The organism is Aerococcus viridans (assembly GCF_001543285.1).
Classification (GTDB): Bacteria; Bacillota; Bacilli; order Lactobacillales; family Aerococcaceae; genus Aerococcus; species Aerococcus viridans.
On record NZ_CP014164.1, the window covers coordinates 519,044 to 576,714 of the forward strand.

The 57,671-nt window shown below is 42.1% G+C and carries 50 protein-coding genes, 14 tRNA genes, 3 rRNA genes, 2 pseudogenes and 1 other annotated feature (2 of these 70 running past the window's edge); of the genes and pseudogenes, 51 read left to right on the forward strand and 18 right to left on the reverse strand.

All coding sequences use genetic code 11. From position 1 onward, the window contains the following. The 4 genes from AWM76_RS02505 to AWM76_RS02520 form a co-directional block, all read left to right on the forward strand. Positions 1 to 708, forward strand: partial view of an aldo/keto reductase gene (locus AWM76_RS02505; protein ID WP_039934547.1) — the 3' portion only. 102 nt of this gene lie to the left of the window's left edge; 708 of the gene's 810 nt are visible here — the last part of the coding sequence; the start codon falls outside the window, past its left edge; it ends in the stop codon at positions 706 to 708. Between the two features lie 247 nt (positions 709 to 955). Then, complete coding sequence (locus AWM76_RS02510) at positions 956 to 1,666, forward strand: MBL fold metallo-hydrolase (protein WP_003140809.1); 711 nt, start codon at positions 956 to 958, stop codon at positions 1,664 to 1,666. Between the two features lie 54 nt (positions 1,667 to 1,720). Beyond that, positions 1,721 to 2,368 (forward strand): YczE/YyaS/YitT family protein, encoded by a 648-nt coding sequence (locus tag AWM76_RS02515; RefSeq protein WP_003140810.1) that lies wholly within the window; start codon positions 1,721 to 1,723, stop codon positions 2,366 to 2,368. A gap of 58 nt (positions 2,369 to 2,426) precedes the next feature. After that, positions 2,427 to 3,134 (forward strand): DNA alkylation repair protein, encoded by a 708-nt coding sequence (locus AWM76_RS02520; protein ID WP_003140811.1) that lies wholly within the window; start codon positions 2,427 to 2,429, stop codon positions 3,132 to 3,134. Between the two features lie 156 nt (positions 3,135 to 3,290). On the opposite strand, the gene AWM76_RS02525 is transcribed toward AWM76_RS02520, so the two are convergent. Further along, positions 3,291 to 4,139 (reverse strand): helix-turn-helix domain-containing protein, encoded by an 849-nt coding sequence (locus AWM76_RS02525; protein WP_039934551.1) that lies wholly within the window; start codon positions 4,137 to 4,139, stop codon positions 3,291 to 3,293. 705 nt (positions 4,140 to 4,844) lie between these two features. On the opposite strand from AWM76_RS02525, the gene AWM76_RS02535 reads away from it, so the two are divergent. From AWM76_RS02535 to AWM76_RS02560, 7 genes and pseudogenes are all read left to right on the forward strand, one after another. Further along, positions 4,845 to 5,471 (forward strand): recombinase family protein, encoded by a 627-nt coding sequence (locus tag AWM76_RS02535; RefSeq protein WP_081453816.1) that lies wholly within the window; start codon positions 4,845 to 4,847, stop codon positions 5,469 to 5,471. A 240-nt stretch (positions 5,472 to 5,711) separates the two neighbouring features. Next, positions 5,712 to 6,260 carry a hypothetical protein gene (locus AWM76_RS02540; protein WP_039936062.1) on the forward strand — a complete coding sequence of 183 codons (549 nt, stop codon included), beginning with the start codon at positions 5,712 to 5,714 and terminating at the stop codon, positions 6,258 to 6,260. A gap of 122 nt (positions 6,261 to 6,382) precedes the next feature. Then, entirely contained in the window at positions 6,383 to 6,931 is a 549-nt protein-coding gene (locus AWM76_RS02545; RefSeq protein ID WP_060779327.1) for a hypothetical protein, read from the forward strand. An 18-nt stretch (positions 6,932 to 6,949) separates the two neighbouring features. Next, complete coding sequence (locus AWM76_RS02550; protein ID WP_060779328.1) at positions 6,950 to 8,347, forward strand: hypothetical protein; 1,398 nt, start codon at positions 6,950 to 6,952, stop codon at positions 8,345 to 8,347. Positions 8,348 to 8,681: 334 nt separating this feature from the next. Then, a pseudogene (locus AWM76_RS11195) lies at positions 8,682 to 8,927 on the forward strand (DUF3847 domain-containing protein); the annotation flags it as partial. 41 nt (positions 8,928 to 8,968) lie between these two features. After that, a pseudogene (locus AWM76_RS11200) lies at positions 8,969 to 9,046 on the forward strand (hypothetical protein); the annotation flags it as partial. 57 nt (positions 9,047 to 9,103) lie between these two features. Beyond that, positions 9,104 to 9,613 carry a DUF4368 domain-containing protein gene (locus tag AWM76_RS02560; protein WP_050774104.1) on the forward strand — a complete coding sequence of 170 codons (510 nt, stop codon included), beginning with the start codon at positions 9,104 to 9,106 and terminating at the stop codon, positions 9,611 to 9,613. A 106-nt stretch (positions 9,614 to 9,719) separates the two neighbouring features. Here AWM76_RS02560 and AWM76_RS02565 read toward each other — a convergent pair whose 3' ends face one another. From AWM76_RS02565 to AWM76_RS02580, 4 genes are all read right to left on the reverse strand, one after another. Beyond that, positions 9,720 to 10,373 carry an SDR family oxidoreductase gene (locus AWM76_RS02565; RefSeq protein WP_003141855.1) on the reverse strand — a complete coding sequence of 218 codons (654 nt, stop codon included), beginning with the start codon at positions 10,371 to 10,373 and terminating at the stop codon, positions 9,720 to 9,722. Positions 10,374 to 10,486: 113 nt separating this feature from the next. After that, entirely contained in the window at positions 10,487 to 11,035 is a 549-nt protein-coding gene (locus AWM76_RS02570; RefSeq protein ID WP_003141854.1) for a QueT transporter family protein, read from the reverse strand. Positions 11,036 to 11,174: 139 nt separating this feature from the next. Further along, a complete protein-coding gene (locus AWM76_RS02575) occupies positions 11,175 to 11,954 on the reverse strand; it encodes a 3-oxoacyl-ACP reductase (RefSeq protein ID WP_003141853.1) in 780 nt (259 codons plus the stop codon). After that, positions 11,935 to 12,219, reverse strand: a complete 285-nt coding sequence (locus AWM76_RS02580) for a DUF2829 domain-containing protein (RefSeq protein ID WP_003141852.1) — start codon at positions 12,217 to 12,219, stop codon at positions 11,935 to 11,937. The genes AWM76_RS02575 and AWM76_RS02580 overlap by 20 nt, the downstream gene beginning before the upstream one ends. Positions 12,220 to 12,405: 186 nt before the next feature. On the opposite strand from AWM76_RS02580, the gene AWM76_RS02585 reads away from it, so the two are divergent. Further along, complete coding sequence (locus AWM76_RS02585) at positions 12,406 to 14,358, forward strand: heavy metal translocating P-type ATPase (RefSeq protein ID WP_003141851.1); 1,953 nt, start codon at positions 12,406 to 12,408, stop codon at positions 14,356 to 14,358. A gap of 152 nt (positions 14,359 to 14,510) precedes the next feature. Here the strand turns inward: AWM76_RS02585 and AWM76_RS02590 are convergent, their stop codons facing one another. Further along, the gene (locus AWM76_RS02590; protein WP_003141849.1) at positions 14,511 to 15,554 is read right to left on the reverse strand and encodes an ornithine cyclodeaminase family protein; all 1,044 of its coding nucleotides are present in this window, start codon (positions 15,552 to 15,554) and stop codon (positions 14,511 to 14,513) included. Between the two features lie 116 nt (positions 15,555 to 15,670). Here AWM76_RS02590 and AWM76_RS02595 point away from each other — a divergent pair, with 116 nt between their 5' ends. Continuing rightward, positions 15,671 to 15,871, forward strand: a complete 201-nt coding sequence (locus AWM76_RS02595) for a pyridine nucleotide-disulfide oxidoreductase (RefSeq protein ID WP_003141846.1) — start codon at positions 15,671 to 15,673, stop codon at positions 15,869 to 15,871. A gap of 137 nt (positions 15,872 to 16,008) precedes the next feature. On the opposite strand, the gene AWM76_RS02600 is transcribed toward AWM76_RS02595, so the two are convergent. Next, positions 16,009 to 17,520, reverse strand: a complete 1,512-nt coding sequence (locus AWM76_RS02600; protein WP_003141844.1) for an FAD/NAD(P)-binding protein — start codon at positions 17,518 to 17,520, stop codon at positions 16,009 to 16,011. 605 nt (positions 17,521 to 18,125) lie between these two features. Next, positions 18,126 to 18,358 (forward strand) — a binding site (T-box leader). 89 nt (positions 18,359 to 18,447) lie between these two features. On the opposite strand from AWM76_RS02600, the gene AWM76_RS02610 reads away from it, so the two are divergent. The 5 genes from AWM76_RS02610 (at position 18,448) to AWM76_RS02630 (ending at position 23,725) form a co-directional block, all read left to right on the forward strand. Further along, the gene (locus AWM76_RS02610; protein ID WP_003141841.1) at positions 18,448 to 19,440 is read left to right on the forward strand and encodes an MsnO8 family LLM class oxidoreductase; all 993 of its coding nucleotides are present in this window, start codon (positions 18,448 to 18,450) and stop codon (positions 19,438 to 19,440) included. Positions 19,441 to 19,442: 2 nt separating this feature from the next. Then, positions 19,443 to 19,730 carry a glutaredoxin family protein gene (locus AWM76_RS02615; protein WP_003141839.1) on the forward strand — a complete coding sequence of 96 codons (288 nt, stop codon included), beginning with the start codon at positions 19,443 to 19,445 and terminating at the stop codon, positions 19,728 to 19,730. A 1-nt stretch (position 19,731) separates the two neighbouring features. Further along, positions 19,732 to 21,024, forward strand: coding sequence for an LLM class flavin-dependent oxidoreductase (locus tag AWM76_RS02620; RefSeq protein ID WP_003141837.1), 1,293 nt, complete (start codon positions 19,732 to 19,734; stop codon positions 21,022 to 21,024). Between the two features lie 806 nt (positions 21,025 to 21,830). Then, on the forward strand, positions 21,831 to 22,352 hold the full coding sequence (locus AWM76_RS02625; RefSeq protein ID WP_003141834.1) for a transporter substrate-binding domain-containing protein: 522 nt from the start codon (positions 21,831 to 21,833) through the stop codon (positions 22,350 to 22,352). A gap of 59 nt (positions 22,353 to 22,411) precedes the next feature. Further along, positions 22,412 to 23,725 carry an LLM class flavin-dependent oxidoreductase gene (locus tag AWM76_RS02630; protein ID WP_003141832.1) on the forward strand — a complete coding sequence of 438 codons (1,314 nt, stop codon included), beginning with the start codon at positions 22,412 to 22,414 and terminating at the stop codon, positions 23,723 to 23,725. Positions 23,726 to 24,216: 491 nt separating this feature from the next. Here the strand turns inward: AWM76_RS02630 and AWM76_RS02635 are convergent, their stop codons facing one another. From AWM76_RS02635 to AWM76_RS02645, 3 genes are all read right to left on the reverse strand, one after another. Beyond that, complete coding sequence (locus AWM76_RS02635) at positions 24,217 to 25,332, reverse strand: RNA-guided endonuclease TnpB family protein (protein ID WP_060779329.1); 1,116 nt, start codon at positions 25,330 to 25,332, stop codon at positions 24,217 to 24,219. Between the two features lie 547 nt (positions 25,333 to 25,879). Beyond that, on the reverse strand, positions 25,880 to 27,517 hold the full coding sequence (locus AWM76_RS02640; RefSeq protein ID WP_003141229.1) for a peptide ABC transporter substrate-binding protein: 1,638 nt from the start codon (positions 27,515 to 27,517) through the stop codon (positions 25,880 to 25,882). A gap of 355 nt (positions 27,518 to 27,872) precedes the next feature. Continuing rightward, positions 27,873 to 28,739, reverse strand: a complete 867-nt coding sequence (locus AWM76_RS02645; RefSeq protein ID WP_003141231.1) for a prephenate dehydrogenase — start codon at positions 28,737 to 28,739, stop codon at positions 27,873 to 27,875. A 490-nt stretch (positions 28,740 to 29,229) separates the two neighbouring features. On the opposite strand from AWM76_RS02645, the gene galE reads away from it, so the two are divergent. From galE to AWM76_RS02660, 3 genes are all read left to right on the forward strand, one after another. After that, positions 29,230 to 30,246 carry a UDP-glucose 4-epimerase GalE gene (galE, locus tag AWM76_RS02650; RefSeq protein ID WP_003141233.1) on the forward strand — a complete coding sequence of 339 codons (1,017 nt, stop codon included), beginning with the start codon at positions 29,230 to 29,232 and terminating at the stop codon, positions 30,244 to 30,246. 440 nt (positions 30,247 to 30,686) lie between these two features. Next, the gene (locus AWM76_RS02655) at positions 30,687 to 31,337 is read left to right on the forward strand and encodes a LysM peptidoglycan-binding domain-containing protein (RefSeq protein WP_003141235.1); all 651 of its coding nucleotides are present in this window, start codon (positions 30,687 to 30,689) and stop codon (positions 31,335 to 31,337) included. A gap of 182 nt (positions 31,338 to 31,519) precedes the next feature. Further along, on the forward strand, positions 31,520 to 31,774 hold the full coding sequence (locus AWM76_RS02660) for a helix-turn-helix domain-containing protein (protein ID WP_003141237.1): 255 nt from the start codon (positions 31,520 to 31,522) through the stop codon (positions 31,772 to 31,774). A gap of 358 nt (positions 31,775 to 32,132) precedes the next feature. Here AWM76_RS02660 and AWM76_RS02665 read toward each other — a convergent pair whose 3' ends face one another. Together AWM76_RS02665 and AWM76_RS02670 are read right to left on the reverse strand one after the other, a co-directional pair. Beyond that, positions 32,133 to 32,381: a DUF2922 domain-containing protein gene (locus tag AWM76_RS02665; RefSeq protein WP_003141239.1), complete on the reverse strand. Its 249-nt coding sequence runs from the start codon at positions 32,379 to 32,381 to the stop codon at positions 32,133 to 32,135. Positions 32,382 to 32,430: 49 nt separating this feature from the next. Beyond that, positions 32,431 to 32,628 carry a hypothetical protein gene (locus tag AWM76_RS02670; RefSeq protein WP_003141241.1) on the reverse strand — a complete coding sequence of 66 codons (198 nt, stop codon included), beginning with the start codon at positions 32,626 to 32,628 and terminating at the stop codon, positions 32,431 to 32,433. Between the two features lie 165 nt (positions 32,629 to 32,793). Between AWM76_RS02670 and recX the strand changes: the two genes are divergently transcribed. Beyond that, on the forward strand, positions 32,794 to 33,951 hold the full coding sequence (gene recX / locus AWM76_RS02675; protein ID WP_003141242.1) for a recombination regulator RecX: 1,158 nt from the start codon (positions 32,794 to 32,796) through the stop codon (positions 33,949 to 33,951). A gap of 60 nt (positions 33,952 to 34,011) precedes the next feature. After that, positions 34,012 to 35,250, forward strand: a complete 1,239-nt coding sequence (gene mutY, locus AWM76_RS02680) for an A/G-specific adenine glycosylase (protein ID WP_003141243.1) — start codon at positions 34,012 to 34,014, stop codon at positions 35,248 to 35,250. Positions 35,251 to 35,427: 177 nt separating this feature from the next. Here mutY and ntdP read toward each other — a convergent pair whose 3' ends face one another. Continuing rightward, a complete protein-coding gene (gene ntdP / locus AWM76_RS02685) occupies positions 35,428 to 35,970 on the reverse strand; it encodes a nucleoside tri-diphosphate phosphatase (RefSeq protein WP_003141245.1) in 543 nt (180 codons plus the stop codon). Between the two features lie 190 nt (positions 35,971 to 36,160). Here ntdP and AWM76_RS02690 point away from each other — a divergent pair, with 190 nt between their 5' ends. Both AWM76_RS02690 and pulA read left to right on the forward strand, forming a co-directional pair. Beyond that, on the forward strand, positions 36,161 to 37,423 hold the full coding sequence (locus tag AWM76_RS02690; RefSeq protein ID WP_003141246.1) for a hypothetical protein: 1,263 nt from the start codon (positions 36,161 to 36,163) through the stop codon (positions 37,421 to 37,423). 220 nt (positions 37,424 to 37,643) lie between these two features. Beyond that, positions 37,644 to 39,632, forward strand: a complete 1,989-nt coding sequence (pulA, locus tag AWM76_RS02695; RefSeq protein WP_003141248.1) for a type I pullulanase — start codon at positions 37,644 to 37,646, stop codon at positions 39,630 to 39,632. A 408-nt stretch (positions 39,633 to 40,040) separates the two neighbouring features. On the opposite strand, the gene AWM76_RS02700 is transcribed toward pulA, so the two are convergent. Beyond that, positions 40,041 to 41,138 carry an FUSC family protein gene (locus AWM76_RS02700; protein WP_003141250.1) on the reverse strand — a complete coding sequence of 366 codons (1,098 nt, stop codon included), beginning with the start codon at positions 41,136 to 41,138 and terminating at the stop codon, positions 40,041 to 40,043. Between the two features lie 114 nt (positions 41,139 to 41,252). After that, positions 41,253 to 42,062, reverse strand: coding sequence for a pyrroline-5-carboxylate reductase (proC, locus tag AWM76_RS02705; protein ID WP_060779330.1), 810 nt, complete (start codon positions 42,060 to 42,062; stop codon positions 41,253 to 41,255). Between the two features lie 170 nt (positions 42,063 to 42,232). Between proC and AWM76_RS02710 the strand changes: the two genes are divergently transcribed. The 19 genes from AWM76_RS02710 (at position 42,233) to AWM76_RS02800 (ending at position 50,925) form a co-directional block, all read left to right on the forward strand. Next, positions 42,233 to 43,045, forward strand: a complete 813-nt coding sequence (locus AWM76_RS02710; RefSeq protein ID WP_039936048.1) for a DUF1189 family protein — start codon at positions 42,233 to 42,235, stop codon at positions 43,043 to 43,045. A gap of 117 nt (positions 43,046 to 43,162) precedes the next feature. Continuing rightward, positions 43,163 to 44,107: an aldo/keto reductase gene (locus AWM76_RS02715; RefSeq protein ID WP_003143810.1), complete on the forward strand. Its 945-nt coding sequence runs from the start codon at positions 43,163 to 43,165 to the stop codon at positions 44,105 to 44,107. Positions 44,108 to 44,677: 570 nt separating this feature from the next. After that, positions 44,678 to 46,227 (forward strand): 16S ribosomal RNA (locus AWM76_RS02720). Between the two features lie 94 nt (positions 46,228 to 46,321). After that, positions 46,322 to 46,395: transfer RNA gene (locus tag AWM76_RS02725), tRNA-Ile, on the forward strand. A 48-nt stretch (positions 46,396 to 46,443) separates the two neighbouring features. Continuing rightward, positions 46,444 to 46,516: transfer RNA gene (locus tag AWM76_RS02730), tRNA-Ala, on the forward strand. A 184-nt stretch (positions 46,517 to 46,700) separates the two neighbouring features. After that, positions 46,701 to 49,602, forward strand: a 23S ribosomal RNA gene (locus AWM76_RS02735). A 79-nt stretch (positions 49,603 to 49,681) separates the two neighbouring features. After that, positions 49,682 to 49,797: ribosomal RNA gene (rrf, locus tag AWM76_RS02740) — 5S ribosomal RNA — on the forward strand. The 16S, 23S and 5S rRNA genes sit together here with 14 tRNA genes alongside, the layout of an rRNA operon. A gap of 11 nt (positions 49,798 to 49,808) precedes the next feature. After that, a tRNA-Asn gene (locus tag AWM76_RS02745) sits at positions 49,809 to 49,882 on the forward strand. Between the two features lie 20 nt (positions 49,883 to 49,902). Beyond that, positions 49,903 to 49,989, forward strand: a tRNA-Ser gene (locus AWM76_RS02750). A 16-nt stretch (positions 49,990 to 50,005) separates the two neighbouring features. After that, positions 50,006 to 50,077, forward strand: a tRNA-Glu gene (locus AWM76_RS02755). Positions 50,078 to 50,085: 8 nt separating this feature from the next. Beyond that, positions 50,086 to 50,158: transfer RNA gene (locus AWM76_RS02760), tRNA-Val, on the forward strand. 25 nt (positions 50,159 to 50,183) lie between these two features. Next, positions 50,184 to 50,256: transfer RNA gene (locus AWM76_RS02765), tRNA-Asp, on the forward strand. A gap of 23 nt (positions 50,257 to 50,279) precedes the next feature. Further along, positions 50,280 to 50,352 (forward strand) — tRNA-Phe (locus AWM76_RS02770). Positions 50,353 to 50,355: 3 nt separating this feature from the next. Continuing rightward, positions 50,356 to 50,436, forward strand: a tRNA-Tyr gene (locus AWM76_RS02775). A 34-nt stretch (positions 50,437 to 50,470) separates the two neighbouring features. Further along, positions 50,471 to 50,541, forward strand: a tRNA-Trp gene (locus AWM76_RS02780). A 23-nt stretch (positions 50,542 to 50,564) separates the two neighbouring features. Continuing rightward, positions 50,565 to 50,637: transfer RNA gene (locus tag AWM76_RS02785), tRNA-His, on the forward strand. Positions 50,638 to 50,646: 9 nt separating this feature from the next. Further along, a tRNA-Gln gene (locus AWM76_RS02790) sits at positions 50,647 to 50,718 on the forward strand. Between the two features lie 12 nt (positions 50,719 to 50,730). Continuing rightward, positions 50,731 to 50,801, forward strand: a tRNA-Cys gene (locus AWM76_RS02795). 40 nt (positions 50,802 to 50,841) lie between these two features. After that, positions 50,842 to 50,925: transfer RNA gene (locus tag AWM76_RS02800), tRNA-Leu, on the forward strand. Between the two features lie 387 nt (positions 50,926 to 51,312). Here AWM76_RS02800 and AWM76_RS02805 read toward each other — a convergent pair. Continuing rightward, the gene (locus AWM76_RS02805) at positions 51,313 to 52,653 is read right to left on the reverse strand and encodes an ISL3 family transposase (RefSeq protein WP_060779331.1); all 1,341 of its coding nucleotides are present in this window, start codon (positions 52,651 to 52,653) and stop codon (positions 51,313 to 51,315) included. A gap of 251 nt (positions 52,654 to 52,904) precedes the next feature. Between AWM76_RS02805 and AWM76_RS10800 the strand changes: the two genes are divergently transcribed. From AWM76_RS10800 to AWM76_RS02810, 3 genes are read left to right on the forward strand one after another with little or no spacing between them, the layout of a single operon-like run. Next, a complete protein-coding gene (locus tag AWM76_RS10800) occupies positions 52,905 to 53,072 on the forward strand; it encodes a hypothetical protein (protein WP_003140895.1) in 168 nt (55 codons plus the stop codon). A gap of 14 nt (positions 53,073 to 53,086) precedes the next feature. Then, positions 53,087 to 53,242, forward strand: coding sequence for a LytTR family transcriptional regulator DNA-binding domain-containing protein (locus AWM76_RS11205; protein WP_106427260.1), 156 nt, complete (start codon positions 53,087 to 53,089; stop codon positions 53,240 to 53,242). Between the two features lie 13 nt (positions 53,243 to 53,255). Then, a complete protein-coding gene (locus AWM76_RS02810) occupies positions 53,256 to 53,666 on the forward strand; it encodes a hypothetical protein (RefSeq protein WP_003140897.1) in 411 nt (136 codons plus the stop codon). Between the two features lie 179 nt (positions 53,667 to 53,845). On the opposite strand, the gene AWM76_RS02815 is transcribed toward AWM76_RS02810, so the two are convergent. After that, entirely contained in the window at positions 53,846 to 54,289 is a 444-nt protein-coding gene (locus AWM76_RS02815) for a hypothetical protein (RefSeq protein ID WP_050774094.1), read from the reverse strand. Positions 54,290 to 54,345: 56 nt separating this feature from the next. Further along, positions 54,346 to 54,477 (reverse strand): HAD hydrolase family protein, encoded by a 132-nt coding sequence (locus AWM76_RS11210; RefSeq protein ID WP_115609885.1) that lies wholly within the window; start codon positions 54,475 to 54,477, stop codon positions 54,346 to 54,348. A gap of 145 nt (positions 54,478 to 54,622) precedes the next feature. Between AWM76_RS11210 and AWM76_RS02820 the strand changes: the two genes are divergently transcribed. From AWM76_RS02820 to AWM76_RS02835, 4 genes are all read left to right on the forward strand, one after another. After that, a complete protein-coding gene (locus tag AWM76_RS02820) occupies positions 54,623 to 55,210 on the forward strand; it encodes a chromate transporter (protein ID WP_016897805.1) in 588 nt (195 codons plus the stop codon). After that, a complete protein-coding gene (locus AWM76_RS02825; protein ID WP_003140902.1) occupies positions 55,207 to 55,779 on the forward strand; it encodes a chromate transporter in 573 nt (190 codons plus the stop codon). The genes AWM76_RS02820 and AWM76_RS02825 overlap by 4 nt, the downstream gene beginning before the upstream one ends. Positions 55,780 to 55,859: 80 nt before the next feature. Then, positions 55,860 to 56,873 carry an LLM class flavin-dependent oxidoreductase gene (locus AWM76_RS02830; RefSeq protein ID WP_003140904.1) on the forward strand — a complete coding sequence of 338 codons (1,014 nt, stop codon included), beginning with the start codon at positions 55,860 to 55,862 and terminating at the stop codon, positions 56,871 to 56,873. A gap of 747 nt (positions 56,874 to 57,620) precedes the next feature. After that, positions 57,621 to 57,671, forward strand: the start of a protein-coding gene (locus tag AWM76_RS02835) for a MetQ/NlpA family ABC transporter substrate-binding protein (protein WP_003140906.1). Its footprint extends 786 nt past the window's final position; 51 of the gene's 837 nt are visible here — the first part of the coding sequence; its start codon is at positions 57,621 to 57,623; the stop codon falls past the right edge of the window.

The window sequence follows — 57,671 nt, forward strand, 5'->3', positions numbered from 1 at the left end:
GATGATACGACTGAATTGCAATCAGCGATTGCGGCAGGGTACCGTGCCATTGATACGGCGGTTGCATACCGTAATGAGTCAACTGTTGGTAAAGCGATTAAAGAATCTGGTTTACCGCGTGAGGACTTCTTCATCACGTCTAAGATCCCTGGTGATTTAGACCATGCGGGTTCAGCTGAAAAAGTTGAAGCGACTTTAAATGCCTCACTAGAAGCATTACAAACGGACTATATTGACTTATACCTGATTCACCACCCTTGGGACAATGAAAACGAAATGTTACAAACTTGGTATGCTTTAGAAAATGCCTACAATGAAGGTAAAATCAAAGCTATTGGTGTATCTAACTTCGACCAAGACCAATTAGATATCATCATCGATAACGCGCGTATTCAACCAATGGTCAACCAAATTAAATCAAATGTTGAAGTTTGGAACGATGATATTATTGAATATTCTGCTGAAAATGATGTGGTTGTTACTGCTTGGGCGCCAATGAAGGGAACTGACGAAGCCTCTCGTGCTATCTTGGATGAGATTGGTGCACAATACGGCAAAACTTGGGGCCAAGTTTTATTACGCTACCAAATTGAACGTGGTGTGGTCGTGATTCCTAAGTCTCATAACGCAGACCACCAAGCAGACAACTTGAATGTATTCGACTTTAAATTGAGCGACGCAGACAAAGAGAAAATCGCTAGCTTATAATAGGTGGTGCGACAAAAGTCGTTATGACTCGACGCTTCTAACGTATTAGGGAGAGTTTGATTTTTGTGGCACAGTCGTCGCAACGCATTGACATACGGGTGTTTATGCGTAAGAAGAGTCCGATATTAGTAAAAAGGGTTATGACGTAAATGTTGTAGCCTTTTTTATATGGGTAAAATTTCTAGGGGTATTGGAAGATTGTAAATTTTGTTATAATGAATTGATTGAAAAGGAGACGAGCTAAAGGATGAGACAATTAAAGCAATTAACAGAACGTGTGTATTATATGCCGGCGGATGGGGATTTGGACCGCCCAGTTCTGGGTTATATCAAAGGAGACAAGTTTTCCTTGCGAATTGATGCTGGAAATTCTGCCAGCCATGTAGCGAATTTTGACCAGGAAGTTGAACGCTTAGGATTACCTAAAGAAGCCATGACTTTAATTACCCATTGGCATTGGGACCATACTTATGGGATTCATGCGGTGGATACGCCGGTCTTAGCGAATAAAAAAACCAATGCGCAATTAGGGGTGATGGCTGAGTGGAAGTGGACTGAGGAAGCGATGCAAGAACGCCTTGAAACAGGCGAAGAATGTGCTTTTTGTGACCAATATATACGTGTTGAGTATGACAATCCAGTTAGCCAAATTAAAGTAAAACAAGCTGATTTGGAATTTGAGGGTGAGCTGAATATTGATTTAGGTAACCTTGAAGTGATAGTTTTCCCAGTGGTGAATCCGCACTCTGAAGATGGGGTGGTTATCTATATTCCGTCTGAAAAAGTGGCCTTCATTGGTGATGCCATTACTGAAGACTTCTACAACAATTCTTATTTAGACCCTGAGAAAATGGCTGTCTTACGTCAAACTTTGAGTGAACTGGACGCTGATTTCTACTTGCATGGCCACATTGACCCAATTTCGTTTGAGGAATTAGACGCGTTTATGCAAGTTTAGTAGCGGCAAAAAGGATATTATTATAAAGGACGTTATTAAAAAGGAGATTATTATATGAAAGATTATTTGAATAAAGATTTACTGATCCGATCCATTGTGGCCTTTATTGGCTGTGTGGCAATTGCATTTGGCATCTCATTATCTGGGACGATCGATATGGGGATGGATCCATATAGTGCAATGAATATGGGGATTTCGGCCTTAACGGGCATTCGGTTTGGTACGGTAGTTGTTATTTTTAATGTATTTATATTTTTAGCCGTAGTCTTCGTTGACCGTAGTCAATTTGGCTTGGGTACAATTATCAACTGGTTGTTTGTTGGTTATATCGTGGAATTCTTTGATTTCCTTTTTAACCAAGCAGGTTTAGGTGATGGTGATATGAATTTATTGATCCGTGTTGTATTGACCGTTATTGCCGGAACGGTATTTCTATTTGGGGCAGCCTTATACATTTCGGCCGGAATTGGTACAGCACCCTTAGACGCTATTGCACCAACTGTTGAGGAGAAAAGTAAATTTTCTTATGCACAAGTCCGTTTTGCTCATGAAATTTTATGCTTACTGATAGCCTTATTATTAGGTGGTCCGGTTGGCTTAATGACTGTTTATTTAGGTTTCTTCGCGGGACCGATGATTTCAACTTTTAGAGCTAAACTGGCTGAACCCATTGTTCATAAATTAACTGGCAGTAAAATTTAGACGGCTAGAAAAGACGAGGACTAAATGATGTTAGCGACTTGAAAGAAAGGGTGAGGATATGGAATACGCTGAAGTGATGACGGAACTGGAAACTTTGGGGAAAGAACGGACCAAGAAAATGTACCTGTCAAATGGGGCGGTTGAGCCGTTATTTGGGGTAACGACTGGGTCTATGAAACCCATGCGGAAGGCGATTAAAATCAATCAAGACCTTGCTGAAGAATTGTATGCATCAGGAAACTATGATGCCATGTACTTTGCGGGTGTGATTGCGGATGCTAATGCCATGACGGAAGCGGATTATGACCGGTGGATCAACCAAGCTTACTGCTTTATGTTGGCTGATTGGGTGGTTGCTGTGACCTTATCTGAAGCGGATATCGCCCAAGAAGTGGCGGACAAGTGGATTGTCTCTGGCGAGGAATTGAGGATGTCAGCTGGCTGGTCGACTTATTGCTGGTTGTTAGGTCGGTTGAAAGACGACAATTTTGATAAAGATAAGTTGTCAGCTATGTTGGAACAAGTTAAAGAAACCATTCATGATCAACCTGAACGGACCAAGCATTCAATGAACAACTTTGTTTATACGGTTGGCTTATCCTATATTCCTTTATCCGAAAAAGCCCTATCATTAGCGGAAGAAATTGGTGAATTAGTGATTGAGCGGGAACACAAGAAACCACAAACTTTGAATGCTTATGCGTCGATTCAAAAGGAAATTGAAAGAGATCGGATAGGTTTTAAACGTAAATACGTCAGATGTTAATTTAGATAAGAAAAAAGGTGCCTGCGACTTTACGCGGTTGCCCATAAAACAGTCGATGAAAAATCACAATATTTATGGGCAACTGTCATGCGGGATTAGGTGAACAAAATATGCTGGACAGGGTTGAAAACAACCTTGCCCAGCATATTTTTTTGCTTATTTGCGTTTCTTCTTACCTTTTCCGTGAGATTGATAAGGGCTTGCCTTGCCTCGCTGGCTGATTGGGCTTTTCATGTGTTTGGACAGCTTGAGGACTTCAATCAGATTGACGAACTGCTCTTTGGAGATAGCATCATAGTCAATGCCAAAGGTTGTGAGGAAAGCCCGCGCTTTCTTTTCCTCTGCACTGCCCTCAAAATTCATAGCAGACTGTAACTGATTTTGCATCTGCGCCGCTACGGATGTTTCGTCTGCCGTAGTCATATCGGGCTTGTGATTTTCCCGAATGTCACAGAGAATGTCGGTCAAATCGCGGGAAACCACATGACCGAAGTATTCATTCTCCTGCACTTGTGCCAGCTCCAATGTCCGAAGGTACAAATCATCTTGCTTTCCCTCTTGCTTGGCAAGCAGCATTTGCCGCACTGCTTCCAGCATGGCGTTCATATCGTTGACCCGCATATCTGCGATCCTGTCAACATAAATCTCCGCGTCCAGCATCATGCACTGAAAATCTTTGTGGCAGAGGATTTCAGACAGCAGCCGGTGATTGTATTTACCGGCTTTTAATACATCAATCGCATCGTCACTCAAATGCAGAGCCGCAAGCTCTGTGTTTGGGTGATTTTTATTTTGCTCCACACCAAGCAGATAATCCGTGGACACCTTGTAAAAATCTGCAAGCTGGACGATGGCATAGGGGCTGATGTCCCGGACTTCATCACTCTCATATTTGCCGAGTGCGGATTTGGAAAGTTTGGTCTGCTCCGCAAGCTGTTCCAGCGTCAAGCCCTGCGCCACGCGCAAATCTTTCAATATTTCCGGGACTGTGAGTTTTGTGTTCATCGTCATGTCCCCTTTTCACCAGTCAATGTCTGTCTGCATATTCAGTATAGCACAGCTTGTCCATAAGCGTGGAAATATTCGCTCTTTGCCCCTCTTTTCCATCCTTTTGGATATACGGGATAGGGCGTGTTTTTTCGCTACAATGTATCTGTCAACAGACATTTGCAGCTTGAAAATTGCATGACCGTCCGAATGGGATATGCCGACTGGCGAAGCACCGCCATGACCCTGCAACTTGTGGACATTTTGTCCACAACTGCGGAGAGCGTGCCAAAGCCGGGGATACGTCGGGTGAGATGACCGGACAGGAACGGCATTCGGGGAGAACGGCGCTGAAAAAGCAAGGCTAAAATCAAGGGAAGTGAAATCCGCGAACAATCGCTTCCTTTCCTATCCCTATCTACATCAAAGAGCGTTGCACCGCAAAGCGAACACAGTTTGCGGATACGCTTGCATTTTCGCTCTTTTACGAAATGCCACGCAGAACAGCTAAACCGAACAAGCCCCTATATGAACAGAGCATCATGGGCGGTAATTTGAACGGAAACCGACTTTCACAAAAACCATACTCTGCGGCGAATGGGCATCGCCTGTCGGCGTACCCATTTTACCACAGAGCAAACAGAAAAAAGGAGGACATTTATCTACATGAAAAAGAACGAGAATTACAGGAACGAAATCAAATCCTACATTGTACGGGCGGGCATGACTATGAGCGAGGTGGTTGACTATCTTGCGGACGAATACGGCTGGAGCAGCCGCGACCAGAACGAGGATCGGCAGATTATCGCTCTGCACGAGGTGGGCGTGCCGGATTGCAATGTTTTTATGGACAAGCAGTCCGGCAAGGACTTCAACCGGCCTCAATACAAGAAGCTCCTCCGCAAAATAAAAAAAGACGACCTGCTCTATATCAAGAGCATCGACCGTCTGGGGCGAAACTATGAGGAAATATTGGAGCAATGGCGGGTCCTGACAAAAGGAAAAGGCATAGACATTGTGGTGCTGGATATGCCGTTGTTGGACACTCGCCGGGGCAAAGATCTAATGGGGACATTCCTCAGTGATATTGTGTTGCAAGTGCTGTCCTTCGTGGCGGAGAACGAGCGCACAAACATTCGGCAGCGTCAGGCCGAAGGCATTGCAGCAGCAAAAGCAAGAGGTGTACGGTTTGGGCGTCCGCCTAAACCATTGCCTGAAAATTTCCACAATTCCTATCAACGATGGAAAGCAAGAAAACTAACAGGAACCGCAGCAGCACGGTCTTGTGGTATGCCGCTGGCGACATTTCGCTATCGGGCAGAAATCTACGAAAATGCCATGTTGTTGTAACCGTGGTGTGATTGCAGAAATGTGTACTTTTCTGTAAATCGCTCTGGTAAATCACTCAGGCTAAAGGTACAATGATTATAGCAAAGCACGATAGATATTTCCATGCTATTTTCGCGAATTTTATCGTTTTTCAACGAACGATGCAGTACTGGATTTTTTAGTACAGAAAAGTACACATTTTGGTAACTGCAAATGAGAACGCTGCACAGAGATAAAATATGAAATTAAGGAGTGGTTACGATGAGCGGGTATGTAAAATCAAAGAAAGATATGAAATTTCAGAGTCAAGATGATTTGAACTACGTACAAAGCGTTATCGATGATGCTGATTTGGCGTTGCATGACAAATCAAGACGGATGGAAAATTCTCCAATTGGCGAAGCTGTAGCTGGTGCAGTCGGCGTTGGTGTTGGTGCAGGTGTTGGTTTTGCTGGGCTGTATCTTGGCGGCTCTGTTGTCGGGTTGAGCGCCGCAGGCATCACAAGCGGATTAGCAGCTGCAGGCGGATTAATTGGCGGAGGCATGGTTGCTGGAATTGCAGTATTAGCAGCCCCTGCTGTTGTTTTGGGTGGTGCTGGTTTAAGCATTGCTTCTCATGTTAAAAACAAGAAATTGCGAGAGGTAAAAGAATTGATATACAAAAATGCCGTTGCAAAGCAGACTGCAATTGTAGAAGCATTGAGTAAGGAAGCTAATGCAGACAAGGAAAGGATTGACTACTTATCTGGCTTAAATGTATTGCTGCAATCTGCTATTAAAGATTTGCAGCATGACTTAGGTATGGCTTGATTTTGAGGGGCTGAGTGTATGAGCAAATTTCAATATTCTGACGAAGAGATGAATTTGAATAAAGTCTTGAAAATGAATCAAGACAAATCAGATGCATTGCAAAACAACAAGGAGTGGTTACGATGAGCGGGTATGTAAAATCAAAGAAAGATATGAAATTTCAGAGTCAAGATGCTTTGAACTACGTACAAAGCGTTATCGATGATGCTGATTTGGCGTTGCATGACAAATCAAGACGGATGGAAAATTCTCCAATTGGCGAAGCTGTAGCTGGTGCAGTCGGCGTTGGTGTTGGTGCAGGTGTTGGTTTTGCTGGGCTGTATCTTGGCGGCTCTGTTGTCGGGTTGAGCGCCGCAGGCATCACAAGCGGATTAGCAGCTGCAGGCGGATTAATTGGCGGAGGCATGGTTGCTGGAATTGCAGTATTAGCAGCCCCTGCTGTTGTTTTGGGTGGTGCTGGTTTAAGCATTGCTTCTCATGTTAAAAACAAGAAATTGCGAGAGGTAAAAGAATTGATATACAAAAATGCCGTTGCAAAGCAGACTGCAATTGTAGAAGCATTGAGTAAGGAAGCTAATGCAGACAAGGAAAGGATTGACTACTTATCTGGCTTAAATGTATTGCTGCAATCTGCTATTAAAGATTTGCAGCATGACTTAGGTATGGCTTGATTTTGAGGGGCTGAGTGTATGAGCAAATTTCAATATTCTGACGAAGAGATGAATTTGAATAAAGTCTTGAAAATGAATCAAGACAAATCAGATGCATTGCAAAACAACATGGAAATTCTATCATCAAGAGAAGCAGCTGACTTCAATATTGCTGCCGCTCAAAACTTGTTACAATCACTCGGGAAAAAAACAGAAATAGATTCTTTGACTGAAGATATTAATTCAAAAAAAGGTGGGCGTAAATTAGAACACAGGCCAGCCTTAAATGACTGGGATGAAATTGTTCAGCAAGCCGAGAAATACCATCCGCAGCCCGTGATGCTTGAGGATATCATGACGGAGCAGGAAATCGCAGCTTCTTTTACTGAGTTATCTCAAATAAATGATTTATTTTCAAAAAAGACAAGTATAATCAATAAAACAGATTTGTCTTTTCTTGCGATTGCGACAGCTCTGCAAGTTACTAAAAGTTTGATTTTCCCCTATATTGCTGAGAAATTCCATTACGGTGAAAGCTTTGATAAAGCCGATAGATTAGCCCATGATGATAAATCTATTGAGGAAGCACACAAACAAGCAAACGATAAGTTTAGAGATAAAAACCTCAGAAATCATGAGACTGGGCACTGGATTAATCTACTCTACCAGACGCCCCCCTATGATATAACCAAAGGGTCAAAAGCTTTGGACATTAATATGGGCGGTGCGTACCACCGGCTATATACGCTTGGTCATGACCCCATCTTAGGTTGGATTTTTGGTACGATGAATATTTTAACAGATGTCATTACTCTAAACAATTTCCAATCATACCGAGTTGTCCGCAATCCTATGCGGATAACAAAAGAAATTGTGCCGATGCACTCAATGTTTACTGAAAGTTATGAGTATATCAAAGAGGATTTTCTTAATCTTCCTGCGGCGATATTTGCTCAGGCACAGCACTTGAAATCTGATGAATACACTAAAGTGGGTCTGCCCGTTCCACTCCTGTCAAGTATTAACGAAAACTTTGCAAGTGCATTATACAAGAGTAATTATGACGCACTTTGCTTTGCAAGAGATTTGAAAATTGTCGGTGCGTCTTTCGCTGTTTCCAAAGTGTTTGACATTATTATTACGCTTGTTCATGGCCTGTTTCGGAGAGACGATGAACCCAAAGACCTTTTTGAAGTTCGGACAAGAAAAATTTTACTTGTTTCCAATTCAATAGCGTCAACGAGTACAATAATTAATGCTGGAATAACATCAAATCCCAAAAATCTTGACATTGGTAGCTTGCTTAATACCGTAGTTCATTTGTTTACCGATATGCGCTTCATAGCACGAATTAAGGAGGAGTTCATCGAAGAGCAAATATCTGATATGCTACAAAAGGAAATTGAAAAAATAGATTCGATATACGGAAATATTTAGTTTTAGTACTGTTTGCACTAATCTAAAATTCCTGTGCGAAGCTAAGGGCGCACTTCTATACATGGCCTTGCGGCCTGTATCGTGCGTCCTGCGGAGCAACAGCCCAGACTGATGAAGTCTGGGCTGTTTTGCGTCGCTGCGTTCCGAACAAGGGGCTGCACCCCTTGCGACACTTGCGTGTCTATCCTTGCCCACCCGCCGGAATGATACACTCGCTTTGCGTCTGTATCTTTCCGGTGGGTCTGACAACTGAATACCGAATTATCCCCATATTCTAACCGTTTTGCCTTTCCGGGCAAGGCGGTCTTTTCATTTTTACTTGAAGGAGGATTTTATGAGCAAAACCATCAAGCAGTTACAACGGGAATACGCCGCCAATGAGGTGAAAATCCAGCAGGAGAAGCACAAGCTCCAACGGCTGAATAACCGCGTCCAGTATTATGAAAAAGGCGACAGACAAAAGCGGGCACACCGGCTTATTACACGCGGCGCAGCCATTGAGAGCGTAGCCCCGGAGGTGAAGGAGCTTTTGGAAACGGAGTTCTATACGCTGGCAGGATATATCTTTTCTTTGCCGGAGGTCAAAACGGCTGTCAGCACGGCCATGACTGTAAGGCAAAGATGCACTACTGCACCACCAGCTACTTTGAGAAGCGACAAGACCATTTCATCTGCTCCAACTATCGCAGCAATACAGGGACTTGCTCAGCACACTTTATCCGGGCGGTTGTACTGGAAGAAATGGTGTGGATGCATATGAGCGCGGTGATTTCCTATGTGGCGCACCATGAGAGCTACTTCCGAAACTGGATGGAAAACAGGCTGAAACTGCGAAGCGCGGAGATGCTGAAACTCTTGAAAAAGCAGCTATCCCAAGCGGAGAAGCGTATCACGGAGCTTGACCGTCTGTATATCAAGATTTACGAGGATAACGCCAGCGGGCGACTTTCTGATGATCGGTTTTCCATGATGAGCAAGACCAACGAGGACGAGCAGGCAAGCCTAAAAGCGGAAGCGGCGCGTTTGCGGGAAGAAATTGAAGTACAGGAACGACAGACAGAAAACATTGAGCAGTTTATCCAGACGGCGAAAAAATACGCGGATTTGGACGGGATTACCCCCTACGCTCTGCGGGAACTGGTATCCGCAATCTATGTGGAATCCCCGGACAAGAGCAGCGGACACAGGGTACAGCGTGTCCATATCCGCTATGACCTTGTGGGCTTTATCCCGCTGGATGAACTGACAAAACAGGAAACGGCATGACCCATAAGGCCATGCCGTCCCTGAAAACCATATTACTGTTTTATGCGCCCCCGCCTTTGTTCGCGGGCACCTTTTTCTTATTTACTGATTATTTACTTATGCATACTTATAGATTTTGAACGGCTGTTGTGACATCTGTATCGCCATCTACCACTTCAAATTCTTTACCAATAGTATTGTCATTTTCAAGAACTGCTAGTAAGGTTTGGGCTACATTTTGACGGGCCACGTCAATGATTTCAGCCTGGGGTTCAGTTGTGATTTTGCCAGAACCTGGTTGATCACGTAGGATACCTGGGTGAACGATGGTCCAATCTAAGTTGGTGCGTGATTTCAACCATTCGTCTGCGTAAGTCTTCGCAGTGGTATAAACGCGTAGGACACCTTTCTCAATTTCCTCGCGACCAGTTCTAAATGTAGATACAATCACGAAACGCTTGATACCAACTGCCTCAGCTGCCTGCATAGATTTAATAGCGCCATCAAGGTCAACCATCATAACAATGTCGTCACCTGATCCACCAGCACCGGCAGAGAAAATCACTGAATCAATATTATTGTCGGTCAGAATTTTTTCAATGTCTGCTTGTGTGTGTTTAGTTAAGTCTAAGTAAACTGATTCAATCCCGCGTTCTTCAAAGAAGGGGGCTTGGTCTAAGTTACGAATAGCTGCAACTTCTTCTACTGTTTCTGAATCTTTTACAAAATCTGCGAAGTGACGAGATACGCCACCATTGGCACCAATAACGAGTACTCTCATGTTTGAAACGCTCCTTTTCAAATGACTCTTTCATTTCTCTATCAAATTTCTATATTCATCTGTCTACTACATAGTATAAAGGTCAAAAAAAGGCAATTCAAAGAATCCGCTTATTAGCGGTCGAAATCGATCCGTTTGCTTAATGGATACATAATGAACATACCAAGGGTCATGGCCGCAAATTCAGACAGGGCAAGTGATAAGTAAATCGGTAAGAAGGCGGCGTCGGCACCGACTAATACGATTGTTGTAGTGGTTGTGAACATGGATAGGGCGAAAACCACTGTCAAAGTAATATAGCGAATCCATTGGTCGGACAATAAGCCAAATTGCGCCTGCATAGCCATTTTAACAAGATAATCACCTAACCAGCGACCAATGTATAGAAAGATAAAGGTTGAAACAGCGCCGACGATCATGTCGATTGGGCCGTAAGTCAGGAAGTTGGCGATGAAAACACCGATAGAAACTCCCCAGATATAGCGTTTATTGTGAAGGGCTAAGAAGTTTAGAGATTCAGAAATCCGGAATTGAACGGGTCCGTAAGAAATTGGTGCGATGACTAGGGTGATGACCACGTATAAGGCTGCCACGACGGCAATCTTGGTTATATCTAGAGTGGTAAAACGTGAAGGGGTGATTGTATCATTTGCGTTATTCATTGAAGTCTCCTTTATAGGCTGGGCCTAGTGTGCAATTGCGACCAAAGGACACTGATACCAGTGAGTAGTACTCTACCGAAGTGTCGCAATTTTAGTGTAATTTGTAATGTTGGATTTGTGATTTTACATATGTAGAAAGTTACCGGATCAGCCAACCGCCATCGACAGGTATGGTATTGCCCTGCATGTAGGCTGCCTGGTCGCTAGCTAAAAATAAGGTCAGGGCTGCTACTTCATCAGGACTTGCCCACCGTTTAGCCGGTGTTTGGGCCATCACTTGGTCGGCCATGGGACTGTCACCCACAAAATCAGCTTGGTTCATTGGCGTCATGATGGCACCAGGGGCAATTGCGTTAGCGACTAACCCTTGCCCCGCATAGTCGTAGGCCATCTGTTTAGTAAAGCCTACTATAGCATGCTTAGCTGTTGTATAAGCAATCCCGCCACCACCAGCCGTTAAGCCCGCGATCGAAGCCATATTGATTAATCGAGAAGTAGGATTGGCTAATAGCATGGGTAAAGCTGTATAGGTCATATTATAAGCAACTTGTAAATTACTAGAAATAATCGTTTGCCAGGTTGTTGGGTCCGTTTGATCTAAAGGTTTGTAATCGTCAAGGACGCCGGCTGTATTACATAGTACATCAATGGCGTTCCAAGAAGTTTTTAATTCTTGAAAAAGGATAGTTACTGCCATTAAATCGCTACAATCCGCTTTGCGAAAGCTAAAGTTTTCCGGGTAGCTAGTAGTCCATTTATTAACCAACTCTGCATCTTCCTTAAGATCGACAGCCAAAACGCGATGGCCTTTTTCTAGAAAGTGTTGTACCTGACTGCTACCAATACCAGACATGCCGCCTGTAACGATAACCTTTAATTGGGCGGGGAGTTTAGGATAGTCAGTGTAGGATGTGTCCAAGTATCTGCTTCCTTTCTATTGTGTAAGTTATGTGTGCGTTACTAGTCAGAAGCGATAGACCATCTTCAGCAAGGATATCGCATACAGTTGGTTGGAACATTGAGAAGCCCTCGCCAGCAACTGAAATTAGGAAATAAGGCGTAATTGTTTGACCTTCAAATTCTTTCGGGTCAACTAGTTTTACGTATTCCTCTGCGCCACCCCAACCATCGCGGATAATGTCTGCACCTTGGCGTAATTTAGGTAAAATTTCTTCAAATGTCATTTCTTTTCACCTCCTCAAAAATGCGTCAACAACTATTATAGTAAATTTCAATTCTCCTATAGTATATATTTTCTATGTAATATGATTTATTTTTCATATAGGTGTGGTATAATGATAGCGAGGTATATGAATGAGTATTCATATAAACTTGTATATAGTAGGTGAAATGATAAAAAAGGAGCGGACATGATGACTGAAAATAGAGATTGTCATACGGAAGAAAAAAATCATGTTCACCATGGTCATAACCATGGTGAACATGATACCAAACTAGCTGCGAGACTATATATACTAGGATTGATTGCCTTTGTACTTGGATTAATCATCGGTAACTGGCAAAGTTCTATAGGTAATATCCTTATGGTATTATCCCTTATCCTTTCTGGCTACCACGTGTTAGGTGAGGGCTTTGGTGATACTATTCGAGACACCATGTCCGCTGGTAAATTCAAACCCAATATCCACTTATTGATGGGGCTGGCGGCAGTTGGCGCTTTATTAATTGGCTCTTTCTATGAAGCAGCCCTATTAATTTTAATTTTCGCGGGTGCCCACTTCCTAGAAGATTATGCGGAAGGGCGGTCGCGACGTGAAATTACCAACCTGATGAATTTGAACCCAACTGAAGCCTTACTATTACAGACTGATGGTTCAACCCAAAAGGTGGCGGTTGACCAACTGCAAATCGGTGACCAAGTCCAAGTCTTAAATGGGGGTCAAATCCCTACTGATGGCCGAATTGTCAAAGGGGCTACTGTCATCAACGAAGCCTCTATCAATGGCGAATCAATGCCTAAAGAAAAAACAGTAGGTGACGAGGTATTTGGGGCGACCATTAACGGGGACCACGCTATTGTGGTAGAAGTCACGAAGAATCCGGATGAAACCGTCTTTGCAAAAATCCTGCAAATGGTGGAAGCGTCCCAAGCCAATTTGACACCAGCTGCCACTAAAATCAAGAAAATTGAGCCAATCTATGTCACAACCGTCCTGGCCATTTTCCCATTCATAGTCCTTCTAGGTCCTTGGATTTTCGGCTGGGAATGGGCAGAGGCTTGGTACCGTGGACTGATATTCTTAATTTCCGCCTCACCATGTGCCTTGGCCGCTTCAGCAGTGCCCGCAACCCTATCGGCTATTTCAAACTTGGCCCGCCACGGCGTCCTATTCAAAGGTGGCGCTTACCTAGCCAATCTGATTGATTTAAAAGCCATTGCCTTTGATAAAACCGGCACCTTGACCAAGGGTGAACCCGAAGTGACCGACTACTTTTTTGTTGACGGAATCCAAGACGATGCAATCTTGCCAGTAGTTGTCGCGATGGAAAGTCAATCCAACCATCCCTTGGCCCGTGCCATTTTACAAGAATTTAAAGCCCACACAAAACCCTTAACCGACCCGATTGAAGTGACGAATGACCTTGGAAAAGGGCTGAGCGGGGCCTACGCTAGCCACACTTATCAAATCGGTAAACCGTCAATATTCACTATCGTTCCAGACAAAATCAAGAGGCACACAGACGAATTGTCGGCGGACGGGAAAACGGTGGTTTATATCGCAAAAGACGATGCAGTTATCGGCTACATAGCTATGATGGATACGCCAAACCAAGCGGCTAAAGCAGCCATCGACTACCTCCACCAAGCGGATGTTCATACTGTCATGATCACGGGGGACAACCAAGTGACTGGGCAGGCAGTCGCTAATCAAGTGGGGATTGACCAAGTTGTGGCCAATGTTTTACCTGAAGAGAAGGCCCAAATTGTTAAAGACTTACAAGCTGAATACGGACAAGTTGGGATGACAGGGGACGGGGTCAATGACGCGCCAGCTCTAGTGCAAGCAGATATTGGTTTCGCTATGGGTGACGGAACGGATGTGGCAATTGACGTTGCTGATGTTGTTGTGATGGCTAATGACCTGGACAAATTGACTTATGCCCACCAAGTATCCAAAGATTTAAGCCGAATTACTTGGCAGAATATGGCCTTTTCAATGTTTGTGGTGCTCGTTTTAGTCATCTTGAATTTCATGGGCATTGCTGATATTGCTCTTGGCGTCCTTTTCCATGAAGGCTCAACAATTTTAGTTATCTTGAATGGCTTACGCTTGTTGCGTGGGAAAAGGAATAACATTTAAAGCTATGTCAGAAAAAAGTTTTAAATTGCAATACAAGACACATGAACAAGGGCGAGTACCCAACGTTAGATGTGAATTGGAATAAATATGATACACAAAAAGGGGTGTGATGATTGGTCACGCCCCTTTTTGCTTGCTAGCTTAGCTAGTGGTTATTGTTTTTCCAAGTCTGGTTCCATGTAATTGATGGTATTGTCTCCGCCTAGGAGGTCGAAGTCGAATTGTTGACCAAGACCTTGTATCATGGCTTTGTGGTAGACGTAGCCTGCGACTGCGACGTCGAGTGCACCAATACCGATTGGAATAACGATGGTGGTCGTGTTTTCATTATGCTTCGGTGCCACTTGGCCTGTAGCTAACTGACCGAAATCTGCGGTAATATCTTTTTCGGATAGGCGACCTTCATCTGTTAGCTTCTTCAAAGCGCCACGGTGAAGGGCTTGAGCTCTGTGGTCTACATAAATATGATCGACGTTAATGATGATATCGTCTGTGATTTCGCCACGTGACCCCATTGGCATGATGATGGTACCCGGTTTGATCATGTCACCTGTGATAAAGGGTGCGGTAGCTCCTGTGACCGTAATCAGCACGTCATTATCTGTGGCGTCCTCAGGTTTATCTGCAATGATAACTTCACCATCGATAAGGTGGGCGATGTCCTCTTTAAAAGCTTCTGCTGTTGAACGGCGGTGGTTCCATACGACTAGACGGTTGATTTTATACCGTTTAGTGATGGCAATAACTTGGGTTCTGGCCTGGGTACCAGCCCCAAACATACCCAGTGAAATGGATTCGCCTAGGTTAAAGTATGATAGGGCGACAGCGGTTTGCGCACCTGTTCTAAGGTTTGTAATATAAGCCCCGTCCATAACGGATAAGAACCGTCCCACATGTGGGTCTAACAAGAGGATCATCCCTGTCATGTAGGGGAATCCGGCTGCTCGACGACCACCATAAAAGCCACCAATCCACTTCATTCCAGCCATGTTTAACCAGTCGATATAGGCTGGCATGGCATTCATAAAGCCGTCGTAGAAGGGGTAATTACCCGTTTCACCTAAGTCTAAATTCACCTTGCTTGGGTTGATAACCTTGCCTTGACCCATTTCATGATAGGTTCTTTCGACAATGTTGACGGTCTCTGCCATATCGACCAACCCTCGGATGTCTTTAACATTCAGTAATAATGTCATCTAATCACTCCCTTATTTCATCGTTTAAGCCCATCTATGTGCATCGGGCGTTTTTTGTATGCATATGAGATAATGATAGCGATTTATTCGCGAAAAGTAAAATTTAATTGCCAGTGATGAATATTTCAAAAGTAAAAGTAATCTGCCGAACTACTAGAGTATTTAAACCAGTTATCGATGAGAAAACCAACGAAATTTTATGGCTTCGTTTATTCGGTGAAGATGCTCATAATATCATCACTGTAGCCATGAAAGCACACTTACCATACACATTCTTACGTGACCAAATCTATACCCATCCTACTTTAGCTGAATGACTTGTTCGCAATGGTTGACTAATAAGTATGTTTAGTAAAACCGACTAATCTGAATAAAATATGAGACACAATAAAGGGACTTGCGCCGCTCACTTAGCTTGAGGGTGCAAGTCCTTTTTGCATGGAAAAATAGTCAATTACTGGTGCTTGTTGACTTGTTGGTAGAAGTCAGTGACGGCAATTTGGGTTTGTTTCTTGGCCAAGGCAACGGACGTGTTCGGCCCTTGGGTTGAAGCAATCCAGCTACCTAGGAAGTAGACATTGTCTAGGATTTGGTAGTTAGGGTTTAATGGCGTCGCGCTTGGGTAAGCCGCTAAAATATTGTCCTGGTTGTCAGGCAGGATTAAATTACGGCGGATCAAATTACCCAGTAACGGGTCAGTGTCTTTTGCCTGACTTAAACGACTATTGAAGCCAGTGGCGTTGATTAAGACATCTTCCTTGTGGCGGATTCCGTTAGCGTATAGGTGGAACTGGCCCTTTTCCAAGGGTTGGATATCAGACAAGCCAGAAACCAATTTTAATTTGCCTTGGGCTACTAAGTCTAAGATCATGCTGATGGAAGCGGCTGGGGCTTGTGAATACAGCATACGAAAGAAGGGACCCAAATCCTTGTAGAAATAGTCCTGTCCGTCTGCGTCTAGGGCGCCCATCATCCGGTGTAGGACTGGGTAGAAGGCTCGGAAAAAGCCTTGGAAACGGCGGTAGTCAGGATCATCTTGGCGGATGGCCTTTGTGACAGTAGCGACTGAACCTGTATTGAAGTTGGCCCAAACCCGGCTGTAGTCAATACCGTTGGCCTTTAGGTCGGCCTTGACTTGGTTGATGACGACTTGAATCGGGATAGCCCCCTTGTTGGCTGCTCTTTGTGTTTTAATCCATTCATCGTCGATGGACTGGATATAGTCTTCGTTAGCGTCAGGTTGGATCACTGATCGGAAGGGTTCGTGGCGAAAGTAGACCGTCACTTCATGGTCGGCAAATAAATCGTACTTGTTGCAGTAATTGATCAAGTCGATAGTCGTTAAACCAGAGCCCACAATCCCAATTCGATGCTTGTCTTTAGTCGCCTGCAATTTCTCCTGCAATGGGTAAGGGTCTTGAATGTAATTGGCCTGGCCGTCCAATTGATATGGGTCTTGGTAGGGCGGGTGGCCAATGGCAAAAAAGACCGCGTCGTAAATCTGAGACCAGCCATTTTCCGAGCTAAAGACTTGATAAGCTAAGCCGTCTTCAAGCGGTCGCTGATATAAGGGTGTCCCGTCTGCATCTACGACTTGAAAGTCGGTGACACTGGCTTGGATATGACGGACGTAATCTTTGGCTAAATAGGGTTTGAGATATGCTTCCACGTATTCACCATAAATGGTGCGCGGGGCAAAGACATTGTCGATATCAATTGCCGGATAGTTGGCCTTGGTCCAATTGATAAAATCCTCGTTGTCGTCGTCATCAAGGGACAATGACCGCGGGAAGGAGTTGATGACCGTGGCATCGTCATCCTCTGCATATGGGGCACCTGCACCTAAACGTGGGCGTGTTTCATAGACATCTACTTGGTCGGTAGCTGCATTTAAATCAAACTGTTTACTTAATTGGATTAGGGTGCTGGCACCCGCAATCCCAAAACCTATTATGGCAATTCGCATCTGAGATCCTCATTTCTAGAAATTGGTTGATTAGTTTATGTATCTATTTAAATAATTGCATAATCATTATAGAGAATTGTAACTGAGTAGATGGTTCTAGTGGGGGAATTTGCTCAAGCATTTATCAATCAATGGATATCGATAAAAGTGATAACAGCAAAAGGCAATATTTGTATGCAGAAAATCAAAATCGGTCAAACGATATCTGTAGGGTTAGGACCCGGTTTCAATTGATTTGATTAGAAAGGCTGATTTAATCACATTGTTATAATTTTCGGTTTGATGAGAAATGGCGTTTTGTACAATGATTGTATTTAAATTTCATATTTTTTGTCAGCGCCTGTCCCACTTCCATATCAATGATGATAGTGGTTAGCGATTATAGAAAAATTAAATTGATGTGAAAAGCTTGATGATCAAAGGCTTTTCCTAGATTTTTTGATGTGTCGTCATTTTGTCCAAAAAGGGATCTGGAAATTTTAGGGCTAGGCGGTAAGGTTGATGCTAGTGAATGGAATTTGTTAGATTGAGTGCAAGCAAATTTATTGCAAGTCCAGATAGCAATAAAAGCAAATATAAGTAAATACAAGTAAATATTCAAATAAACTAGTGCGTGGATGAGTAGAGTAATTATGGGGGTAAGGCACAGAAAGTCTGTAGTTGATGAGAGCAGATGCTTACCAGTAATGAAAATGACCTTTGAGCATCTAGCCAGTGAAAGCTGGTTAGACGGATGGAACCGTTAAATTTTCTAGTATAGATTTACTGGATGAGAAATTGCTCGCGAGGGCAGTTTGAACAAGGGTGGCACCGCGAACGTTGACTCTTCGCCCCTTCTTAATAGACAAGACTGTTTATTAGGGAGGGGCTTTTATTTTTCAAAAAAAGGACATACGGTGGTAGTTGGAAAGAATTGGGGGTAAGTGAATGGCTTTAAGTTTAAGTTTATTAGATCAAAACATTATTTATGAAGGTGAAACCGCTCAGTCGACGCTGAAGAAGACGGTTGCGTTTGCCCAGAAGGCAGAAGCGTTGGGCTATGACAGCTTTGTGGTGGCGGAACACCATTTCACTAAAGAGATTGCTAGTACGGCACCAGAAATTTTGGTGGGTTACATCTTAGCCAAGACGGACAAGATTCGCGTAGGATCTGGTGGAGTCATGTTGCAACATTACGTCCCATATAAAGTGGCGGAGTCGTTCAGTCTCCTCCACCAACTAGCGCCAGGTCGGGTGATTTTAGGGCTGGGTAAGGCCCAAGGTGGTAAGGATGAGGCGGTTGAGGTCCTACAAAGAGACTTTATCAAACCGGTCCAATCTTTCGATGATAAATTTATCGAAGTCACCCGTTTTATCCGCAATAATTTCCCGGCCGACCATCCCTATGCGGCTGAAAACTATGACTTGCAACCGGCAATTAGTTCAGACTTTACCATCGAGTTGCTTGGGGGTAGTCAAGAAAGTGCCAAATTAGCGACCACTCAAGATACCGGCCTAGTTTATCCCTACTTTGCCAATGCGGACCTTGAAGCGCTTGACAAAACGAGAGCCGCTTATCAGGGATCAGGGGACTTTAAAATTGCCGTCATCGTTTATATCACAGACGATCCGGACGAAGGGAAAGCCTATCTTGCTGAACAAGCTGCCTATACAGTGGTTTTAAATTCTGGCAAAAGGGTCAACTTCAACAAACAAGCGGCCGCTGAAGAATATGCTGACTTGCACCAAGCTGAGGACGCAAAAATCCTTGAAAAACAAGTCGGCGCCTTTGTTGGTACAGCCAGTCAGGTAAAAGCGCAACTAGACGATTTTTCAAAGAGATTTAACACCAACCACTTTGTGATTCATACGATCGGCATTCCTTACGCTAAGAAATTCGAGATTATTGAAGCCTTAGCAGGGGAAATTACAGGAGGATAAGAATGTCAGACAAACAACAAGCAGTAAATATCGTTTTATGGGCCAAGCAAGGCTGTCATTATTGCCAGGAAATCAAAGATTACTTAAAAGAGGAAAACCTTTCATATGAATTGATTGACGTGACAGAAAACGACCAATTTAGAGACATTTTGAATGCCAAATACGGGGTCTCTTATGTGCCGGTAGTTGAAATTGGTCAAAAAAACAGTAAGCAATACCAAGGCATTATTGATTTAGGGTTGGAACATGTGGTGAATGGGCTAAAAGCAGCCGGAGTAGGAGTGAAGTAATATGACTAAACAAGTACATTTTGGGGCAATTTTACATGGTATCGGTGGCACAACAGATGGTTGGCGTCATCCGCAAGTAGATGAAACAGCCAGCACCAACTTAAACTTTTATAAGACGCGGGCTCAATTAGCAGAGAAAGGACTATTTGATTTCGTCTTTATCGCAGATGGTTTATATATTTCTGAGAAGTCAATTCCTCATTTCTTAAATCGTTTTGAACCGATTACCTTATTGTCTAGTTTAGCGGCTGTGACTGAAAATATTGGTTTAGTGGGGACTTTCTCAACAACCTATACAGATCCTTTCACTATTTCACGTCAATTGCTATCGCTAGACCACTTGTCTAATGGCCGTGCTGGGTGGAACTTGGTGACGACACCACAAGCAGGGGTGGCTGAGAACTTCAACAACCGGACGCTACCGCCTCACGGTGAACGCTATAAAATCGCCCAAGAACATTTAGATGTTGTGCGTGGTTTATGGCGGTCTTGGGAACCGGATGCCTTCCCTAGAAACAAGGAAACAGGCCAATACTTTGATCCTGAAAAACTGCACCGTTTAAACTATGAAGGAGAGTATTTCCAAGTGGCTGGTCCCCTAAACATTGGCCGTTCACCTCAAGGGGAACCACTCGTTTTCCAAGCAGGATCATCAGATTCTGGGCGGGCCTTTGCGGCAGGGAACGCGGAAGCGATTTTCACCCATGCCAATTCTTTAGAAGAAGTAAAAGCCTTCTATGATGACATTAAAGCACGGGCTAAAGCAGCTGGCCGTAATCCTGAAGAGGTCAAGGTGTACCCTGGCATCAACCCACTTGTAGGAGATACTTTGGAAGATGCTGAGGCAGCTTATACTGAATTTGCCAGCTTGATTCCAATTGAGAATGCAGTGAAATACCTAGCCCGCTACTTCGATGACTACGACTTCTCAGGTTATGACCTAGATGCACCGTTCCCAGATTTAGGAGATATCGGAAAAGACGCCTTCCGTTCGACAACAGACTACATTAAGAAACGTGCTAAGGAAGAAAACCAGACCTTACGTCAAGTAGCCTTGGAACAAGCGGTGACTCGTCCAAACTTTATTGGGACAGCTGAAGACATCGCTGACGAAATCCAACGTTGGGTTGAAGCGGATGCTGTTGATGGCTTTATCATTGCTGGTGACATTCCGGGTGCCTTTGAACGGTTCGTCAATGAAGTCGTGCCAATCCTTCAAGACCGTGGAATTTATCGGACAGAGTACCCAGGTACGACCCTACGTGAACAAATTGGGGTGCCTATTGTCCCTTAATGCAGAAGGACAATGATTCTATAAGCTGTAAGGATTTGAAAAATTGCAGTGATGTAATTAATTGCAGTTATTTAATTCAGTCATTGCTTGAAAAAAATTGCATAATCAAACAGGCGAAACGATGGCTAGCTGATACAGGGCCACGTTTCGTTTTTTTTTGCTTGAAGAATAGGGTTAGTTCGTCTTTTAAGGGGTTACAGGTGAGGGTCTAATACAAACATTGTATTAAAATGCAATTAAATTCGTGATCATTTGTCTAGTTTTTTTATCATTTCTGATAGTTATTTACGAATATTAGTCTATGTATTATTGGTTAGAAACCGCTAGATATCAACTTTTAAGACATGCTTTTATCTAAGGGTAAAAACAAAAAATGCAAAACGAGGCGTGTTTTCCCTAGGCAGTAATCTTGTCTAAGGTGTTCGGGTTTGTTAAATTGACTTCAAGAAAAAGATATTTTTTTAATCACGACATGCGATGAAGAGAAGAGTAATTACTCATGTATTGGACAGAAAGTCTGTGTTGATGAGAGCAGATGGATACAGGTAATGAAAGTGCGCTTGGAGCATCCTACCAGTGAAAGCTGGTTGGACGGGTGGGGCCGTTAAGCCTGTCAGTATTTACTGACTGAGATATTGTCTGCGAGGGCAATATGAAAAAGGGTGGAACCATGATTGTTGACCAGTCATCCCTTCTTGATAGGACTATTGCCTATTGGGAAGGGTTTTTATTTTACTCAAAAAAGGATTTTAAACTGTCAGCACAAGCAAAGATAATATGCATACAATAACGAGGATGAGCGACAAATGACTACCGCTGTTAACTTCGCCAATACGCCTGAACGTCGGGAGTCGTATGTGTATACAGATAACTACTTCTATGCGTCTACCGGGATTGCGGTAGCCTCTGATGATACGGAAACCAATACCCTTGAAGACTTAGCCGGAGAATCTGTGAATGCAGTTGTTGGCTCTAACTATGCGGAAGTATTGAAAGAGTATGATACTGACGACCAAATCGGACTTGAATTCGTAGAAAGTATGGCAGTTGCGGTTGCCAATATTCAATCAGGCAATGTGAAAGGTTATGTCAATGGCTACGAAGAATTGACTGCGCAAATTAAAAACCGCGACCTTGACTTACGGATGATTGATGAAACTTTTGGTGAAAAACCAGTCGGCTTCCCATTCAAAGATACGGAAGAAAACCAACAAATCATTGCGGACTTTAATGCAGCCCTTCAAACTTTAAGTGAAGACGGGACTTTGGCAGAGATTTCAAATGAATACTTCGGGTTAGACATTACCCAGTCTAAAGAAGCAGAATAGCATTATTGATTCATCAAGTTATTTAACAAAACTCTTAATAGAAAGAAAGGAAGATCTTCATGACTAAAAAACAATTAAAACTAGGGGTATTATTATTCGGTGCTGGCGCTCACATGAACTCTTGGAAAGCTGAAGATGTTGAACCTGACGCGTCAATCAATTTTGACCACTATGTCAATTTAACGAAAAAAGCTGAGAAAAATGGGGCGGATTTCGTCTTCATCGCAGATGGTTTATACATCGATGAAAAATCAATTCCCCACTTTGTAAACCGTTTTGAACCAATCGCTTTATTATCAGCTCTAGCGCCAATTACTTCGAAAATTGGTTTAGTTGGGACTTTATCAACTACTTATTCTGAGCCTTATAACGTAGCTCGCCAATTCGCGTCATTAGATATTATTTCCAAGGGGCGTGCTGGTTGGAATGTGGTAACTTCACCATTACAAGGGTCTGCAGGCAACTACAACAAGGGTAACCACCCAGAGCATGACTTACGTTATGACATGGCCAATGAATACTTAGAAGTCACTAAAGGATTATGGGATTCATTTGATGATGACGCCTTTGTTCGTGACCGTGAAACAGGTGTCTTCTACGATAAAGACAAAGTCCATGTGTTGAATCATAAAGGCGAATTCTTCAATTCAAAAGGACCTTTAAACATCCAACGCACGCCGCAAGGCCAACCGGTTATTTTCCAAGCAGGTGCAAGTCCTAAAGGGATTGAATTTGCGGCTAAGCATGGTGAAGTGATCTTTAATGCAGCTGGCACCTTGGAAAAAGCACAAGAATACTACAAAGCTGTGAAAGATGCTGTAAAAGCCAATGGTCGTGACCCAGAAAAAGTGGTTATTTTGCCATCATTATCACCAATTACTGGTGCGACAGAAGAAGAAGTTGCTGCTAACTATGAGAAATTACAACAATTAATCAGCTTGGATGAAGCACTAGATTACTTAGCACGCTTCTTCGACCACCACGACTTCAAACAATACGATCCGGATGCACCATTCCCAGATTTAGGAGAAGTGGGATCTGACGGATTCCGTTCAACAAGTGACGCGATCAAAGCGCAAGCTAAAGAAGAGAACTTAACCCTACGTGAAGTAGCCCTACAAACGGCTACACCAAAAGGAAACTTCTACGGTACATATGATGAATTAGCAGACAAATTAATCTACTGGTTGGAAAATGACGCAGCAGATGGATTCATGTTGAATGAGCAAGTATTTGGGGATGCTTACGACGAATTCTTCGACAATATATTGTCGAAGATTGCAGAACGTGGCTACTATTCATACGAATATGAAGGGGACACATTACGTGACCACTTGGGCTTAGACTTCAAAGAAAGTCGCTATGCTAAATAGAAGGTAACTAATAAAGGAAGTGATTGTGGTGCTTAACCGCAATCACTTCCTTTTTCGTTTGACAGTTATAGCTAAATAAAAGTGTTTGAATAGTTGATAAAACAGTAATTTGGGCGTTTTAGAGTGGGTTCCAGATTTGCATATAATATTTTAATTTAAAAAGATAGAGGTCAGAATCGTTGTTGAATGATTCTGACCTCATTTTTTGAGTAAGTTATCAAATACTCTCTGTTAAAACAGAGAGTTTGTCCTAAACATGGTGGTTGTACAAACGATATAATATCTCCAACCGTTTAAAGACACTAAGGGATGGTTGACTGGCACCCCATCAGTAAGCGGTCTGTAGACACTTACCGAATATTGTTTTACGTTTAATAATTTTGTATTGGCACAACTTTTTCAAACCGCGGGTTTTTCTCACTCGACAGATATCGGTGACCCAATTCTTGAATATTGATAGCTGCCACACGGTCATCATTTGATTGATACCCTCAATTTTGACAAGTAAACAAGTGCTTATCTTGTTGTCTATTAGCTCTATCAATTGATTCGCATTTCGGACAACGTTGGGACGTAAATTGTGCGGATACTTTTAAAACTTGCGAACCACTTTCTAAAGCTTTATACATTAACTTTTCTTCAAAATCGAAGAATCGCCAAGAATGGTGTTCATACCGTGCATCTTGCTTACGGTGGTGAGTCGTTTTAAAAGTAACGTTCGTAAGATCTTCCACCACAAACAAGGTATTGGCCCCGTATCGGTCAACGAGTGTCTTTGATAATTGATGGTTCACATCATTCATCCAGCGGTTCTCTCGTCTTTCAATTGTTTTAAGGCGTCTACGACTTGATTTGGTGTTCTTCGCTTGTAAGGACTGGCGCAATTTCTTAAAACGCCGTCTTTTCTTCATCAAGCTTTTACCCGAATAGAAGGTAGTATGAGCTGTATCATCCGCAATAGTTAGTATCTGTCTTAAACCACGGTCAATGCCTACAATACGTTGAATATTCGTTTCATCTGGGCTGTCTATCTCTTTACTTGCGGACATGTGTAAGAACCACTTACCCTTACGACAGAGTAATTCAGCTTGACCGAACTTGTAAGCATTCTGGCTAAATTGTTGAAGATAATCGATATGTTGCTTATCACAAGACACTTTAATTCGTCCTTGATTGGTCGTCAGTGAATAGGTATTGTTTTGGTGATAAGCGTAGTTACGATTACGTACGAACACAGCTACTGGTTGCTTAAACCCTAGGGGTTTCGTTAAATGGTAAAGGTCTTTATATAGCGTATGATATTTACCTGTATGGATATCTTTATAACGCTTAGGTTTTTGTTTAAACTGTGTTTTCACGGTCTTATATCTCGCGATTACCGTACGCATCACGGACTGGGCCATTTGCGATTGCAACCCAAAATCCTGACGTATCTGATGATACAAGGCGTTGTGCAAAGTCGTTTGACCTAATTCAAAGTCATGGTCAAAGATATATGTCGAAACAAAATTACAAGCGTTTAAAAACTGTTGTTGAGTTTCTTCGAACTTTTCAATATCACTAGCACTTGGGTATAATTGCACTTTAATCGTTTTCGTTAACTGCATCTTATCACCTCTTTTCTCTTAAAATACATTATACTATCTATTTAGAGGAAACATAAACGATAACCTAGTAAAATCAACAAAAAGAGCTGTCTATTTCGCTAATTCCACCTAGGTATCAATACCTAGGTTTCCTTAGCTGACAGCTTGTAAATGAATTATCAGTTGAAAATATTATCCCAAATGCTTTCAACCCAAATGTTTCTAAAATTGTTGCTAAAAGTGTCAATAAAGCAGCAGAGTAAATGTAAAAATAGAAACCTTCGGCATACTAGGTATTACATAACTGCCATTTAATTTGGCTTTGTATACGAATAGGATACTCAGTAAAATTAATTACTTCTAAACTTTAGTGATTTAAATTTTGAAGGCTACGTATGCAAGCCTAGACTATGATACCAAGTAATATTGTTCGATCGCTTTACTCAATAATTCACCACTTATTATTTATTTTGTTTACCTCGATTAAATAGACAAATTCAAAAATCCCTAGATCTATGTGTGATTAGATCTAGGGATTTTGTGTGTTGTTGTATGTTGTTCAAATACGTTATTCAGTGACGTTGTATGTGGCTGCGCGGTAGTATTGCGCAACCCCGTTTGGTTGGTTGATGACATTTTCCAAGGCTGGGTCAATTAGGTTTGCGTATGCTCCTTGGTAGATAGGGCTGACTGCTGCAGCGTCTTCAACTAGGTATTTTTCAGCGGCTAGGAAGTTGTCCCAACGTGCTGCTGGGTCAAGGGCGTTAGTTATTTTGCCTTCGGTCATTAATTCATCGTAAGTAGCGTCTGAGAAGTCACCTGATGATAATGGTGAACCTGTTATAAAGAAATCAAGGAAGGCAGTTGGATCGGCGTAAGACGGGTTATAGGTACCGTATACGATATCAAATTCTCCAGTCCCAGTGATTGCTTGACGAGATTTTAAAGGTACGTTTCGAACAGTTACGGTTAAACCAGGTAGGTTGGTTTGAAGTTGGGCTTGTAAGTATTCTGAAGTTGCTTTAGATGTGTCTGTATCAGAAGTTAACAATTCAATTTCAACTGTGTCTGTACCTAATTCTTCTAAGGCTAAGGCCCATTCTTCTTGGGCAGCTTCTAAATCAAAGGTCATTAGATCACCGTTTTCTTCACGGAAGTCGATGCCTGATTCTGGGTCAGAACCAAAATCTGATGGAATCCAACCACCTGCTGCTTGTGAACCGTCGTCAAGGACAGCGTCAACAAAGGCTTCTTTATCGTAGGCTTGGCTGATGGCACGACGGAAGTGAACGTTATTCGTAGGGCTTGATTGGGTATTGAATACCATGTAACCAGTCATCCCTTTAGGTTCAATATGTAACACGTCAGTGTCTTGGTATTCTCGAACGTAAGGAGCAGTAATTTCAGTGTATTGGAGTTCGCCACCTTCAAACAAGTTTACGTTTGTTGAGTTTTCTTTAGACATTACCCAGTCGATTTGGTCTAAATCAACATTGTCAGCGTCCCAGTACTCATCGTTTTTCGTTAATGTCCATTCAATTTCTGTTGAATTCCAGTCGCTCACTTCAAATGGTCCGTTGTACACGGCATTTTCTGCAGAAGTGCCGTAGTCAGAACCCAGTTCAGTAGCTACGTTATGGTTGACTGGTAGATAGTAAGGCGTCGCAAGTAGGTCAGTGAAGTAAGTAGTTGGTGACGCAAGGGTGAATTCCAATGTTTTATCGTCAATGGCTTTAACGCCCAGCGTATCCGGTTCAGCTTCACCGTTTGCGATAGCTTCGGCGTTTTCAATCATATAGAATTTATTGGCATTTCCACCAATGGTTTCAGGTGTGACTGTTTTTTGGTAGGTATAAACGAAGTCTTGTGCAGTTACCGGGTCCCCATTTGACCAGTCTGCGTCGTCACGGATGGTGAAGGTATAAGTCAAACCGTCTTCTGAAACGGTTGGTTCCTCAGCTGCAACCCCTAATTCGTTACTACCGTTATCAGCAGGCCTGTATAAACCTTCCATTACGTTGGCAATGGTGTTTTGACTTGGTGAATCCGTTGAAGAGATGCTATCAAGTGACGCCAGTTCGCCGTTCACTGTCACCTTGATGCTTTTAGCCGCTTCCTCATTATCCGCTGTTGTGCCACCATTCCCACATGCCGCAAGCACCAATGACAATGCCGTTAATGAAAGAATACCCAATTTCTTATTCATAAATCTCAACCTCTTTTCGCTTTAATATAATTATCCCAATCATTATAACTTATCTTTTGTGAAAAAAGGAATATATTGCCTAGAGTCTGACTTACCAAAAGACGGTCATGGTTGATAAGTAAAATCAAAGTGCAAGAGCCGACGTATTTCCTAGCTGTTGTTAGATAGAAAAAGAGACGCGAACACATCACGTCTCTGGATAATAAATAGTGATCTTTAAGGAGGATAAATCGACTTTTACACCCTATAGTCGTGTTCACCCAACCAGCTCAAGTCTGTTTCAGACTGAGTTGCATTACACTTTGTGTGATAGGTCCTTAGTCTTCAGGCATTGTTGAGCTTAGCGGTTTCGCTCTCACCTTTGTCTTTTTCTTTCGTCCATTTCGGCTTCTAGTTTCAAGCGATTAGCAGTTGAATGTCTGAACAATTCTTTTAATTGCTCGCGGTCGTCGGTGCGAATGGCGTCTTTGATCAAGTTTAACTGGGCTTCAAAGTCTTGAATCGACTGTAATAGGTAATGCTTATTATCGATAAAGAGTTCGCTCCAAAGGTCTTCGTTGATTTTGGCGATACGGGTTAATTCTGGGTATGAGTCACCTGTGAATTTACCGGTTTCGCGTTTTTCGTGGTCTGAATTCATCAATGAAATCGCAATGGCATGTGGCAGTTGCGAGGTGAATGAAATCATTTGGTCATGGAAGCTAGCTGAAACGCGGTTGATTTTACCGAAACCAATCTCAGTGGCTAGGGCTTCTATTTTGCCTAAAGTCTCTTCGTTATTGGCTTCAGTTGGGGTGATTAAGAAGTTGGCCCCTTGAAATACCGACCCCTGTGCGTAGGCGATTCCTCTATTCTCGCGCCCTGCCATAGGGTGGGTGTAGACAACCTCAATATTGTCAGGTAAGACGGTCGCCAGCTCGGCCATAAAGTTTTCTTTCGTCCCCGTTGTATCCATTAAGACGCTACCATCTTTAAAGAAGTCACGGTTAGCTGCAATAAACTTCACAGCTGTTTTTGGGTACAAGGCCATAATGGTCAGGTCTACTTGACCTAAGATGTTTTCACCAGTCAGAAAACCTTCCTTAATCAAGCCCATTTCAACTGCAGTATCAAGCGTTTCTTGGTTACTATCAATCCCGTAGATGTCATGATAACCTGCAGTTTGTAACGCCTCCGCAAACGAACCGCCTATTACACCTAATCCTACTATCCCAATCTTCATCTCGATACTCCTAACTGTTCTCTCATATTTTATTATCCCATGATAACATGTAGCCCCCTGTAATTGTTAGGTTTTCTCTGCAATATTCAGGTAGATTATTGCATTATTTAAATATCTTTATTGATTTGGTAAAAAGGCTAACCACCTTTTAAGATGGAGTATCTTGGAGTTTTGATAAAAAAAGCCAATGCAGTTGGATGCATTGGCAGTCGTAAATTAATTGAGATGACTATGTGCGTTACATATCTACTCAGTGTGTATTGTTGCATTTTTTGTTACTACAAGTCAAACTTTTTTGTTATCTTTGAAAATATTTTTCAGCTAGGAGATAATCGCCATCCACAATAAGAAGAGCAATAAAGAAAATCTATTTTTTAAAATTTATCAGATTATTAATATTTTTCTTTTTTCACGCTATGATACAATAGACTTAAATATATAAATGACATAAGCAATCTGCTGAATATTGCATGATCAAAGGAGAAATAAGATGGCTATTCTAGTTACAGGTGGTACTGGTTATATCGGTTCCCACACAACAATTGAATTAATCCAAGCTGGTTATGATGTCGTGATCGTGGATGATTACTCAAATAGTAAACCAGTTGTTTTAGAACGAATTGAAGAAATTTCTGGTGTCCGCCCACGCTTCTATGAAGCAAACGTATTAGACAAAGAAGCGTTAACCCATATTTTTGAAGTAGAAAATATTGAAGCGGTTATTCACTTCGCAGCCTTCAAAGCAGTTGGTGAATCAGTTGCCAAACCAATTAAATACTACAACAACAACCTAGGCGGTTTAATATCAGTTCTTGAAGTAATGCAAGAATTTAACGTCAACAAAATTGTCTTCTCTTCATCTGCCACTGTATACGGTATGGACAACGAGTCACCATTAACAGAAGACCTACCAACAAGCGCAACCAATCCATACGGTTATACCAAAGTCATGAACGAACAAATCCTTCGTGACCTAGCAGTAGCTGACGACACATGGTCAGTGATGATCTTACGTTACTTCAACCCAATCGGTGCCCACGAATCAGGCCTAATCGGTGAAGACCCAACAGATATTCCAAACAACCTAATGCCTTACATTACTCAGGTGGCTATCGGTAAACGCGACCACTTATCTGTATTTGGTAGCGACTATCCAACTCACGATGGCACAGGTGTCCGCGACTACATCCACGTTGTTGACCTAGCCAAAGGACACGTAGCCGCAATCAAACACGCACTTGACCACCGAGGCGTTGAAACAGTTAACCTAGGAACAGGAATTGGTTACTCAGTTCTAGACTTGGTCAACACATTTGTGGCGCAAAATGGCGTTGAAGTCCCATACGAGCTAGTAGACCGTCGTCCTGGTGACGTCGCTGCTAACTACGCAGATGCTTCATATGCTAAAACATTATTGTCTTGGACAGCAGAGCATGATTTAGCTGACATGTGCCGTGACTCATGGAAATGGCAATCAAACAATCCAAACGGTTACGACCAAGACTAAAAAAATTTGAATTAAAACGAGGCCCGCAGTGAAAATCGTGGGTCTTTTAAATTGGCTAGGGGGAGCGACTCAACGCCTTGTAGTCGAGTCAGTGCTTCAGCACCAACTCGGTTAAATGCGGTAGAACTAGTTTGCACCATACTTTGTGTGCTACGGCACAAGTCTTCCAGTGTTGTTGAGTTGAGCGATCTCGCTCACACCCTGTTTTTTTTGTAACACAACTGCAATCTAGGGGTAATCTATAAGTTAAATTATATGGGTATTCTGTGTTATAATATGAGGAAATGCTTTGGATTATGGCGCTTATATTTTGAATATGCGTATTATAGTTGGGATAACTTAATTTTAAGCGTATACGATATGTGGTAAAAGGTATGTAGAATGTTGAATTCTTGTACATTTGGCCACATAATTTCTTTTTACAAGGTGGGGGAAATACTATGCCAGCATGGCTAGGTGAATTTATTGAAAAATGGCAGGCACAATCTCGATCAACACAATTTACGGTTGTGGGTATGATGATCGCTGCTATCGTGTTGATGATTATTCCGTGGAGAGCGTCCGCTGAAGAGGGTAATCCTTTAGGTGTACAAGTGGATTCACAGCCATTAAGCGGTTCAGATTATTATTCAGCTGAACCGTTAACGACTAGTGGAAATGGTTCGGGTGTATCTTTAGGGGACTCAAGTGTCGAAACTAGTGAATCGTCAGTGGTTGCATCATCTGTAGCATTAACTAAAAATGCAGACTACAGTACAGATTTAGCAAGTTTAACAGCAGAATATGAAGCAAACTCAGCATCATTAGCGCAGTCAAGATCGAATAATCCATCTTATACAGCGCCGAATGTTTCATCTAGTTCATCGTCATCGATTTCTTCAAGTGCTAGCCCATCATCATCTTCTTCAACAGCAGATGAAAGCTCTAGCTTAAGTAGTCAAACGGCATCAGCTGGAACGTATACAGTTCAATCAGGTGACAATGCTTATCGAATTGCAACTAACTATGGTTTAACATTAGATGAATTCTTACTAATGAACGGTAAAACTGAGGCTTCTGTAACCCCCGGTGAAGTAGTTCGTATACAATAAGTAAATTTTATGTAGATTTGCTTCGTTAAAAATATTAACAATTGAGCGGATTCACTAGCAATTATAGTGAAAAAGTTGTATCATTATATAGGTGTTTTTTCAAATAAGTCAGATTTATAAGCAATTTATAACTAATATCGAATAATTTGTAGTATAATATATATAGGTAAGGAGGGCTGAACATGGAAGAATTAAAAATTGCGAATGCACAGCCACGCGAAGCGGCTCGTCAAAAAGCAACACAAAACGCAGCAGAGATTCTTTTAGAAATTCGTAGCAAACGCGGTATTTCTCAAGCGCGCCTAGCTGAAATTTCTGGCCGTAAACAAAGTTACATTTCACGTGTAGAATCTAGACAACAAAACATTTCATTAGCAACGTTACAAGAAATTGTTGATGCTGTTGGCGGAAATCTAGTTGTTAAAGTTGAATTATAATCCTATTTGATTAATAGAATAACTAAGAAAAGTCGTATTCGTTTGTGGCCCTGAAGTTCCACGAACGAATGCGACTGTTTTTATATCCAAAAGGAAGGGACAGAAAAGGGCCTACCACTTTAAAATATTCAAAATTTGTATTTTTGATTATGTGGTTAAAATAATTACAAAAACATTATTTTACCAGCGTCTCCTGTCTGAGCGCCTTGGATCACGTCTTATTCTTAAGGAAATGATAGAGAAAGCGTAAGCCAAAGGATTGTGAATAAATGAAGTATCAAGGAAAATATTCAATAAAAAATGGCGTATAAAAAGAGACTTGGACAAATTATCCAAGCCTCGTATCATTGCGGTGTAATTATGCTTCCACTGGTTCTGTTGTGTAAATATCTTGAACTTGACGGTTAACATAGCGTCCTGAAACAGCTGAGTGGAAGATTTTGTAACCTTCTTCGTTCAAAAAAGCGTCTGAAGCGATAAAAGCATTTAAGGCTGCTTCGACAGTTGCGGCATCTAAGTTTGCTTTAGGATTTTTAATAGTAACAGTACGTGTTTTGTTGTCAGCAGTTTTAAACTTTAATTCGAATACATTTGTTTCTTCAATCATAAGAATCCTCCTTTAGGACAATAGGGACATGTAAATGGCTTATTAGTGACTAGGCAACAGTGTAGCGTTCAACTGCTTCGGCACCTGTAAAGGCGTCTTCGATTAAGTCAGAAAGTGCAAGTGCTAAAGCATTTACTTTATCTGTATCTGGGTTTTCAATTAAACCATTTAAAGTAATGCGTGTTTCTTTATCCGTTTCCACGTTCAAGTAAGTTAATTCTAATTTGGCAGATTCAAAGTTTTTCATAGGTATTCCCTCCAAGTTTTGTTGTGTAAGCCCTCCGGATGACTTACACAAATAAGAACGACCTCAAGGAGAAAAGTGACAAGTGAATAGCGGAAATTGTTGCCAAAACTTTTACTGTGCTAAAATATATAGCATATACAAGGATTTTTGAGGAGGGAAGCGTGCATGACTGGAAAAAAACGAGGCCCCATGAAGCTGTCTGACATTGGTAATACAAAGCAATCGTCAAAAGCAGCGGTCGATAAAAAAAGTAAGCAAGACTCTTATACAAGGGAAAAACATTCAGATAATGGGCTTAGTGAAGGGGGACAATCCCCTATTTACCAGAAAAAAGCAAGGGTTAAACAAACGCCCCGTCATCAAACATCAGCGAATATTGAAGATTCTGCTTCAACTGCCGATAACTTAGCCTCTGATTTACTAGCCAAAGCTGAAGGGTTAAGAGCTCAAAAAGCGAACCCCCTTTTTCAAGAGGGGGGATTACCGGCTGAATCTTCGGAAGATGAGGTGGTTGCTGGGGAAATTACTTTGATTGAGGTTCAGAAAAAGAATAAGAAGCGATTCAATGTCTATATCAAGGGGCAATTCGCTTTTGGCGTCAGTGAGAATACTTTGGTCAAATTTGCTTTGCATAAGGGGCAAGTGTTGGATAAAAATTTTATTGCGGATATCCAGCAAATTGATAAGGAAGATTATGCCTACCAGCTTGCGGTCCGGTTTTTGAGCCACCAGTTACGGTCTGAAAGGGAAGTTCGGGCTAAGTTAACTGAGGAGGAAATTGAGCCTGAGGTGATGGAGAAGGCGGTTGCTAAATTGAAAGAGGTCAAGCTGATCGATGACAATATGTTCGGTCAGGCCTATACGCGAACGGCTATGAATATCAATAAAAAAGGGCCGAATGTGATTGCTCGGGAGTTGAAAAATAAGGGACTTGGGGAAGAGGAAATTGAACAGTCCATGAATGAATATGACCGGGATACTGAGGTTGAAAATGCTTATGCGATTGCGGAAAAATACTTTCACAAGCAGTTGCGAAAAGCGTCGCACCGAAATGCTAGTCAAAAAACCAAACAATACTTGGTGCAAAAGGGATTTGACAGTGATTTGATTCAAGAGTTGATGCAGCAACTGGCTGATCATTACCATGATGAGGACCAGGAATTGGCTGTCTTACAGAAAGACTTGGAAAAATATATGCGCCGGTATAAGAAACTTTCGGGCCGAGAATTGACCTTTAAAGTGAAGGGGATGCTCTACAATAAGGGATATCCGTCAGAATTAATTAATCAAGCGCTTGATATTTACGAGGAAGAAAATGGATAAATGTTAATATAGGTAAATACGAGAAAAATATATAACAGAAATAGAGGAGCAAGCATAGTAGTGACTGAAGTAAATCAAGATATCGACCTGTCTTTATATATGAATGCGTCGGCTATCCAAGACTTGGGACCGGTAATTGAAGGTGTTCAAGTTTGGGGACCAGTTACCAACCAGGACTTTAGAAAGACTTTTCTAGACTGGTATGACAAGGAAAGCCGCCGTCTACCTTGGCGGGAATCTAAGGACCCATACCGGATTTGGGTGTCAGAAATTATGTTGCAACAAACTCGGGTAGATACCGTGATTGGCTATTACGCCCGCTTTCTGGCTGCTTTTCCGACCATCAAAGCTTTAGCGGAAGCAGAAGAGGACCAATTGTTGAAAGTTTGGGAAGGTTTGGGTTATTACTCAAGGGTACGTAATATGCAGGCAGCGGCCCAACAAATTATGGCGGACCACGAGGGGATTTTTCCAGATAATTTAGCCGACATCAAAAGGTTGAAGGGGATTGGTCCTTATACAGCAGGTGCCATCGGGTCTATCGCCTTTGGTATCCCCGTGCCAGCCATTGACGGCAACGCCATGCGGGTCATTTCTCGCTTGTTTATGATCAATGCAGATATTCAAAAGCCGGCCAACCGGAAGATTTTTGAAGCGGTCGGCCAATACCTAGTAGATCCCGACCGTCCAGGAGACTTCAACCAGGCCATCATGGACCTCGGTTCATCATTTGAAACGCCGAAGAAAGCCATGCCCGAATTGTCGCCATTGCGTGATTTTACAATGGCAACCCTGACCGGGACCACCGACAACTACCCGGTTAAAAGTAAGAAAGCCAAGGCCAAACCCGTGTATTACCAGGCCCTTATCTTACAAAATGCTAAAGGACAAGTATTGATTGAGAAAAGGACGCAACACAAATTGCTGAATAACTTGTGGACAGTACCCTTAATCGATTTGGGGACAAGTGCCAATCAAGATCTGCCTGCAAATGAGAAAACAGCCTTTTTACTAGCTGAAAGTCAGGAAACTTACGGGATTTCGCCAATATTCATGCGTAAGGAAGTCGGCCAAGTTAAACATGTCTTCACCCATTTGATTTGGCATATCCAATTAACCTACGGCCAATTAAAACCTGCGGACGAAAAGAGAATCAATGATATGATTACTTCTGGTGAGGCGGATTATGCCTGGGTAGCGCCCCATCAATTTGATGACTATGCCTTTCCAACTGTGCAAATGAAAGTTTGGCAAGCTTATGAAGATTATCAAAAAGATAGTCACCACAATATTAAATAATCAAAAAAAACAAATGGCTACGACTTTTGCTGTCGTAGCCATTTGTTTAAATTGTCGTGAATATTCAGGATGGATGAAGTCTTATAGGTGTTGGTCCAGGGCCCACACCGCTTGCTTAAAATCACATCACTTTTATTTCACCACAGTCTTTATCTACATATGGTCTATTACTATGATTTATTTTTTGCGTTTGTGACTTAACTGACAATAGCGTTCGTACCAAATATCTACATACTCTTTAGAAAAAGGTCCTTTTTCCTCATTAATCCAACGTACAAGTTCCTGAACGTTATCTTTTAAAATAGCATCGATATCAGACGAGTACCCCATCAATTGACGGTGGTCTTTATATTCATCTACGTCTAACAACTTCCGCTTACCATCAGGAAAAATCTTGATATCTAAATCATAATCGATATATTTCAAGGCTTCGTCATCCAATACGTAAGGGGATGCTAAATTACAATAATAAGATATGCCGTTCGGACGAATCATTGTAATAATATTGAACCAATAGTGCTTATGAAAATATAGTAGGGCGGGTTCTCTAGTCACCCATCGTCTACCGTCAAAATCAACAACCAAGGTATGATCATTGCAAGCAATGATACTTTGGTCACTTGTTTTTAAAACCATAGAATCTCGCCAAGTGCGATGTAAGGAACCATCGTGCTTGTAGCTTTTGACTGTGATGAATTCACCTTCTTTAGGGTTTCTCATCACCAAACCTACTTTCTACACCTAGCTAGGTTGTAACATAAAATATTATATCATAATGAAAATTGAAAGAGTAGGCTAATTGCCTACGCTCATATTCTTAAAAAAACCTAAAAGATTTAATTCAGTTTGGCTTAATTTTGTTATATGATAGAATAAACAATGGGAAAAGTTTGTATAAAGGAGCTCAAGCATGAATAGAAAGTCAAATAAAAACCAAATGGTCTTGACAGCAGTCTTTATTGTCATTTCATTGGTATTAGTGGGAGGTAGCTATTTTGTTTATCGCTCACGCCAGCGAAATATGTTGGCGGACCAAGCCAGCACATTTTCCTCAATGTCTGTAGATATGAACCAAACAGCACCATCAACACCAGAAGAATATAATGCAGAAGATATGGTGCAAGCATTTACGGACAACCGCGGGGAAACAACAGCGCTTCATTACTTATACTACCTGCAAAGTGTAGAACAAGTGCCAACCATCTCGATTGCCCGTACCCAAGCAGACCAAGAAGCTTGGACAACAACTATCACTGACCGTTTAAATGAAATTGGCTTTGACGACACAAGTGTTCACTCAGTTGACTGGACAGAAATTACTTCCGCCGATGCAGTTGAACAATACTCTAGTAACTTAACTGAAGCCAATCCACAATTAGTGATTATCCCAACTTTCGTAGAAGAAGATTATGAAGCTGAAATTTCTGAAGAAGATCATTTAGCGAATATTGAAGAATTATTCAATACCATTCGTATGGACCTGCCTTCTGCCTTAATCGTCTTTGCGCAATACCCAGCTTCAAGTCAAGAAATGTCTGAAGACGAAGACTACGTAACTTATAACGACAACACTTTATCAGCTATGCAAGAAGCAGGCTACAATGTTTATGATGTCAACACTGCTTACAGCGAAGCACGTGATAACTCAGAAAGCTTAAACCTTGAAAATAGCTTTACAGATGAAGGTTTCTCTGAAGAAGCGAGTCAATTAATGGCTAACACTTTAATGGCCCAAATTGAAGATACGCAAATCAATGCCACTGATGGTTATGACGGCGCAAATGAAGACGTTGCTGAAATGCAAGCGGAACTAGATGCTCAAGCAGAATCAGAATCGATCGCAGCGGAAGAACAAGCATCATTAGATGCAGAAGCTGAATCAATTGCAGCAGAAGAACAAGCATCAATCGATGCTGAAAATGCTTCTATTGCCGAATCAGCATCAATCGCAGCGGAAGAAGCGGCCGCAGCTGAAGCAGCATACATTTCAGAATCAATTGCAGCGGAAGAAGCGGCGGCTCAAGTAGATTACTACTCCTCTGAACCAGAACCTGATTACAGTTGGTCTGACTCGCGTGAAACATCAAATGCATCAAGTGAATCAACTGATACATCTCAAGAGAGTGTTATTGAAGAAGAACCTACTTCAGATGAAACACCTGTTTCAGAATAATCAATTCAGCATCATTTAAAGTAATACAACAAGTTAAAACACCTTAAAAGGGCATCCACATTCACTGATATAACCAAAAAATGGTGATATTGTACTGAATGGACGGGATTTCACCTTTTAGGGTGTTTTTTTGTAGTCTTTTAGGGGGAAAGTCGATAAAATAAGGATGATAAACTTAATGTAAATTAGACATTTTTCGAGCTGAAGAAAAGAGGCAATTATGGCAAAAGATATTGCAACCATCCAAGAGATTTTTGATTTAATTGAAACGGCAGATCCTGAATTAATTAGTTTGCGCATGCGTGAAACCATGGCGTCGGATGCTTTTGATCAGGCTTATTATTATGACGGATTTCTCGGCTACTCTTACTCAAAAACCAGTACGTTTTTACGTATTTGGACCCCAACAGCGATTGATGTTGAATTACTCTTATACAAATCTGACACGTCCAACGAATATGAAGCTATCCAGATGGAAGAAGAGCTAGAAACTGGTACCTACGCCGTTCAGTTAGAAGGTGATTACAAAAATGTCCCTTATATGTATCGGATTTTCTTCCCTAATTCCACCGTTGAAATCACTCAAGACCCGTACTCACAAGCCGTTACCGTTAATGGCGCTCGGTCTGTCATAGTTGATTTAGATGAAGGTTACCCGGATGACTGGGAAAATGATAAACGCCCACCGTTTGCTAACGCACGTGATGCCATCATCTATGAAGCGAGCGTCCGGGACCTCACCTCCAATATCAATTCCGGTGTGCCCAAGGAAAAACGCGGTAAATTTGCTGGCCTTGCGCTAAGTGGGACTAAAACAGCCAACGAATTTGCCACCGGCTTAGATTATATTGCTGATCTAGGGATTACCCACCTGCAGTTAATGCCAATGGCTGATTTTGTAACGGTCGATGAATTGTCTGATCGACCAGATAATTACAACTGGGGCTATGACCCCATGCATTACAATGTACCAGAGGGTTCCTACTCAATGTCGCCTAGAGATCCAGTAGCCCGATTGAAAGAAATGCGGGAAATGGTCCAAGCCTTGCATGCCAAAGGACTTCGCGTCGTGATGGACGTTGTCTATAACCATGTCTATGAACATGAACGTCATCCGCTTGGTTTAACTGTTCCTTACTACTATTTCCGCTACAACAAAAATGGCGACTTATCAAACGGGTCAGGTGTAGGAAATGAGACGGATTCAACTCGTTTGATGTTCCGCCGTTACATGATTGAATCCATTACTTACTGGGCTGAAGAATTTCATATTGATGGTTTCCGCTTCGATTTAATGGGTCTTCACGACATTGAAACCCTGAATTTGATCCGCGAGGCCCTGGATAAGATTGATCCATCCATTTTAATGTACGGTGAAGGTTGGGACTTAGAAACTCTTTTATCTTCTGACAAGAAGGCTATCCTTCGTAATGCTTATAAAACCCCTCGCATTTCTTACTTTAATGACCAACTCCGCGACCAAGTACGTGGATCGGATTACGGCGACGCAACGGATCCGGGTTTTATCACGGGTAAATTTATGACAGAACAAGCCGTCCTTGCATCCTATTTAGGTGGGGGGAACTTGTCAAAACGTGACGCTAACGTGACCCAATCCCAACAATTAATCCAATATATTGAAGTGCATGATAACTATACTTTACGGGATAAAATTGCCTTATCACACGGGGAAGAACCAGTTGGACTGCGTAAAAGACGGCAATTATTAGGGAATTCGATTATTGCCTTGTCAGCTGGTATTCCATTCTTCCATTCTGGCCAAGAATTTTTCCGGACCAAGCATGGGGTAAGGGATTCCTATAACTCAGGTGACGAAATCAACTGCATAGACTGGGATTTAATGGCTTCAAATTATGATGCAGTTAACTACTTTAAGGGGTTATTGGCATTGCGGAAGAAATACCCATTCTTTACAGAGAAAAACCAGCAAAAAATTTTTGAAAATGTAACCGTGATTAAGTCAGACTATCAAATCATAGGCGTGCATTACCACGGCCTAGGTCATGAATTAGTAGTGATTTTTAACGGCCAATTGAATGATGTAAAAGTATGGATACCAGAAGGTGGCTGGCGACCAATTGCCCGCGATAACAAAATGGTTGGCGATGACTTTGCGGATTTAATCAAAGGTAATGCGGATGTTAAGGTACCAGTTCTTTCTACCTTGATTTTAGAAAGAGTGGAATAATAGCTAATTTTAAAAAAGAGGACTTCGGCTTCCATGTTATCTTATCATTGTCTTAAAATTAGGATGTGATTCAGGGAATTGAGACAGGAGGCACTGGAATAATAATGCCGTGGCACACAATGTGTGTCGCAAGTTATTTTGAAATGGACACCTGTCTGCCTTGAAAACTCGACTAGCAGTGGGGACTAGGAATCAGCCAAAGTCTGATTTCTAGTCTGAAGATTCAGTCTGAGGGAGCGAGCTCCCACTGACTGCTATACTTCAGCGCATCCTTAGTAGGGTTCTTATTGCTCAAAAGGATATTATGACCACGAAATTAACTGCATATTCAAAAAAAGGAGGGGTTGAGACTGTTGTCTCGACCCCTCCTTTTGAAATGGCGTATATTTTGTTTTGGTGACATGTGATTTATTCGATGCCTTCTAGTGAGTCTGCTTGGTATTCGTCTTCGTCATGGTGGATTCTATATGAACGAATCAGGGTGTTTAGTTTGATTAGTGATTCTTCGTAAGATACCAATTGACCGGTGATTAACATTAAAGCGTTTGAACGCTCGAATTCTTCTTGGGTAGCAGTTTGTTTAATGGCAGCGTATTCGAAGATAGAGTCCATTAAGTCTTGTCGGTACCCTTGGGTTGGTTGGAAGAAATTCACTTCTAAGGGTGAGATTCGACCGTCAAATTTCAAGAAGATTTGTTCATGGGCTGAACATAGGGTTTCGATTCGTTCGCGGATTTGGGTCCGTAGTTCTTCTGGTAATTGGAACATGACATTCGTATGGGTATGTAAGACGGATAATAAGGCCAGTGCTTGTTCTAGTGACACAATTAAAGCCCGGAAAACAACGAGTTTTCGTTTTAACATGGGTAGTTTTCGTTTAGACCATACGTTCTCATCTTTTAGGAGTGCGTATAGGCTGTGACATTGTGCGATACGATTTTCTGCCCAGGCGATATCAGAGGTTAGGGTAGAGTATTCGCCGTTTTTGCGAAGAATGGCTCTTAAACGCACTAGGATTTCACTAGAGGTTTTATTGACTTCTTCGTAAAGAATGGCGTCGTATTTAGGTGGCAAAACAAAGACGTTTACTAATAGGGAAACGGTCACCCCAAGTAATGACTCAACCACACGCGCAATGGCTGAGGTGATAATCATATCTTGGTCGTGCAACATAATCACAACGAGGGTAACAGTCGCTAAGGAGATAACGTTGGCCATATTTAAAGCCCGCAAAATCCCAATAAAAATCGTCACGGTCACCCCAATAATAATAGGGGAATTACCGAAAAAGTGCACCATGACTACAGCAACGATACCTCCAAGTATCGCCGCCATAACACGGTTGAAGAAGGTATCGATAGATCCTCTAACAGTTTGTTGTAAACCGATGATGGCAGTAAAGGCAGGGATGACAGGTTCAACAAAGGGTAACCAGTCAGCAATTAAAATACTGAGCATTACCCCAAGACCTGTCTTAAACATCCTGGCACCAAGTTTCATTTTCATTCAATCCTTTTTAATGTTCTTCATCATTTTGTAGTATCTCTTCAACTATTCATATTACTAGGCAATGGCCTTGAAAGCTAGCAATAACAGTAAGTTTTCAGCAATTTACACAAATTATAAACTTTCCGACTTTTCAATACCCGCAATCATCGTTTCGATAATTGTTGAGCGTAGGTTCATTGATTCAGCAGTACGAACTTCTTCAATTGTTGTGCCTCCTGGTGTACAGACCGCATCCTTCAAAGCGCCAGGGTGTAGGTCCGATTCAATCGCCAACTGAGCTGCCCCCTTAACCGCTTGTTTTGCAAAGGCTAAGGCTTGAGGTCTAGATAATCCTTTTGCCACACCAGCATCCGCCATCGCTTCAATAATCATAAAGATAATCGCTGGACTCGAACCCGCAATCCCTGTGAAGGCGTCCAACTGTTTCTCAGTCAACTGTTCTGCTGACCCGAAAGTATGAAGGATTTGCATAATTAATTCCTTGTCCGCTGTCGATAAGTTTTCATTATAGACAACACCAGAAATCCCTTCCCCAACTTGCGCTGGAATATTAGGCATCACCCGAGCGAATTTGGCAGAATCCCCTAACTGTCCAGCCGCATCGGTCAAACTGTAGCCCGTCGCAACCGAAATCACAATCGTCTCCGCAGTAAGTGTTGGTTTGATTTCATCCACAACATCCTTGATTAAATAAGGTTTTACTGCAAGGATAACTACGTCCGCCCCCTTAGCCGTCTCCTTATTATCTGTCAAAATGGCGAAACCATACTTAGCTGAGTCCGCTTCAGCTTTTTCAGGGTTAGCGCGTGAACCAGTAATCAGTTGGTTATCAATCTCATCCGATTTTACCAAGCCATTTAAAATTGCTGTTCCCATATTGCCTAAGCCGATGATAGCAATTTTTTTATCGATTTCTTTCATATACTGTGCCCTCCTTCTTTAAATGAAAATCCTTAAATGAAATTCCTGTACATTAGAATACTTTCATTTTAGCATAAATCTCGCCACTACACGACAAAGTAAAAGCTTGCCTAGTTAAAGCCAAGTTCAGTTATAATAGAGTCACCACTAAAAAGGAGCGATTCATTTAAATGTTTCCAATACACTATATAAAAGACATGTTCAGCCCAACTAATATCTTCTACCACCGGCACCTAATGACATGGTGGAAATCAATCCTTGTAATGGTTGTTTGGTCGGTTATCATGACCTGGCCCTTTGCCAGCAGTTTCGAGCCCGTTGAAGACGGGACAGTTAATAATGCCTTTGAAGAATTACAGACCATTATCCCAGAAGAAACAGCCAGCGAATTATCGAATTTTACCTATGATAATGGGTCTTTTCAGTCAGACCAGTCAGATATTGTTATTGACGGTGACCAATTACAAGTAGTCATTTTCCCCAGTGCGGATAATTTAGACAGCTACTTAAAGGGGACTGACAAGTTACTCTTGATCCTGCCAGACCAATTCGTCTATCAAACAGACCAAGATACACGGTATACTGCTAACCTACCATTAGACTTGAATAACTATATGACTGATAATGCGACTTTTATCGAAAGTTTACGGGTTAGCTATCAAACGGAAGTGAATACCCAAAGTAAGCAAATCCTCGTCATGACCCGTCAGTTGACCATCTTTATTCTTGGTTTAGGGGGCTTAATGATTATTGTTTCACGGCTGAACATTTTACAAAAACACAAATTCCATGACCTATTCTCCTTCCAATACTGTTTAGGTATGGTCGCAACTGCCATGGGATTACCTGCAATTATCGCCATTATTGTCGGCTTTTATACCACAAGTGTCAGTGTGATGATCCCCATCTTATGGGGTGGAACGATTATCATGCTCTACCTATCCTACAGACAAACAAAATTCATCCGAACAGACACCATTTAAGTTTGGGACCAGATATTTCTATGGACTAGACGCTTTTGTTTCCATTTGACCAGAAAACAAGTATAATTCTACCAGTAACAAGAAAACGTTTTCTTGAATTGGAACGGAGGCATATACATGAAACATATCTCATTAGGACAAAACGGTTTAACAGCACCAAATCTAGCAATAGGTTGTATGCGGATTGAAGGTAAAACTGTAGAAGAAGTCCAAGACTTAATCCGACAATCCTATGACGCAGGATTAACCTTCTTCGACCACGCAGACATTTATGCAAGAGAAAGAGGCGGGGCGGAAAAATTATTCGGCCAAGCCTTTACTGGCTTAAACATCCCAAGAGAAAATATCATCCTACAGTCTAAAGTAGGTATTTACCTTCCAGGCACCTATAACAACAATGAACAAAACTTCTTCGACTTATCAAAAGAGCATATCTTACAATCGGTAGATGAATCTTTAGAAAGACTACAAACAGATTATCTAGATGTCCTACTATTACATCGTAACGATGCTCTATGGGAACCAGAAGAAATCGCAGAAGCCTTCGATATATTGGAAACGAGCGGTAAAGTTCGACATTTCGGTGTAAGTAATCATACGCCAATTCAAGTTGATCTATTGAAGAAGTATGTCAAACAAGATTTAGTTGCTAACCAAATCCAATTATCACCGGCGCATACTCTAGCTTTGGATTATGGTTTCAGTGTAAATACCAAAGCTGACGAAGGGGTAAATCGTGGTGGGGAACTAATCGATTATGCAAGGCTGCATGATATGGCAATTCAAGCGTGGTCACCAATTCAAGGAGAAAATGGCGTAATATTCAGCGATCCTTCCTATAAAGACTTGAATGATAAGCTAAGCGAAATCGGTGGTCGCTATGGCCTAGACAATGAAGTTGCAGCTATTGCATGGTTACTCAGAATTCCAGGGAATACTCAAGTTGTCTTAGGAACTACCAATATCGACCGGATTTTAAATTATGCTAAGGCGAGCGAGATTCAATTCACTCGGCAAGAATGGTATGAAATCTATCAGAGTGCAGGCAATAGACTGCCGTAAATGACATAGTGATTTTGAAAGAACGCAAATATATCAAGGGTTTGCGTTCTTTTATTATTTGAATAAACAATTTTTTGAATTTTTATTTAATTTGCGCTTGTATAGAAATGGAATACTTGCTATAATTCTTGTTACGGAAATAGTTCTGAGGAGAACATTTCAAATAAATATTTTTGAAAAAAACTTATTGACATCCTGATTTATATCATGGTATTGTTAAGTAGTTGTCAAGAGCGCTATTTTAGTTCTCAAAACAAGCAAAAATATTTCTTAAATTACTTGTTGACAAGATGTTAACTTGTAAGGTAAGATATTCAAGTCGCTTCATTAAAAAACAGCGGACAGCAAATGTTAATAAAAACTTTTTAAAAGTTTTGCTTGACAGTCCTTGAATGAAGATGATATGATATACGAGTTGCTGCAAGGCGGCGAAATAGACCTTTGAAAACTGAACAAAGAAGACAAACCAAAAATTGTGTATGGAATCATTTGATTCCAACAATTAAAAGTAGTGAGAACTACTATAAATAAGTCAGCAAACTTTAATGAGCAATCAAGTTCATGAAAATCTTTCATGAGAGTTTGATCCTGGCTCAGGACGAACGCTGGCGGCATGCCTAATACATGCAAGTCGAGCGAACAGATGAAGTGCTTGCACTTCTGACGTTAGCGGCGAACGGGTGAGTAACACGTAAGGAATCTACCTATAAGCGGGGGATAACATTCGGAAACGGGTGCTAATACCGCATAATATCTTCTTCCGCATGGAAGAAGATTGAAAGACGGCTCTGCTGTCACTTATAGATGACCTTGCGGTGCATTAGTTAGTTGGTGGGGTAATGGCCTACCAAGACGATGATGCATAGCCGACCTGAGAGGGTGATCGGCCACATTGGGACTGAGACACGGCCCAAACTCCTACGGGAGGCAGCAGTAGGGAATCTTCCGCAATGGGCGAAAGCCTGACGGAGCAATGCCGCGTGAGTGAAGAAGGCCTTCGGGTCGTAAAACTCTGTTATAAGAGAAGAACAAATTGTAGAGTAACTGCTACAGTCTTGACGGTATCTTATCAGAAAGCCACGGCTAACTACGTGCCAGCAGCCGCGGTAATACGTAGGTGGCAAGCGTTGTCCGGATTTATTGGGCGTAAAGGGAGCGCAGGTGGTTTCTTAAGTCTGATGTGAAAGCCCACGGCTTAACCGTGGAGGGTCATTGGAAACTGGGAAACTTGAGTACAGAAGAGGAATGTGGAACTCCATGTGTAGCGGTGGAATGCGTAGATATATGGAAGAACACCAGTGGCGAAGGCGACATTCTGGTCTGTTACTGACACTGAGGCTCGAAAGCGTGGGGAGCAAACAGGATTAGATACCCTGGTAGTCCACGCCGTAAACGATGAGTGCTAGGTGTTGGAGGGTTTCCGCCCTTCAGTGCCGCAGTTAACGCATTAAGCACTCCGCCTGGGGAGTACGACCGCAAGGTTGAAACTCAAAGGAATTGACGGGGACCCGCACAAGCGGTGGAGCATGTGGTTTAATTCGAAGCAACGCGAAGAACCTTACCAAGTCTTGACATCCTTTGACCACCCTAGAGATAGGGCTTTCCCTTCGGGGACAAAGTGACAGGTGGTGCATGGTTGTCGTCAGCTCGTGTCGTGAGATGTTGGGTTAAGTCCCGCAACGAGCGCAACCCCTATTATTAGTTGCCAGCATTTAGTTGGGCACTCTAATGAGACTGCCGGTGACAAACCGGAGGAAGGTGGGGATGACGTCAAATCAGCATGCCCCTTATGACTTGGGCTACACACGTGCTACAATGGATGGTACAACGAGTCGCAAACCCGCGAGGGCAAGCAAATCTCTTAAAGCCATTCTCAGTTCGGATTGCAGGCTGCAACTCGCCTGCATGAAGCCGGAATCGCTAGTAATCGTGGATCAGCACGCCACGGTGAATACGTTCCCGGGTCTTGTACACACCGCCCGTCACACCACGAGAGTTTGTAACACCCGAAGTCGGTGAGGTAACCTTTATGGAGCCAGCCGCCGAAGGTGGGACAGATGATTGGGGTGAAGTCGTAACAAGGTAGCCGTATCGGAAGGTGCGGCTGGATCACCTCCTTTCTAAGGAATATAACGGAATACACAATAGGTTCAATTCTTCTTTGTTTAGTTTTGAGAGGTCTATACTATACTTTTATAGTAATGGAAGCCAATCGGGCCTGTAGCTCAGCTGGTTAGAGCGTCCGCCTGATAAGCGGGAGGTCGATGGTTCGAGTCCATTCAGGCCCATTCCAGAAATGGAATAAGTAATACATATATATAAATATATCCAGCCATGGGGGATTAGCTCAGCTGGGAGAGCGCCTGCTTTGCACGCAGGAGGTCAGCGGTTCGATCCCGCTATTCTCCATAGCAACCATTAAAATTAGGTTGCCATTTTGTTCTTTGAAAACTGAATACTGTAAGTAATAAACCTCTTATTTAATTATTTTCTACCAGGAGATAATTAATATAAGAAATTCCAATTTTACCAAGAGTAAAAAACCAATAAAAGTAAGCAAATTACTTTTCGCGAATCATACAACTTAACCAATGGTTAAGTGAATAAGGGCGCACGGTGGATGCCTTGGCACTAGGAGCCGATGAAGGACGGGACTAACACCGATATGCTTCGGGGAGCTGTAAGTAAGCTTTGATCCGGAGATTTCCGAATGGGGGAACCCAATTGCTTTGATAGGCAATTACTCAGCTACGAATACATAGTAGTTTGAGAGGAAGACGCAGGGAACTGAAACATCTCATTACCTGTAGGAAGAGAAAGAAAATTCGATTTCCTGAGTAGCGGCGAGCGAAACGGAAAGAGCCCAAACCAAAGAGCTTGCTCTTTGGGGTTGTAGGACAGACGATATGTAGTTAAAGATTTAGTCGAATGGCATGGGAAGGCCAATCACAGAGGGTGACAATCCCGTAGACGAAAGATCAATAACGCTAGTCTGTATCCTGAGTACGGCGGAACACGTGTAATTCCGTCGGAATCCGGGAGGACCATCTCCCAAGGCTAAATACTCCCTAGTGACCGATAGTGAACCAGTACCGTGAGGGAAAGGTGAAAAGCACCCCGGAAGGGGAGTGAAATAGTACCTGAAACCGTGCGCTTACAAGCAGTCAGAGCCCGTTAATGGGTGATGGCGTACTTTTTGTAGAACGGACCGGCGAGTTACGATTGCATGCAAGGTTAAGTTGAAGAAACGGAGCCATAGCGAAAGCGAGTCTGAATAGGGCGTCGAGTATGTAGTCGTATACCCGAAACCAAGTGACCTACCCATGTGCAGGGTGAAGGTGCGGTAAAACGCACTGGAGGCCCGAACCCACGTCTGTTGAAAAAGGCGGGGATGACGTGTGGGTAGCGGAGAAATTCCAATCGAACTTGGAGATAGCTGGTTCTCTCCGAAATAGCTTTAGGGCTAGCCTCGGATGATGAATATTGGAGGTAGAGCACTGTTTGATCTAGGGGTCCATCTAGGATTACCGAAATCTGATAAACTCCGAATGCCAAATATTTTAATCCGGGAGTCAAACTGCGAGTGATAAGATCCGTAGTTGAAAGGGAAACAGCCCAGACCACCAGCTAAGGTCCCAAAGTTTCAGTTAAGTGGAAAAGGATGTGGGGTTGCTTAGACAACTAGGATGTTGGCTTAGAAGCAGCCATCATTTAAAGAGTGCGTAATAGCTCACTAGTCGAGTGACCCTGCGCCGAAAATGTACCGGGGCTAAACTGAACACCGAAGCTGTGGATATCCGCATGGATATGGTAGGAGAGCGTTCTAAGGGCAGAGAAGCAAGATCGAGAGGACTTGTGGAGCGCTTAGAAGTGAGAATGCCGGTATGAGTAGCGAAAGACGGGTGAGAATCCCGTCCACCGTATGACTAAGGTTTCCTGGGGAAGGCTCGTCCTCCCAGGGTTAGTCGGGACCTAAGCCGAGACCGAAAGGTGTAGGCGATGGACAACAGGTTGAGATTCCTGTACTTGTTTGTATTGTTTGACCAAAGGAAGGACGCAGGAGGCTAAGCAGAGCACGTTATTGGATTCGTGTTCAAGCAGTGAGTCTGACACAGAGTGAAATGCTTCGTGTTAAAGACAAGCTGTGATGAGGAGGGAAATATAGTACCGAAGCTGCTGACGTCACACTGCCAAGAAAAGTTTCTAGTTAGATACAAACAACCCGTACCGCAAACCGACACAGGTAGTCGAGGAGAGCATCCTAAGGTGAGCGAGCGAACTCTCGTTAAGGAACTCGGCAAAATAACCCCGTAACTTCGGGAGAAGGGGTGCTGACCATTGGTCAGCCGCAGTGAATAGGCCCAAGCGACTGTTTATCAAAAACACAGGTCTCTGCAAAATCGAAAGATGACGTATAGGGGCTGACGCCTGCCCGGTGCTGGAAGGTTAAGAGGAGTGCTTAGCATTAGCGAAGGTACGAATTGAAGCCCCAGTAAACGGCGGCCGTAACTATAACGGTCCTAAGGTAGCGAAATTCCTTGTCAGGTAAGTTCTGACCCGCACGAAAGGCGTAACGATTTGGGCACTGTCTCAACGAGAGACTCGGTGAAATTGTAGTACCAGTGAAGATGCTGGTTACCCGCGACAGGACGGAAAGACCCCATGGAGCTTTACTGCAGGTTGATATTGAGTGTCTGTGTGACATGTACAGGATAGGTAGGAGCCATTGAAGCCGGAACGCTAGTTTCGGTGGAGGCACTGGTGGGATACTACCCTTGTGACATGGCCACTCTAACCCGCGACCGTAATCCGGTCGGGAGACAGTGTCAGTCGGGCAGTTTGACTGGGGCGGTCGCCTCCTAAAATGTAACGGAGGCGCCCAAAGGTTCCCTCAGAATGGTTGGAAATCATTCGCAGAGTGTAAAGGCAGAAGGGAGCTTGACTGCGAGACCTACAAGTCGAGCAGGGACGAAAGTCGGGCTTAGTGATCCGGTGGTTCCGCATGGAAGGGCCATCGCTCAACGGATAAAAGCTACCCTGGGGATAACAGGCTTATCTCCCCAAGAGTTCACATCGACGGGGAGGTTTGGCACCTCGATGTCGGCTCATCGCATCCTGGGGCTGAAGTCGGTCCCAAGGGTTGGGCTGTTCGCCCATTAAAGCGGTACGCGAGCTGGGTTCAGAACGTCGTGAGACAGTTCGGTCCCTATCCGTCGCGGGCGTTGGAAATTTGAGAGGAGCTGTCCTTAGTACGAGAGGACCGGGATGGACACACCGCTGGTGTACCAGTTGTTCTGCCAAGAGCATCGCTGGGTAGCTATGTGTGGATGGGATAAACGCTGAAAGCATCTAAGCGTGAAGCCCTCCTCAAGATGAGATTTCCCATATCTTTAAGATAGTAAGACCCCTGAGAGACGATCAGGTAGATAGGCTAGAAGTGGAAGTGCAGCGATGTATGGAGCGGACTAGTACTAATCGGTCGAGGACTTATCCAATGGATATAAGATTGTATGATGGAATGGTAGACGACTTACAGATTCAGTTTTGAGCGAACAAAAGCTCATATAAATATTGTGTGGTAATGATGGCAAGAAGGACACACCTGTTCCCATCTCGAACACAGAAGTTAAGCTTCTTAGCGCCGAATGTAGTTGGGGGTTGCCCCCTGTGAGACTAGGACGTTGCCATGCAGTATTAATATTCCGCAATAGCTCAGTTGGTAGTAGCGCTTGACTGTTAATCAAGATGTCGTAGGTTCGAGTCCTACTTGCGGAGTTGGTAGAGTTCCTTGCCTTGGAGAGTTGTCCGAGAGGCCGAAGGAGCACGATTGGAAATCGTGTAAACAGGAAACTGTTTCGAGGGTTCGAATCCCTTACTCTCCGTAAAAAAATATTTTATGGCCCGTTGGTCAAGCGGTTAAGACACCGCCCTTTCACGGCGGTAACACGGGTTCGAGTCCCGTACGGGTCATTATTCTAGGAGAATTAGCTCAGCTGGGAGAGCGTCTGCCTTACAAGCAGGATGTCGGGGGTTCGAGCCCCTCATTCTCCATTAAAATTTTGTTTTACAAATACTTGGTCCCGTAGTGTAGCGGTTATCACGCCTCCCTGTCACGGAGGAGATCGCGGGTTCGATTCCCGTCGGGACCGTTAGTTTAAAATATTATTAATATGGTCTGATAGCTCAGTTGGTAGAGCACTTGATTGAAGCTCAAGGTGTCGGCAGTTCAAATCTGTCTCGGACCATACGGAGGGATAGCGAAGTGGCCAAACGCAGCGGACTGTAAATCCGTTCCTTCGGGTTCGAAGGTTCAAATCCTTCTCCCTCCATTTATCTTTTTAAACTATGGGATATTACTTGGATAGGGACATAGTTAAACGGTATAACTACGGTCTCCAAAACCGTCATTGTGGGTTCGATTCCTACTGTCCCTGTTTTTACTAATATTATTATTTTGGCGGGTGTGGCGAAGTGGTTAACGCATCGGTTTGTGGCACCGACACTCGTGGGTTCGATTCCCATCACTCGCCCTTTTTTATTGGGATATAGCCAAGCGGTAAGGCAACAGACTTTGACTCTGTCATGCGTTGGTTCGAATCCAGCTATCCCAGTTTTTTATTTATGGCGGTATAGCCAAGTGGTAAGGCATGGCTCTGCAAAAGCCTGATCGCCGGTTCAAATCCGACTACCGCCTTTCACGCTTTTAGAAAGACATGCAAATATTATATTGATTTGCCGGTGTGGCGGAATTGGCAGACGCGCTGGACTCAAAATCCTGTGTCCTTACGGACGTGCCGGTTCGACCCCGGCCACCGGTATCAAATGAAGCATCAACGTTTTATGCGTTGGTGTTTTTTGGTTCTTTTACAAATAGTGTTGGTAAATAATTTCAAAGCACACGAATACGTTTTTTAGTTTTTAATAATAATTAAGAAATCAATAAAGTTAAAGCCATGCACGCTGTGATGTGTTTGGCTTTTTACTTGCCTTTAGGCAAGGGAAGTGACCAATGAGATAACATTTCTAACAAATGGTGTTTTATCCTTCAGTGTACGTTCCTTAAAAGCCGTGGCACCAATGAGAGCCAAGGTCTCTCTACTTTGAAATCGAGCCTTAGTCTCGATTTCATGCTTGTTCACGGCTAAGGACGTATACTTTCAGTCCTCTTTATTCTCTTTATTCAAAAATATACCACTATCCCTGGGTTAACTTGCTATCCCCTCAAATGTATATGGTTTAGGATTGGATGGTTTGTAATTTAATTTGAATTGGACTAAAATTCTTGCACGTAAATGATGGAAGTTCGAATATCCAAAACCTGTTCGTTTAATTAATTTAATTTTATTGTTAATACCTTCGGTAGGACCATTTGATACAGTATATTTTAAGGCGTTGTGTATATAAGGCAAGAATTTGACTAATGTTTTGATGGTTCTTCTCGTACGACTTGGCAAAGTGTGGTTCTTAGTCCCATGTAAGATTTCATTAAAAATATTGATATCATGAGTTGAAATGGCATATTTTAATTCATTCATCAGGGTATAAGTAACTAAAAGTTCGTGTGAGATACTCAAAAGATAATCAACAATACGTTGTTCTGATATTGCTTCACCAAATTGACGAACATAATGTGTATCCGTGAAATTTAAATCTTCAGCATTCTTTAACAACAATTTCCATTGTTTTTTGAGTTTTTTGTAGTCCGATGGACGGCTTGTTTTGATAGCATTCATCACTTTAATACGAATAGAATTGATTGTTTCATTCAACAGCTTTACTATATGGAATCGATCAATGACAATCTTCGCATTAGGGAAACATGTGCGAATGACCTCTAGATAAGGTGTATATAAATCAATCGAAACTGTCTTCACGCTGTTTCGGGCAGTCCAGGTAAAAGAAGAAAAGTAATCGATGAGCGACGCTTGTTTTCTATCAACGACAATATCAATTAGCCTTCTATTATGCGTGTCCACAAGGACAGCACTCATTGCATTGGCTACACGATTAGTCGATTTAAACTCATCTACACCGAGGTGATTCGGGAGATAATTTCCCTTAGGTGATAGTCCCATACTTGCTTTCATTAAAGTTCTGGCCACTGTTGGAGAAGAGACATGATAACGTTTAGCGATTAACCGCATAGATTGCGTTTCAATCAATTCGGAGCTAATTTGACTTTTAATGGTTTTAGAAATACAGCAAAATTTTTCAACTAATGGTGTTTCAGCGATAAAAGTTTGTGCACAGTGTTTACAATAAAAGCGTTGCTTCTGTAATTTAAGTAAAACAGGATTAGTAGCTGTGTTCGGTAATCTAATGATAGCTGGTTTAAAGCCATGTTTGATGATATCTTGATTACCAGTATTCTTTACACCACAGTGCATACAAGCCTTAGGCTTGTACGTAAGAACCCCATGTAAAACGAAATGATTTATTTCATGATACTTTTCAAGTGGCAACAGATGCATAGATTTTGGTATTGTAATATCGATATTATTGTCGAAAATACCGCAGAGTTGTTTTATAATAGATGTATGGGACATGATCTTTCCTTCTTTCTGTATTCGTCGTAGTTTACATGCATTAAGGATATCATGTCCTTTTTGCGTACACAAAAATAGTGTCAATGAGATTCAACATGAAATCTCACCAACACTATTTATTATAGAACCTGTTTTTTTTATACCTTTTTTTGCATTTTAGATTTGATTCAATGCACTTTGCTGAGAATGCGTTGATTTTAGGATTTAGCAAACGTAAACTAGGTTTATAACAAGTTGAAAGAGGGGTATGAATGAAATTATTACTGGAAGAAGATGCCAATATTGAAGAAACGATGATAGAAGTGACTTATAAAACATATGATCGTAAACTTCAGCAATTGATTAATCTAGTAGAAGAGAAGAATATTGATTTACCGGGTAAGTATCGGAGAAACTATATTTTTTTGAAGAACGATTAATAAATACAAGTTTCTTGCGGATAAGTAAGAATACACTTTTAAATATGGATTATATAAGAAGTGTATCGATACTGCCGAATTACAAATTGGAAGCTAAATTACTGAATTCAGAAAAATTAGTGATCAATCGTCATTATACAAAGAACATTAAAGCATATCTAAATATATAAAGGGGAGCACCGTATGAAAAACTTTTTGAATTATAATCTTGCTAATATGTCTTATATTTACTCAGTACTAGTTTTACTAAGTGCTATTTCCTCGGCTATTGGAACCGAGAATAAAAATCTTTCAAGTTTGGATTTGATTCTACTTGCGGTAATAGTTTTATTAATGACAATAATTGCGAATATAGTGGTTACAATCGATTTTAAAACAGCGATTCAGTATCACCTTGCTAACATTTTTGCTCAACTAGGGGGGTTAATCCTCATCCAAGTTATCTTCACGCCCAAACCAATAAATTTTAGACCTATACTTGGGAATGTAGTGGTTTTCTTACTGATATACTTTTCAGTTTGTAAGATCCACAAAAATAGAATGGAATACTTGGCTGCGGAAATAAATCGCAAACTTGGATATAAGGAATCATAAATGCATTTATATATAAACAAAAGACAGAACGATTCGTCGCTCTGTCTTTTTTATTTTTGTTTGACGCTATTACGCGCTACTAGTTTGCCGTTGATGTAAATATGTTGTGTAGATGACTTATTTTCAATAATAGAAATTTATTGGTTTACGGCAGTTTCAATAATAAGTCCTTGATTTACTTAGATGGTTATTAGTTCTGGAGTGATGACACTTCCTTCGCGAATATTATAAAATCCAATGATGGATATGTACTCAGGTATTCGATAACCGATCTGATTTAGGGTCTTAATGAAGCTGATGGCTGATTGTTTGGGCATATCGTCTAATTCTTTGGTGACTGCTTGAATACGCTCAGTATCTTGGTTTGATTTGAGGATATCAAATGTTGGGTGTAGGTAGGCTTTTAGGTGAAAGAGACTGGCATCCAATTTGGTGATAGCCGTTTCATAATTGATTCCTTTATCTCTCTTGAAAGTATACCAGTTATTACTTGAATAGTAAGGCTGGCTGAGGTCCGGGAAATGGTCACTGATAATGTTGATTAGGTATTTAGCTTCGTCAGCGTGCAAAGGGTGTTTCATTAATGTTTGTAGATTGATTTTGATTGGAATAAATGAGTCCACCCTTAAATCCTACATGGACCCCCTTGGCATCAAGTTTTTGTAAGGCGGTTACCATCCTATGGGCTTTCTAGCGGAAACGAGGCTGACCAGATTTGAGTCTCCTTAAGGGCTTGACTATTGCTAGAAGAGACTTCCACTTGATTGTTTAATAAGGTTCCATCCATGTCTAAAAATATGTGTTTAATCATTATTTATAACTTCTTTCCCTTATTTGATTTCATTGTATTGGATGAAACGCATGCCACATAAAGGAGTTAATTTTCAAATTCTCAGGGCCAATTCTGTATAATGGAGGGTAAAGGTAAGATACGGATTTTATGGGGAGGGCGTCTTATGGAGAATAAACAATCAGATAATAAGTTAGCGATTTTACGGCAATTATTTATATCGACCCTTATTTTGTCTGCTTTCACTTTTGGTGGGGGTTATGTGATTATTACCTTGATGCGGAAGACTTTTGTGGATGATTTGGGTTGGATTGATAAAGATGAGATGCTTGATTTGGTGGCGATTGCCCAGTCGGCACCGGGTGCCATTGCGGTTAATGGAGCGATTGTAATTGGTTATAAGTTGGCAGGGTTGGCGGGTGTTTTAACGGCTGTGGTTGCAACGATTATCCCGCCGTCTACCATTATCACCCTGATTTCTTTCTTCTATGACGCTTTTCGGTCTAATGTCTGGATTTCCTTGTTACTAGAAGGGATGCAGGCTGGGGTGGCTGCAGTCATTGTGGCGGTAGTCTTTCAAATGGGGAAAGAGGTCACTGACACCAAGAATCCATGGTTGATTACGGCTATGTTCCTGGCTTTTGTAGCCAATTATATCTTCAACATCAATGTGGTCTTGATTATTTTAACGGCTGCAGCTTTAGGTTTGGGAAAATTCTTGATTGATCATTTTAAAGGAGGGAAAAAGGCATGATCTATCTACAGCTGTTTCTTTCTTTTTTAAAGGTGGGTGCTTTTAGCTTTGGGGGTGGGTATGCGGCCTTACCTTTAATCCAGGATGAAATTGTGACCAACCACCAATGGTTAAGCCAGCAAGAGTTTACGGACTTGATTACCATTTCCCAAATGACGCCAGGTCCGATTGCTATAAATTCGGCGACTTTTGTGGGCAATCAGATTGCTGGTATACCAGGTGGGATTGTGGCGACGCTTGGATCGGTCTTTCCATCGATTATTTTGGTAACCATTTTGGCCTATGTTTACATGAAATACCGGAATTTGGATTCACTGCAGTATGTGCTAAAAGCTCTTCGTCCAGCGGTTGTGGCTATGATTGCAACGGCAGGGATGTCTATTCTAGTGACGAGCTTTTGGGGCGACCAAGTGGTGGGGGTACAAACCATCAACATCGTTGCGATAGTCATTTTTGCTATATGTTTAACTTTATTATTTAAAACCAAGTGGGACCCGGTGGTGATCATGCTATTGGCTGGGGTCTTGAATGTGGTGGCTTATTTAGCACAAGGATTAGTTTTTAATTAAAGTCAGGATTAGTCAAGTCGTATTTCTTTCTAGTTCAAGATGCACCGGCTATAATAGTAGGGAGCATAAGAATAGAGAGGATGTTTTTTGTGGAATTAGGCGTACACGATTTGGTGACGATAAATAAAGGGGAATCGGCTGAGGGTGCGGTTGAACGTACCATGCGGTTTGTCCAAGAGATTGAGAAAATGAATTATAACCGGTATTGGTTTGCGGAACATCATAATATGCCAAGTTTGGCGTCGGTGTCACCGGAGATGTTGGTGGCTTATGCGGCGGCTAAAACGGACCGCATTCATTTGGGTACGGGCGGTACTATGATTATGCATTATTCACCGCTGAAGATTGCAGAAAACTTTAAGTTGCTGACGGCTTTAGCGCCAGGACGGATTGATATTGGGCTAGGACGGGCGCCAGGTTCAGGACCCGATGAGATGAAGGCACTAGCTGAAGGGCGGCCACAAACCTTTACAGACATGTATGATAAAATCCAAGTCATTTTAGATTATTTGGCGGATAAACAAGCACCAGATTTTTATGGTAAGGTCCGGGCTATGCCACAGAACTTGAAGCACTTGACTGAACCTTGGATGCTAGGGTCTTCAGGTCAATCAGCCATGGTGACGGCACAAATGGGCTTGGGTTATGCCTTTGCTAAATTCTTTGGTATTGAAACGGACCCGGACGTTTTTAAATTGTACCGGGACCGGTTTGAGCCGAGTGCATTTTTCCAAAAACCCAAAGTCATGGTGTCTTATATGATCATTGTGGGCGAAACAGATGAGGAAGCAGATTATTTAGCTAAACCCATTGAATTGATGCAAATGGGGATTCGAACTGGTCAACTCTTGCCGAATATGAGTCCTGAAGAGGCTAAAGACTACAGTTTAGGTGCTGGGGCTCAAGCCTTGTTAGAGGACTACTTAGCTAAACGATTTATTATCAAGGGGTCTAAAGAAACGGTGAAAGCCATTCTCGATGATGAAATTGAATCACTTGGTATAGACGAAATTTTAGTTTATGCGCCGATTTTTGATGAAGAGAAACGGCTACAATCTTACCGTTATTTAGCGGAGATGTTTGATAAAATTTAATTTGGTTAAGCGATAACGATATATTATGTGGGAACTGTCTGCTGATGGTTCCCTTTTTTTATGGACGAAAAATGGCAGGTTTTTGAAAGCCAAATTGTCCGGTAGATAAGAATTTCAACAAATTAAATACCTTGCTGACAGAAAGGGATATTGTATACTACACTTATCGAAGCAGTTCAATTGATTAGTTTTATTATCAATAATTCAGAAAAGGTTTTTGATTATGAAATATAGATAACAAGCGTTGGAGAAGGTGTCTGAAGAATCGAATTATTCAACTTTTTTGATTTGGAAAAGAGTGGTCATTTTTCAAAAACAAGTTGCAGAGAATGTGATAGTTAATTTCGATTAATGTTGATATAAATACAATAAACACAAATTGTTGACAGGCTTAATTAATTTGGATAATATTTAGATAGACATTACCAAAGACGGGATAAGTAAATAGGCATCAATTTTAGAGAGGTTTCATTTGGTGAAAGAGACTATTGGTAAGTATTGAAAATGGTCCTTGAGGTTGAAGTGATTCGAGTGACCATTTTGGTCATAAGATGAGCTCGTTTGGCGCCGTTATCCGCTAATCCTATCCTATATTTTGAATATGGCGTAGGAGTGAGGGAAAGAATATCTTTCTAAAGTAAGGTGGTACCACGTGAAATGCGTCCTTAGTCGAGATAGCTAGTTTAGCTGTTTGGCCTAAGGGCTTTTTTATTGAAAAGACTGGGAAAATGAAAAGGGGAAATAATTATGAAAAAATTGGTTAAATTAATTGGGTTTACTTTAGGATCGTCATTATTG

Coding starts and splice junctions, on each gene's coding strand:
- AWM76_RS02510 (WP_003140809.1), top strand. CDS start 956: ATGAGACAATTAAAGCAATTAACAGAACGTGTGTATTATATGCCGGCG.
- AWM76_RS02515 (WP_003140810.1), top strand. CDS start 1,721: ATGAAAGATTATTTGAATAAAGATTTACTGATCCGATCCATTGTGGCC.
- AWM76_RS02520 (WP_003140811.1), top strand. CDS start 2,427: ATGGAATACGCTGAAGTGATGACGGAACTGGAAACTTTGGGGAAAGAA.
- AWM76_RS02525 (WP_039934551.1), bottom strand. CDS start 4,139: ATGAACACAAAACTCACAGTCCCGGAAATATTGAAAGATTTGCGCGTG.
- AWM76_RS02535 (WP_081453816.1), top strand. CDS start 4,845: ATGACTATGAGCGAGGTGGTTGACTATCTTGCGGACGAATACGGCTGG.
- AWM76_RS02540 (WP_039936062.1), top strand. CDS start 5,712: ATGAGCGGGTATGTAAAATCAAAGAAAGATATGAAATTTCAGAGTCAA.
- AWM76_RS02545 (WP_060779327.1), top strand. CDS start 6,383: ATGAGCGGGTATGTAAAATCAAAGAAAGATATGAAATTTCAGAGTCAA.
- AWM76_RS02550 (WP_060779328.1), top strand. CDS start 6,950: ATGAGCAAATTTCAATATTCTGACGAAGAGATGAATTTGAATAAAGTC.
- AWM76_RS02560 (WP_050774104.1), top strand. CDS start 9,104: ATGAGCGCGGTGATTTCCTATGTGGCGCACCATGAGAGCTACTTCCGA.
- AWM76_RS02565 (WP_003141855.1), bottom strand. CDS start 10,373: ATGAGAGTACTCGTTATTGGTGCCAATGGTGGCGTATCTCGTCACTTC.
- AWM76_RS02570 (WP_003141854.1), bottom strand. CDS start 11,035: ATGAATAACGCAAATGATACAATCACCCCTTCACGTTTTACCACTCTA.
- AWM76_RS02580 (WP_003141852.1), bottom strand. CDS start 12,219: ATGACATTTGAAGAAATTTTACCTAAATTACGCCAAGGTGCAGACATT.
- AWM76_RS02585 (WP_003141851.1), top strand. CDS start 12,406: ATGATGACTGAAAATAGAGATTGTCATACGGAAGAAAAAAATCATGTT.
- AWM76_RS02590 (WP_003141849.1), bottom strand. CDS start 15,554: ATGACATTATTACTGAATGTTAAAGACATCCGAGGGTTGGTCGATATG.
- AWM76_RS02595 (WP_003141846.1), top strand. CDS start 15,671: ATGAATATTTCAAAAGTAAAAGTAATCTGCCGAACTACTAGAGTATTT.
- AWM76_RS02600 (WP_003141844.1), bottom strand. CDS start 17,520: ATGCGAATTGCCATAATAGGTTTTGGGATTGCGGGTGCCAGCACCCTA.
- AWM76_RS02610 (WP_003141841.1), top strand. CDS start 18,448: ATGGCTTTAAGTTTAAGTTTATTAGATCAAAACATTATTTATGAAGGT.
- AWM76_RS02615 (WP_003141839.1), top strand. CDS start 19,443: ATGTCAGACAAACAACAAGCAGTAAATATCGTTTTATGGGCCAAGCAA.
- AWM76_RS02620 (WP_003141837.1), top strand. CDS start 19,732: ATGACTAAACAAGTACATTTTGGGGCAATTTTACATGGTATCGGTGGC.
- AWM76_RS02625 (WP_003141834.1), top strand. CDS start 21,831: ATGACTACCGCTGTTAACTTCGCCAATACGCCTGAACGTCGGGAGTCG.
- AWM76_RS02630 (WP_003141832.1), top strand. CDS start 22,412: ATGACTAAAAAACAATTAAAACTAGGGGTATTATTATTCGGTGCTGGC.
- AWM76_RS02635 (WP_060779329.1), bottom strand. CDS start 25,332: ATGCAGTTAACGAAAACGATTAAAGTGCAATTATACCCAAGTGCTAGT.
- AWM76_RS02640 (WP_003141229.1), bottom strand. CDS start 27,517: ATGAATAAGAAATTGGGTATTCTTTCATTAACGGCATTGTCATTGGTG.
- AWM76_RS02645 (WP_003141231.1), bottom strand. CDS start 28,739: ATGAAGATTGGGATAGTAGGATTAGGTGTAATAGGCGGTTCGTTTGCG.
- galE (WP_003141233.1), top strand. CDS start 29,230: ATGGCTATTCTAGTTACAGGTGGTACTGGTTATATCGGTTCCCACACA.
- AWM76_RS02655 (WP_003141235.1), top strand. CDS start 30,687: ATGCCAGCATGGCTAGGTGAATTTATTGAAAAATGGCAGGCACAATCT.
- AWM76_RS02660 (WP_003141237.1), top strand. CDS start 31,520: ATGGAAGAATTAAAAATTGCGAATGCACAGCCACGCGAAGCGGCTCGT.
- AWM76_RS02665 (WP_003141239.1), bottom strand. CDS start 32,381: ATGATTGAAGAAACAAATGTATTCGAATTAAAGTTTAAAACTGCTGAC.
- AWM76_RS02670 (WP_003141241.1), bottom strand. CDS start 32,628: ATGAAAAACTTTGAATCTGCCAAATTAGAATTAACTTACTTGAACGTG.
- recX (WP_003141242.1), top strand. CDS start 32,794: ATGACTGGAAAAAAACGAGGCCCCATGAAGCTGTCTGACATTGGTAAT.
- ntdP (WP_003141245.1), bottom strand. CDS start 35,970: ATGAGAAACCCTAAAGAAGGTGAATTCATCACAGTCAAAAGCTACAAG.
- AWM76_RS02690 (WP_003141246.1), top strand. CDS start 36,161: ATGAATAGAAAGTCAAATAAAAACCAAATGGTCTTGACAGCAGTCTTT.
- pulA (WP_003141248.1), top strand. CDS start 37,644: ATGGCAAAAGATATTGCAACCATCCAAGAGATTTTTGATTTAATTGAA.
- AWM76_RS02700 (WP_003141250.1), bottom strand. CDS start 41,138: ATGAAAATGAAACTTGGTGCCAGGATGTTTAAGACAGGTCTTGGGGTA.
- proC (WP_060779330.1), bottom strand. CDS start 42,062: ATGAAAGAAATCGATAAAAAAATTGCTATCATCGGCTTAGGCAATATG.
- AWM76_RS02710 (WP_039936048.1), top strand. CDS start 42,233: ATGTTTCCAATACACTATATAAAAGACATGTTCAGCCCAACTAATATC.
- AWM76_RS02715 (WP_003143810.1), top strand. CDS start 43,163: ATGAAACATATCTCATTAGGACAAAACGGTTTAACAGCACCAAATCTA.
- AWM76_RS02805 (WP_060779331.1), bottom strand. CDS start 52,653: ATGTCCCATACATCTATTATAAAACAACTCTGCGGTATTTTCGACAAT.
- AWM76_RS10800 (WP_003140895.1), top strand. CDS start 52,905: ATGAAATTATTACTGGAAGAAGATGCCAATATTGAAGAAACGATGATA.
- AWM76_RS02810 (WP_003140897.1), top strand. CDS start 53,256: ATGAAAAACTTTTTGAATTATAATCTTGCTAATATGTCTTATATTTAC.
- AWM76_RS11210 (WP_115609885.1), bottom strand. CDS start 54,477: ATGATTAAACACATATTTTTAGACATGGATGGAACCTTATTAAACAAT.
- AWM76_RS02820 (WP_016897805.1), top strand. CDS start 54,623: ATGGAGAATAAACAATCAGATAATAAGTTAGCGATTTTACGGCAATTA.
- AWM76_RS02825 (WP_003140902.1), top strand. CDS start 55,207: ATGATCTATCTACAGCTGTTTCTTTCTTTTTTAAAGGTGGGTGCTTTT.
- AWM76_RS02830 (WP_003140904.1), top strand. CDS start 55,860: ATGTTTTTTGTGGAATTAGGCGTACACGATTTGGTGACGATAAATAAA.